General features: G+C 68.0%; 50 protein-coding genes (1 of these 50 running past the window's edge). 14 read left to right on the top strand and 36 right to left on the bottom strand.

What is annotated here, in order from left to right:
* Both ACFQDH_RS06080 and ACFQDH_RS06075 read right to left on the bottom strand, forming a co-directional pair.
* Positions 1–897 carry the 5' portion of an amidohydrolase family protein gene (locus ACFQDH_RS06080; RefSeq protein ID WP_382399445.1) on the bottom strand. Its footprint begins 228 nt before the window's first position, so the window shows 897 of its 1,125 coding nt (coding positions 1–897); its start codon is at positions 895–897; its stop codon lies off the left edge, out of view.
* A gap of 35 nt (positions 898–932) precedes the next feature.
* Positions 933–2,444: an APC family permease gene (locus tag ACFQDH_RS06075; RefSeq protein ID WP_382399443.1), complete on the bottom strand. Its 1,512-nt coding sequence runs from the start codon at positions 2,442–2,444 to the stop codon at positions 933–935.
* A 143-nt stretch (positions 2,445–2,587) separates the two neighbouring features.
* On the opposite strand from ACFQDH_RS06075, the gene ACFQDH_RS06070 reads away from it, so the two are divergent.
* On the top strand, positions 2,588–3,970 hold the full coding sequence (locus ACFQDH_RS06070) for a type I glutamate--ammonia ligase (RefSeq protein ID WP_382399441.1): 1,383 nt from the start codon (positions 2,588–2,590) through the stop codon (positions 3,968–3,970).
* A gap of 8 nt (positions 3,971–3,978) precedes the next feature.
* A complete protein-coding gene (locus tag ACFQDH_RS06065) occupies positions 3,979–4,827 on the top strand; it encodes a MurR/RpiR family transcriptional regulator (RefSeq protein ID WP_382399439.1) in 849 nt (282 codons plus the stop codon).
* Positions 4,828–4,843: 16 nt separating this feature from the next.
* Here the strand turns inward: ACFQDH_RS06065 and ACFQDH_RS06060 are convergent, their stop codons facing one another.
* From ACFQDH_RS06060 to ACFQDH_RS06050, 3 genes are read right to left on the bottom strand one after another with little or no spacing between them, the layout of a single operon-like run.
* Positions 4,844–5,428 (bottom strand): TIGR03086 family metal-binding protein, encoded by a 585-nt coding sequence (locus ACFQDH_RS06060; protein WP_382399437.1) that lies wholly within the window; start codon positions 5,426–5,428, stop codon positions 4,844–4,846.
* A gap of 2 nt (positions 5,429–5,430) precedes the next feature.
* Entirely contained in the window at positions 5,431–6,435 is a 1,005-nt protein-coding gene (locus ACFQDH_RS06055; protein ID WP_382399435.1) for a sigma-70 family RNA polymerase sigma factor, read from the bottom strand.
* A 26-nt stretch (positions 6,436–6,461) separates the two neighbouring features.
* The gene (locus tag ACFQDH_RS06050; RefSeq protein ID WP_382399433.1) at positions 6,462–7,055 is read right to left on the bottom strand and encodes a VOC family protein; all 594 of its coding nucleotides are present in this window, start codon (positions 7,053–7,055) and stop codon (positions 6,462–6,464) included.
* On the opposite strand from ACFQDH_RS06050, the gene ACFQDH_RS06045 reads away from it, so the two are divergent.
* Entirely contained in the window at positions 7,054–8,538 is a 1,485-nt protein-coding gene (locus ACFQDH_RS06045) for an MFS transporter (protein WP_382399431.1), read from the top strand. The genes ACFQDH_RS06050 and ACFQDH_RS06045 overlap by 2 nt on opposite strands.
* A gap of 9 nt (positions 8,539–8,547) precedes the next feature.
* Here ACFQDH_RS06045 and ACFQDH_RS06040 read toward each other — a convergent pair whose 3' ends face one another.
* The 3 genes from ACFQDH_RS06040 to ACFQDH_RS06030 form a co-directional block, all read right to left on the bottom strand.
* Positions 8,548–8,961 (bottom strand): type II toxin-antitoxin system VapC family toxin, encoded by a 414-nt coding sequence (locus ACFQDH_RS06040; RefSeq protein ID WP_382399429.1) that lies wholly within the window; start codon positions 8,959–8,961, stop codon positions 8,548–8,550.
* Positions 8,958–9,188: a CopG family transcriptional regulator gene (locus ACFQDH_RS06035; protein ID WP_382399427.1), complete on the bottom strand. Its 231-nt coding sequence runs from the start codon at positions 9,186–9,188 to the stop codon at positions 8,958–8,960. The genes ACFQDH_RS06040 and ACFQDH_RS06035 overlap by 4 nt, the downstream gene beginning before the upstream one ends.
* 183 nt (positions 9,189–9,371) lie before the next feature.
* Positions 9,372–9,899, bottom strand: coding sequence for a type IV toxin-antitoxin system AbiEi family antitoxin domain-containing protein (locus ACFQDH_RS06030; protein ID WP_382399425.1), 528 nt, complete (start codon positions 9,897–9,899; stop codon positions 9,372–9,374).
* Positions 9,900–10,283: 384 nt separating this feature from the next.
* On the opposite strand from ACFQDH_RS06030, the gene ACFQDH_RS06025 reads away from it, so the two are divergent.
* Positions 10,284–11,501, top strand: a complete 1,218-nt coding sequence (locus ACFQDH_RS06025) for an ATP-binding protein (RefSeq protein WP_382399423.1) — start codon at positions 10,284–10,286, stop codon at positions 11,499–11,501.
* On the opposite strand, the gene ACFQDH_RS06020 is transcribed toward ACFQDH_RS06025, so the two are convergent.
* The 8 genes from ACFQDH_RS06020 to ACFQDH_RS05985 form a co-directional block, all read right to left on the bottom strand.
* On the bottom strand, positions 11,498–12,703 hold the full coding sequence (locus tag ACFQDH_RS06020; protein WP_382399421.1) for an AAA family ATPase: 1,206 nt from the start codon (positions 12,701–12,703) through the stop codon (positions 11,498–11,500). The genes ACFQDH_RS06025 and ACFQDH_RS06020 overlap by 4 nt on opposite strands.
* Positions 12,704–12,783: 80 nt before the next feature.
* Positions 12,784–13,392 carry a dihydrofolate reductase family protein gene (locus tag ACFQDH_RS06015; protein ID WP_382399419.1) on the bottom strand — a complete coding sequence of 203 codons (609 nt, stop codon included), beginning with the start codon at positions 13,390–13,392 and terminating at the stop codon, positions 12,784–12,786.
* On the bottom strand, positions 13,389–14,066 hold the full coding sequence (locus tag ACFQDH_RS06010; protein WP_382399417.1) for a VC0807 family protein: 678 nt from the start codon (positions 14,064–14,066) through the stop codon (positions 13,389–13,391). The genes ACFQDH_RS06015 and ACFQDH_RS06010 overlap by 4 nt, the downstream gene beginning before the upstream one ends.
* 58 nt (positions 14,067–14,124) lie before the next feature.
* Positions 14,125–14,679 (bottom strand): HutD/Ves family protein, encoded by a 555-nt coding sequence (locus ACFQDH_RS06005; protein WP_382399415.1) that lies wholly within the window; start codon positions 14,677–14,679, stop codon positions 14,125–14,127.
* Between the two features lie 52 nt (positions 14,680–14,731).
* Positions 14,732–15,493 carry a type 1 glutamine amidotransferase gene (locus tag ACFQDH_RS06000; RefSeq protein ID WP_382399413.1) on the bottom strand — a complete coding sequence of 254 codons (762 nt, stop codon included), beginning with the start codon at positions 15,491–15,493 and terminating at the stop codon, positions 14,732–14,734.
* A complete protein-coding gene (locus ACFQDH_RS05995; RefSeq protein ID WP_382399411.1) occupies positions 15,493–16,236 on the bottom strand; it encodes an amino acid ABC transporter ATP-binding protein in 744 nt (247 codons plus the stop codon). The genes ACFQDH_RS06000 and ACFQDH_RS05995 overlap by 1 nt, the downstream gene beginning before the upstream one ends.
* Positions 16,237–16,239: 3 nt before the next feature.
* On the bottom strand, positions 16,240–17,340 hold the full coding sequence (locus tag ACFQDH_RS05990) for an amino acid ABC transporter permease (RefSeq protein WP_382399409.1): 1,101 nt from the start codon (positions 17,338–17,340) through the stop codon (positions 16,240–16,242).
* Complete coding sequence (locus tag ACFQDH_RS05985) at positions 17,337–18,215, bottom strand: ABC transporter substrate-binding protein (RefSeq protein ID WP_382399407.1); 879 nt, start codon at positions 18,213–18,215, stop codon at positions 17,337–17,339. The genes ACFQDH_RS05990 and ACFQDH_RS05985 overlap by 4 nt, the downstream gene beginning before the upstream one ends.
* A 111-nt stretch (positions 18,216–18,326) precedes the next feature.
* Between ACFQDH_RS05985 and ACFQDH_RS05980 the strand changes: the two genes are divergently transcribed.
* The 3 genes from ACFQDH_RS05980 to ACFQDH_RS05970 all read left to right on the top strand — a co-directional run bounded on the left by ACFQDH_RS05980 (position 18,327) and on the right by ACFQDH_RS05970 (position 21,302).
* Positions 18,327–19,325: a LacI family DNA-binding transcriptional regulator gene (locus ACFQDH_RS05980; protein ID WP_382399405.1), complete on the top strand. Its 999-nt coding sequence runs from the start codon at positions 18,327–18,329 to the stop codon at positions 19,323–19,325.
* Between the two features lie 113 nt (positions 19,326–19,438).
* Positions 19,439–20,677: an MFS transporter gene (locus tag ACFQDH_RS05975; RefSeq protein WP_382399403.1), complete on the top strand. Its 1,239-nt coding sequence runs from the start codon at positions 19,439–19,441 to the stop codon at positions 20,675–20,677.
* A 16-nt stretch (positions 20,678–20,693) separates the two neighbouring features.
* Positions 20,694–21,302 carry a GrpB family protein gene (locus ACFQDH_RS05970; RefSeq protein WP_382399401.1) on the top strand — a complete coding sequence of 203 codons (609 nt, stop codon included), beginning with the start codon at positions 20,694–20,696 and terminating at the stop codon, positions 21,300–21,302.
* A 94-nt stretch (positions 21,303–21,396) separates the two neighbouring features.
* On the opposite strand, the gene pdxY is transcribed toward ACFQDH_RS05970, so the two are convergent.
* The 8 genes from pdxY to ACFQDH_RS05930 all read right to left on the bottom strand — a co-directional run bounded on the left by pdxY (position 21,397) and on the right by ACFQDH_RS05930 (position 28,489).
* Positions 21,397–22,245 carry a pyridoxal kinase PdxY gene (gene pdxY, locus ACFQDH_RS05965; RefSeq protein ID WP_382399399.1) on the bottom strand — a complete coding sequence of 283 codons (849 nt, stop codon included), beginning with the start codon at positions 22,243–22,245 and terminating at the stop codon, positions 21,397–21,399.
* A 25-nt stretch (positions 22,246–22,270) separates the two neighbouring features.
* Entirely contained in the window at positions 22,271–22,600 is a 330-nt protein-coding gene (locus ACFQDH_RS05960; protein WP_382399397.1) for a rhodanese-like domain-containing protein, read from the bottom strand.
* A gap of 115 nt (positions 22,601–22,715) precedes the next feature.
* Positions 22,716–23,570 carry an Fpg/Nei family DNA glycosylase gene (locus ACFQDH_RS05955; protein WP_382399395.1) on the bottom strand — a complete coding sequence of 285 codons (855 nt, stop codon included), beginning with the start codon at positions 23,568–23,570 and terminating at the stop codon, positions 22,716–22,718.
* Positions 23,563–24,636 carry an App1 family protein gene (locus tag ACFQDH_RS05950; RefSeq protein WP_382399393.1) on the bottom strand — a complete coding sequence of 358 codons (1,074 nt, stop codon included), beginning with the start codon at positions 24,634–24,636 and terminating at the stop codon, positions 23,563–23,565. Before ACFQDH_RS05950 ends, ACFQDH_RS05955 begins: the two co-directional genes overlap by 8 nt.
* Positions 24,637–24,663: 27 nt before the next feature.
* Entirely contained in the window at positions 24,664–25,104 is a 441-nt protein-coding gene (locus ACFQDH_RS05945) for a MarR family winged helix-turn-helix transcriptional regulator (RefSeq protein WP_382399391.1), read from the bottom strand.
* A gap of 32 nt (positions 25,105–25,136) precedes the next feature.
* Complete coding sequence (locus ACFQDH_RS05940) at positions 25,137–26,621, bottom strand: long-chain-fatty-acid--CoA ligase (RefSeq protein WP_382399389.1); 1,485 nt, start codon at positions 26,619–26,621, stop codon at positions 25,137–25,139.
* 33 nt (positions 26,622–26,654) lie between these two features.
* The gene (murQ, locus tag ACFQDH_RS05935) at positions 26,655–27,551 is read right to left on the bottom strand and encodes an N-acetylmuramic acid 6-phosphate etherase (RefSeq protein ID WP_382399387.1); all 897 of its coding nucleotides are present in this window, start codon (positions 27,549–27,551) and stop codon (positions 26,655–26,657) included.
* Positions 27,548–28,489 carry a MurR/RpiR family transcriptional regulator gene (locus tag ACFQDH_RS05930; protein WP_382399385.1) on the bottom strand — a complete coding sequence of 314 codons (942 nt, stop codon included), beginning with the start codon at positions 28,487–28,489 and terminating at the stop codon, positions 27,548–27,550. Before ACFQDH_RS05930 ends, murQ begins: the two co-directional genes overlap by 4 nt.
* 279 nt (positions 28,490–28,768) lie before the next feature.
* On the opposite strand from ACFQDH_RS05930, the gene ACFQDH_RS05925 reads away from it, so the two are divergent.
* Together ACFQDH_RS05925 and ACFQDH_RS05920 are read left to right on the top strand one after the other, a co-directional pair.
* Positions 28,769–29,977 (top strand): anhydro-N-acetylmuramic acid kinase, encoded by a 1,209-nt coding sequence (locus tag ACFQDH_RS05925; protein ID WP_382399383.1) that lies wholly within the window; start codon positions 28,769–28,771, stop codon positions 29,975–29,977.
* Between the two features lie 4 nt (positions 29,978–29,981).
* On the top strand, positions 29,982–30,332 hold the full coding sequence (locus tag ACFQDH_RS05920; protein WP_382399381.1) for a nitroreductase family protein: 351 nt from the start codon (positions 29,982–29,984) through the stop codon (positions 30,330–30,332).
* 165 nt (positions 30,333–30,497) lie between these two features.
* On the opposite strand, the gene ACFQDH_RS05915 is transcribed toward ACFQDH_RS05920, so the two are convergent.
* Positions 30,498–33,176, bottom strand: coding sequence for an ATP-binding protein (locus ACFQDH_RS05915; RefSeq protein WP_465253891.1), 2,679 nt, complete (start codon positions 33,174–33,176; stop codon positions 30,498–30,500).
* 237 nt (positions 33,177–33,413) lie between these two features.
* Between ACFQDH_RS05915 and ACFQDH_RS05910 the strand changes: the two genes are divergently transcribed.
* The gene (locus tag ACFQDH_RS05910; protein ID WP_382399378.1) at positions 33,414–37,223 is read left to right on the top strand and encodes an adenylate/guanylate cyclase domain-containing protein; all 3,810 of its coding nucleotides are present in this window, start codon (positions 33,414–33,416) and stop codon (positions 37,221–37,223) included.
* Here ACFQDH_RS05910 and ACFQDH_RS05905 read toward each other — a convergent pair whose 3' ends face one another.
* Positions 37,224–38,171, bottom strand: a complete 948-nt coding sequence (locus ACFQDH_RS05905) for a hypothetical protein (RefSeq protein ID WP_382399376.1) — start codon at positions 38,169–38,171, stop codon at positions 37,224–37,226. It lies immediately after the preceding gene.
* A gap of 111 nt (positions 38,172–38,282) precedes the next feature.
* On the opposite strand from ACFQDH_RS05905, the gene ACFQDH_RS05900 reads away from it, so the two are divergent.
* Positions 38,283–41,456 carry an MFS transporter gene (locus ACFQDH_RS05900; RefSeq protein ID WP_382399374.1) on the top strand — a complete coding sequence of 1,058 codons (3,174 nt, stop codon included), beginning with the start codon at positions 38,283–38,285 and terminating at the stop codon, positions 41,454–41,456.
* On the opposite strand, the gene ACFQDH_RS05895 is transcribed toward ACFQDH_RS05900, so the two are convergent.
* The 4 genes from ACFQDH_RS05895 to ACFQDH_RS05880 all read right to left on the bottom strand — a co-directional run bounded on the left by ACFQDH_RS05895 (position 41,449) and on the right by ACFQDH_RS05880 (position 46,493).
* Positions 41,449–42,780, bottom strand: coding sequence for a hypothetical protein (locus tag ACFQDH_RS05895; RefSeq protein WP_382399372.1), 1,332 nt, complete (start codon positions 42,778–42,780; stop codon positions 41,449–41,451). The genes ACFQDH_RS05900 and ACFQDH_RS05895 overlap by 8 nt on opposite strands.
* A complete protein-coding gene (locus ACFQDH_RS05890) occupies positions 42,780–43,445 on the bottom strand; it encodes an ABC transporter ATP-binding protein (RefSeq protein ID WP_382399370.1) in 666 nt (221 codons plus the stop codon). Before ACFQDH_RS05890 ends, ACFQDH_RS05895 begins: the two co-directional genes overlap by 1 nt.
* Positions 43,442–44,254: a CPBP family intramembrane glutamic endopeptidase gene (locus ACFQDH_RS05885; RefSeq protein ID WP_382399368.1), complete on the bottom strand. Its 813-nt coding sequence runs from the start codon at positions 44,252–44,254 to the stop codon at positions 43,442–43,444. Before ACFQDH_RS05885 ends, ACFQDH_RS05890 begins: the two co-directional genes overlap by 4 nt.
* Before the next feature lie 76 nt (positions 44,255–44,330).
* On the bottom strand, positions 44,331–46,493 hold the full coding sequence (locus tag ACFQDH_RS05880) for a sunset domain-containing protein (protein ID WP_382399366.1): 2,163 nt from the start codon (positions 46,491–46,493) through the stop codon (positions 44,331–44,333).
* A 99-nt stretch (positions 46,494–46,592) separates the two neighbouring features.
* Here ACFQDH_RS05880 and ACFQDH_RS05875 point away from each other — a divergent pair, with 99 nt between their 5' ends.
* The gene (locus ACFQDH_RS05875) at positions 46,593–48,185 is read left to right on the top strand and encodes an amidohydrolase (RefSeq protein WP_382399364.1); all 1,593 of its coding nucleotides are present in this window, start codon (positions 46,593–46,595) and stop codon (positions 48,183–48,185) included.
* 1 nt (position 48,186) lies between these two features.
* Here the strand turns inward: ACFQDH_RS05875 and ACFQDH_RS05870 are convergent, their stop codons facing one another.
* From ACFQDH_RS05870 to ACFQDH_RS05860, 3 genes are all read right to left on the bottom strand, one after another.
* Complete coding sequence (locus tag ACFQDH_RS05870) at positions 48,187–49,518, bottom strand: HNH endonuclease (protein WP_382399362.1); 1,332 nt, start codon at positions 49,516–49,518, stop codon at positions 48,187–48,189.
* A 324-nt stretch (positions 49,519–49,842) separates the two neighbouring features.
* Positions 49,843–50,523: a response regulator gene (locus ACFQDH_RS05865; RefSeq protein ID WP_382399360.1), complete on the bottom strand. Its 681-nt coding sequence runs from the start codon at positions 50,521–50,523 to the stop codon at positions 49,843–49,845.
* Positions 50,520–51,533: a sensor histidine kinase gene (locus ACFQDH_RS05860; protein ID WP_382399358.1), complete on the bottom strand. Its 1,014-nt coding sequence runs from the start codon at positions 51,531–51,533 to the stop codon at positions 50,520–50,522. The genes ACFQDH_RS05865 and ACFQDH_RS05860 overlap by 4 nt, the downstream gene beginning before the upstream one ends.
* 365 nt (positions 51,534–51,898) lie before the next feature.
* On the opposite strand from ACFQDH_RS05860, the gene ACFQDH_RS05855 reads away from it, so the two are divergent.
* Positions 51,899–52,414, top strand: a complete 516-nt coding sequence (locus tag ACFQDH_RS05855) for a hypothetical protein (RefSeq protein WP_382399356.1) — start codon at positions 51,899–51,901, stop codon at positions 52,412–52,414.
* A gap of 61 nt (positions 52,415–52,475) precedes the next feature.
* Here the strand turns inward: ACFQDH_RS05855 and ACFQDH_RS05850 are convergent, their stop codons facing one another.
* Together ACFQDH_RS05850 and ACFQDH_RS05845 are read right to left on the bottom strand one after the other, a co-directional pair.
* Positions 52,476–52,706 (bottom strand): hypothetical protein, encoded by a 231-nt coding sequence (locus ACFQDH_RS05850; protein WP_382399355.1) that lies wholly within the window; start codon positions 52,704–52,706, stop codon positions 52,476–52,478.
* Positions 52,703–53,617: a vWA domain-containing protein gene (locus ACFQDH_RS05845; protein ID WP_382399353.1), complete on the bottom strand. Its 915-nt coding sequence runs from the start codon at positions 53,615–53,617 to the stop codon at positions 52,703–52,705. The genes ACFQDH_RS05850 and ACFQDH_RS05845 overlap by 4 nt, the downstream gene beginning before the upstream one ends.
* A 669-nt stretch (positions 53,618–54,286) precedes the next feature.
* Here ACFQDH_RS05845 and ACFQDH_RS05840 point away from each other — a divergent pair.
* On the top strand, positions 54,287–55,570 hold the full coding sequence (locus ACFQDH_RS05840; RefSeq protein WP_382399183.1) for an IS110 family RNA-guided transposase: 1,284 nt from the start codon (positions 54,287–54,289) through the stop codon (positions 55,568–55,570).
* Positions 55,571–55,665: 95 nt separating this feature from the next.
* Here the strand turns inward: ACFQDH_RS05840 and ACFQDH_RS05835 are convergent, their stop codons facing one another.
* Positions 55,666–57,087, bottom strand: a complete 1,422-nt coding sequence (locus tag ACFQDH_RS05835) for an amidase (RefSeq protein WP_382399351.1) — start codon at positions 57,085–57,087, stop codon at positions 55,666–55,668.
* Positions 57,088–57,104: the final 17 nt, after the last annotated feature.

Raw genomic sequence — 57,104 nt, 5'->3', positions numbered from 1 at the left:
CAGCACCCCCGGCGCGCCCGGACCGACGTTGTGCAACGCCAGCCCGACGTCGACGAAGACGTGGTCGAAGACCTGCGCCAGATAACCCGCGTGCCGATGGAACGGGTAGTTGTGCAGCAGCATCACCGGCACGTCGAGTTCACCGAGCGCCCGGATCATCGGGGTGAGCAGCAGCGGATCACAATCGGCGAGATCGACATCGGCGTCGCCATACCCGACGTGGAACTGGACCGGCATACCCAGATCCGCGCCCGACCAGATGAGGAACCGCGTCAGCACCGGATCCGCCACCCGCGCCGCAGCCCCGGACTCGACGGCCCGCAGCAGCCGGCCGGCGGCGTCGGTCACCTCCCCATCCGTCGGTCGTGCCGGGTCCAGTCGGAGCCCAACCCGGTATGCCGCAACGGATTTCACACCGACGGCGTTGGCGCAACGGCGGCTGAGCTCGGCACGGAAGTCGTCGGCGAAACGCGCCGCGCTGGTTGAGGTCGCCACGTGCTCGGCGACCTGCTCGAGCCGGACGATCTCCTCGCCGACGCCGCCGGCGAGCGCCGCCAGCTCACTCGGAGAGGTCAGCGACTCGGGCTGAAAGCCGGTGTCTATCAAGAACTTTCGCGTCGGCAGGGACGAGATGAGGCGCCGGTTCACCTCATCGACACCCAGCTGGTGCCGCGCCGCGAGGTAGTCGTCTGCGGGCGCCAACGAGGGCAGCCCCAAGAGCGGGGCGCACCAACGCCGGATCCCCAGCCCCACGTGGGTGTCGAAGAGCGACCCGTGCCACCGTCCCGGCCCGTCCGCCTCGCAGAGCATCGACTCGAAGCCAGCCCGGTCGAGGTCCATGCGGACGATCCCGTGGCAGTGGTGGTCGATCAGCTCGACGTCGTCCAGCAGGCTCATTCCTTCTGTCGCGCCTCTGCCCTCGCCTGCGGGCCTCACTTCGTTCGTGTCCTCGCCTCGGTCGGCGCTCGTTCAGCGGCCGCTTCGTCGAGTTCGCCGGCCAGCCCGTCCTCCGCGGCGAGCCGTTCGCCGAGTCGGGCGGCCGTCGACGGCGCGGCAAGCACGGCGATCGCGCACAGCACCAGCCAGGCACCGGCGACGATCGGGAACCAGAAGGCCGGCGTGTTCGACGCCGGGTAGGGCAGCACGTTGCGCCAGAGGGTGTAGCCGAGCACGACCAGCGCGAGGATCGGGATGACGATCTCCCACATCGGCACCGGCATCTTGCGTTGGATGAAGAGCAGTCGGATCGCGCCGATCGTGGTCAGCACGTAGACGACCAAGATGATCAGCGTGCCGATCGTGCCGGACCAGGCGAAGGCGTCCTCGATCTTGGCGTTGAAGGCGATGCCGTCGATCACAATGATCAGACCCATCAGGCAGGCGACCGTCGTGGCGGCCACGCCAGGCGTGCCTTCCCGCGTAACGCTGGCCAAGCCGCGCTCGCCGCCCGCGTCGCGCGCGATCGCATACATCAGTCGCGACGCGCCGACCATGCACGCCAGACAGCATCCGAACGCGCTGATCGCAGCACCGAGCGTGACCACGTCGCCGACCCAGCCGGCGACGAAGGATCGGCCGAGATCGCCCACCAGAGAGGACGATCCGGCATACGCCTTGACGCCTGCAGACCCAGCGCCGAAGCCCATCACTTCGATGGCGGTGACCACGGTGAAGAAGACGGTGCCGAAGATCGCCGTGCCGAGGATCGCGCGCGGGATGTTCTTGCGCGGCTCGGCGGTCTCTTCGCCCAGCGTCGACGACGCCTCGAATCCGGCGAACGACAAGAAGGCGAAGACGATCCCGAGGAAGAGGGTGGACCCGTCGGTCCCCGGCTCGATCGCGAAGACCTTCATCGTGAAGCTCTGGCCGCCGCCGGAGGGTGCGTTCCCGGCGATCAGCCGGACCAGGACGATGGCGCACACGATCAGGATCAGCACGATCGTGGCGCCCTCGATGGAGAGCAGTGTCGTGGTGCCGCGCTTGGCCGGGATGATGGTGAGCACCAGGCAGCCCGCGAGAGCGATCGCGGCCAGCAGGAAGGCCGCCCAGCTCGGCGGATTTGACCAGATGCCAACGGTGTTCAGGAAGTCTGAGCCCAGGATGCCGAACGCGCAGGACGTCACAACGCCGAAGAAGGTGTATGTCGCGAACAGCGCCGCACCGGACACCGCGCCGGCCCGCGGTCCCAGCGTCGAGCCGACGAAGGCATACACCGATCCGGCGTGCTGGTAGTACTGACACATCCGCACGAAGCCATAGCCGACGAGCAACACGCCGATGCCGGCGAGCAGGAAGGTGAGCGGCACCGCTCGCCCCACGGTGCTGGCGGTGACCTGGGGGTTGATGTTGGCCGCCATGCTCGGCGCCATCAGGGCGACCGACAGGCCGATCGCCTGCCAGATGGACAGGTTTCGGCGCAGCCGTGGCGGCTTTGAGTCAGCCATCGCACGCTCCTTCTGGAGTCGGTCTCGCCCCCGAAATAGACAGTACAACTGTTTTGTGCTGTGTAACAGATCATTCAGACGTGGTTATGATGAAGCGGTTCGGCATAGCCGCACAGTGCGGTGCGTGCGAAGGAGGTCGTCAGGTGGACACGGAAGAACGCGCTCGACGACAGGCGGAGGCGCATCGCGCTGCCACGGTGCTGACCGGCCGCGAGGTGGCCGCAGTCGCCTTGACGTTCGTGGACATATCCGGCATCACCAGGGTGAAGGCGGTGCCGATCGCCCGGTTGGTTCACGCCGCCACGTGGGGCGTGGGCATGTCGCCGGTCTTCGACGCCTTCCTGTCCGACGACTCGATCGTCGCCGGCCGTTTCGCCGGTGGCCCGGTCGGCGACCTGCGCCTGTTTCCCGACCTGACTCGGCTGACTGTCCTTGCGGCACAACCGGGTTGGGCGTGGGCACCGGTGGATCGGCTGGCGCAGGACGGGTCGGCGCATCCACTCGACCAGCGAAGCCTGGCGCGGCGCCAGGTGGCCCGGTTGGCCGATGCCGGCTACACGGCGCGTATGGCGTTCGAGATCGAGTGGGCAGCGGGTGTCGATCGTCCGGACAATGACGACTTCGTGCCTGCGGTACGCGGCCCGGCATACGGCTTCACGCGCGTCGTGGAGGCCTCGGACTATTTGCGCGATCTGGCCAATGCCCTTGCGGCACAAGGGATCGAGGCCGAGCAGATCCACCCTGAGTATGCCGAGGGCCAGTTCGAGGTGTCGGTCGTCGCCGAAGATCCGGTGGCAGCCGCGGACACCTTCGTGCTGACCCGGGAGACGATCCGCGCGGTCAGCCAGCGGCACGGACTGCGAGCGTCCTTCTCCCCCAAGACGGTTGCCGGCGGCGTCGGCAACGGCGGTCACGTGCACCTGTCGCTGTGGGCGGACGGCCGAAATGCGTTCGCGGACGGGGAAGCCCGCTACGGGATGACCGAGGTCGCCTCGCAGTTCAGTGCCGGGATCCTGCAGCACCTACCGGCGCTGCTGGCCGTCGGCACCGCATCGGCCGCCAGCTACTTGCGATTGATTCCGCAGCATTGGGCAGGCGCCTTCCAGGCCTGGGGTCTCGAAAACCGTGAAACCGCAGTACGTTTCGTCACCGGGTCGGTCGGTGACCAATATCGCGCCGCCAATCTCGAGGTGAAGTCGTTCGACGAGTCTGCCAATCCCTACCTCGTCGTCGCGGGCCTGATCGCCGCTGGACTGGACGGCATCGGGGTCGGTCGCGACCTGCCCGAGCCGATCGAGGTCGACCCGGCCGGGCTGAGCGACGAGGAGCGGAGTGCTCGCGGCATACAGTCCCTGCCCACGTCGCTGACCGACGTCGCGAGCGCCTTCGAGGCCGACGACGCGCTGACCGAGGCGTTCGGGGAGCAGCTGGCAACCACCATTGTGGAGGTTCGGCGCGCCGAAAACGCCCGGTTCGCAAACGCTTCCGACGAGGACATCGCGGCAGCAGTCCGCTGGAAGTACTGACGGCCCGTATGTCGACGAAGACCGTCGCGGAGCGGATGCGCGCCCATCGCCGCGAGCTCACCGCGGCCGAGTTGCAGATCATGCAGGCGCTCCTGGCGGACTACCCGGCTGCCGGGCTGCAATCGGTGGCTGGGCTCGCCGGTCTCGCTGGAGTGAGCGCGCCAACCGTTGTGCGATTCACTGCGAAGCTCGGCTTCAGCGGCCATGCCGACCTCCAGGCGCGACTTCGCGCCGAGCTCTCTGCACGGGCTGCAGCACCCGCAGATCTCTATCCACCTGGTGACCCCGGGACCCCGTCGGCGGTGCTGCAACGCTGTGAACAGCACATCGGGCGTGCGGTGATCGACGCGCTACACGGAGCGGATGACGGCGATTCCGACCGCGTGGTCACCATGCTGGCCGACTCCCCTGGCCCGATCCTGGTGACCGGCGGCAGCATCTCGGCCGGCCTCGCCATGTACCTGTCCACCTGTCTGCAGCTGCTGCGGCCCGGCGTTCGGTATGTCGAGCCGCAACACGGTGCACGCGCGACAGCGCTGCTGGACGTCACCGATGGACACACGATCGTCGCGTTCGACTACCGCCGCTACGAACGCGACACGATCCGCTTCGGCAGCGACGCCACTGCGCGTGGTGCCGAGCTGGTCCTTTTCACCGATACCTATCTGAGCCCGCTGGCCCGTGAAGCAACCGCGTTGGTTACTACCTCGATCGACGGGCCGGGACCACTCGCTTGCCTCACCCCAGCCTTCGCGATGATCGACGCGCTGCTCGTCGCCGTCGCCGAACGCGACCCCGACGCAAGACGTCGCCGACTGACGCAGCTGGATCAGCTCGGCCGGGACACCGCCGGGTGACGAACGGGAGCCGGACTCACATACACGCACGCCCGGTGTAGGCGAGCAGCCGGTGCGCCGGGCTGACGTCATACGACACGGAAACAGCGGGGGCGAAACGTATGCCGCGGTCGGCGTCGGTCACGATCAGCGGCGCCACCGCCAGCAGCTCATCCGCCAGGTCGTCGGGCAACGCGACACCCAGGTGCGCGGCACGAGCGAGGTCGGTGCCGTGAACGGCGACCTCCAGCGCGCCGACGGCGACCAGGGTCGCCGAGCCCAGGGACACGTCCGCGATGGTGACCCGCTCGCTGGTGTCGGTGACCCAGGCGCCCAGCGCGGTGCTCGTGCGGTGTCGCACCCGGTCGACGAGACCGAGGCCAACCGTGCCGGAAGCCTCCTGCGCGACGACGTCGACGTGCCCGTATGTCGCGGCGGCTTCGAGCGCGCCGAGCGAGTCGTCGAGGTGCTCCAACAGGTCACCGATCGTCCACCGGTGACAGGGGGTCGGCGCGAACAGATCGAAGTCCGCGTCGAACGACAGACCGCCCAGCACGCCTCGCATGTACGCGACGGCACGGTCGAACAACTCCACCCCGGCGCTCAGCGTTGGCGCCGCCATACTCATGACAACCCCGCACCGGTGCCCGCGGGCAGGTGATCCGGCAGGCCGAATACGCGAAACAGGCTGGTGTCGAAGAAAACCGCTGTATGCCGCACGGCAGCACCTTCCAGTTGCAACACCTGCAGCTGGAACGGCTCGAAGGAACCGTCCTCGGTCTTGAGGTAGAGCCCGAACGCCGGCTGCCCGTTGGCCCAGGTCGGGATCATCGGCATCTCGTTGCGTCGTCCCGGGCAGGCGGTGCCGATCAGCTCGGCGATGACGGCCGGCGTCTGATACCAGCCTGCGAACGGCGGCATCTCCCAGACGGCGTCGGCGGTGAACAGAGCGGTCAGCGCCTCAATGTCCTTCTCCCAGAACGCATTCGTCCATCTTTCGAGCAGCTCCCGCTGCTCGGCCGACAGGTCGACCACCACGGAGTTCTCCGAGACGCGGGCCGACGCCATCTGTGCCCTCGCGCGCTGAAGGGCGCTGTTGACGCTGGCGACCGACGTTTCGAGCGCGGTGGCCACCTCGCTCGCCTGCCAGGCGAGCACGTCACGCAGCACGAGCACCGCTCGTTGCAGCGGCGGCAGATTCTGCAGCGCCGCCACGAAGGCGAGCCGCACACTTTCCCGCGCGCTGATGATGGCGGCCGGGTCGCGTGTGTCGGTGTCGATGAGTGCGTCCGGCACCGGCTCGAGCCAGGGCACTTCGAGCCGCTCCTCGAGTGGTTCTGCCGCCGAAGTGCTGGGTGCGCCCAGTCCGGTCGGCAACGGTCGACGCGCTCGCCCGTCGAGAGCGGTGAGGCAGGCGTTGGTCGCGATGCGATAGAGCCAGGTCCGCACGGAAGCGCGGTGCTCGAATGCGCCATACGCCCGCCACGCCCGGAGGTAGGTCTCCTGCACCAGGTCCTCGGCGTCGTGGGTCGAGCCCATCATCCGATAGCAGTGCGCGAACAGCTCGCGACGATATGCCTCGGTCTGCGTCGGGAAATCATCGATCGCCGACGCGTCGGTCCCACTCACGCCCTTGAGTCTGGCAGTCCGGATCATCAGTCGGCCATCTCTTTCTTGGCCGCATCGCTCAGCTGAATGATCTGTATGGCGTTGCCATCCGGATCCTGCATCGTCCCGAACAGGCTGCCGTCGCGGTCCTCCAGCGGCGAAACCCACGTCGTACCAAGGCTATCCGCGCGTCGCGCCACCGCCGTGGCGTCGTCGACCTCGATGTTGAGCAGGAAACGGTGCGGGTCGGCGGCGGCAGGCGGCACGTCGTCCCGAGGGTCGAGGAACAACCAGAACCCGTGGTAGTCGAGAACGCGGTACTGCTGCATCCGCTCCTCCCGCTGGGGCGGGAGCACTTCGGCATACCAAGTGCGCAGCCGGTCGACGTCGTGCGTGCCGATCAGCACACTCGTCACCTGCCCGACCGACGTTGCGGTGTCGGTGTGCTCGGTGCTGGTCTGAGTGCTCATGTCTGTCCCTTCGTATGACGCCACGCTGCGGGCGCGTCTCACGAGGTACTGACCGGCGGGAGCGACGAAACTCATCGATCCGCCGCGGATGAGTTTTGCTGAGGCGGCCGGTCTGTCTTTGGTGAACGGCGACCACCAGCGGTTGCCGGCCCACGAGAGGACCGAAGTCATGTCTGCAGTCGTCGAAGTTGTCGAACCGGCCACACCGTCCGCGCGAGCGGTGGATCCACCTGCGACCGAATCGGCTCGCGCACGGTGGATCTCGCTGACCGTGCTGTGCACCGGGATGCTGATGATCGTGCTCGACGGAACGGTCGTCAACGTCGCGCTGCCGGCGATCCAACGCGACCTCGGCTTCGCGCAAGGGGACCTGGCCTGGGTCGTGAACGCCTACCTGATCAGCTTCGCCGGCCTGCTACTGCTCGCCGGACGCCTCGGCGACCTGGTGTCGCGACGCACCGTCTTCCTGACCGGCATCTCGGTCTTCACCGTCGCTTCACTGCTGTGCGGGCTGTCCTGGTCGAGCACCATGCTCGTGGCAGCGCGGTTCCTGCAGGGTGTCGGAGGAGCGATGACGTCGGCGGTCATCCTCGGGATGATCTTCACGATGTTCCCCGAGCCGCGCGAACAGGCCCGCGCCATAGGGGTTTTCGCATTCGTCGCGTCGGCCGGCAGTGCGATCGGACTGCTCGCGGGCGGCGCCCTCACCCAGCTGACCAGCTGGCATTTGATCTTCCTGGTGAACCTGCCCATCGGCATCGCGACGCTGGTGGCCGCAGTCCGATTCGTCCCCCGCGACCAGGGAACCGGGTTCGGCACAGGGCTGGACACGCTGGGGGCTGCCCTGGTGACCGGTTCGCTGATGACCGGTGTCTACACGATCGTGAAGCCGGCCGCGGAACACGGCTGGACCGACAGCGCCACCCTCATCGGCATCGCGGCGACCGTCATTCTGCTGGCAGCGTTCGTATGGCGCCAGGCGGCGGCAACGACACCGCTGCTGCCGCTGCGAATCTTCCGCTCCCGTAACGTTGTTGGCGCGAACCTCATCCAATGCCTCATTGTTGCAGGGATGTTCGGTCTGTTCTTTCTCGGCGTCCTTTATCTGCAACAAGTTCAGGGGTATGACGCGCTGCACACCGGCATTGCGTTCCTCCCGCTCACCGCGCTGATGGCGGTGGTCTCCGTCCGGTATGCCGAGCCGCTCACCACCCGCTTCGGGCCACGCCCCATGCTCTTGGCCAGCATGACGGCCATCACGATCGGCCTTGCGTTGTGGACCCGGGTGCCGGTCGAGGCGTCATACCTGACGGACATCCTGCCCGCAGCACTGGTGCTCGGCCTGGGCGCCGCAGCCGGAGCACCGGCGGTGATGATGTACGCGATGTCCGGCTCGTCCGCCCAGGATGCCGGCGTCGCGTCGGGCCTGATCAACACCTCGATGCAGGTCGGCGGAGCTGTCGGTCTGGCCGTGCTCTCCTCCGCGGCGACTGCCCGCACCCGCGCCCTGAGCCACGGCGGCGTGCCGGACGCGAGCGCACTCACCGCCGGCTACCACCTCGGCTTCACCATCGCGGCCGGTCTGGTGGTCGCCGGCATCGTGATCGCGCTGGTGCTGCTTCGCGACCCGTCCAAGTCCGCGCCGGCCGAGTAGCACCGCTGATCAGACCGCGATCACCTGCACGTCGGCGTCGATCAGCAGCAACTCAAGATCGGCCGCGTCGGACGTGAGCACGACAGTTGGCGCCGCGAGGCTTGACGCAGTGGCGGTGACGATCGCGTCAACCGTGAGGTCGCGTGGCTTCTTGCGACGGCCTACGGCGCCGGCACGCAACGCTCCGGCTCGATAGCCGATGGCATCGTCGACCTCGACCAAGCGGACCAGCTTGGCCACCCGCCGTATCCGCGCATCCCGAGATGTCCCGTCGGCGACCTCCGCGAGGGTGGCCGTGGAGGCGTAGAAGATCGAGTCGGTACGACGCGCAACCTCCGCCCAGGCCCGCCTCCGTCGCTCACCCAACGCCAACGCTGACAGAGCCTCCGCATCGAGCAGGATCGACTGCGGGCGGACGATCACGTAGCCAGCCGGTCCATGATCGCGGCGACCTCGGCCTCGTCAACCGGACCGTGCTCAGCCTCCATCTCGGAGAGGAGGTCGCCGAGCGCGTCCCGCTCCAACTGGCGTGCAACGGCGCCAGCGATGTATGCCGAGAAGCCGCGCGCACCCACCCGTGAACGCACGCCTTCGGAGGTCTCCGCGGGCATGGTCACCGAGTGTTTCTCAGCACCGTGGTGGGCGGTCATGGGAGAATCCTACTGGAAGTAGGAGTCGTCGGTCGTCGGGAGTCTTCGGCGTGAGCGGTCTGTGTGAGTCGGTCAAGGAACGACTCCAGCCCATGCCTGCTCAAGTACTCCGCTGTCGGCGCCGGCCTGTCAGTCTTGTCGGCGAATGAGCGCGCTGCCCGCTGGAGTTGGTTGAAGACCTCGTCACCAGTTGTCATGCGATTGCTTCCAGCATCTGCAGGGTCGGGCCCTTCGCTCGGGGAAGCTTGGTCGCGATGTCCATGAGGTCAGCGGGTTTCCTCCGCGGCGCAGCCACTCACGCAGCGCGTTGCGACCGAGTTCGTATCCGTTGGTACCGCGTAGCCGGAACGCATCGGCGATGCATCGTTCTGGACTGTAGATGCCGATGGTGATGCTCGCGCCTGGGATGCGGATCTTGGTGCGCCCGAGTTCGAAGGTGTCCTCCGCGAAGTGGTGCCACTCGATGGCTCCGGTGGTCGCGGGCGTCCGGGTGCCGCGTGGGATGGCGATGTCGAGCGCCGCGGGGATGTCGTCAATGAGGTCGTAGTGCGCCAGGGCTGAGGTCAAGCAGATGGTTGCCAGGCGCTGGCGCGAGGCGGCTTCTAGCCAGTCCCAGTCGGCGGCGTTTGCGTCTGAAGGGAGGTAGAGGCCGCGCGCAATCTTCTCGTACTCGCCGGCGTGAGCGTGGCGGTAGAACGAGCTTCGGGACATGCCGTGCTCGGGTGCGCGTCGCGGTGACCCATGGGAGAGTCAGTCCCGGGATACTCCCAGGAACCGCAGCACGGCAAGGACGCGGCGATGGTCCGCGTCGACAACGGGCAGGTCGAGCTGCAGACGCAGCGTGCGACGAGGACGGCGTGCCTCATCCCGGCGGTGGGGGCCGAACAACCTCGCAGACGCGCTCATGCTCCGCATCGCTGAGTAGGCCGCTCAAGTTGGCGACGGCGACCTGCGTCCACGTGCCCGGCTCTGCCGCCGGCCGCCGCGGCGAAACCAGCGTCGGGTGTGCCGAGTCTCGACCACAACTCGCCTTAGTAACCTTAGAGCTCTTTATTAGATCTGGATAATCTCTTCTAAAGTACGTAAGGTGGACGCGTGGATCCGCTGCGCAACCCCTACACCCCAAACGCCGGCGCCGAGCCCGAAGCCGTGGTGGGCCGCGACGATCAGCTGGCGTCGTTCGACTTACTGTTGGCCCGTTTGGAACGCGGTCGGACCGAGCAGTCGATGATCATCACAGGACTTCGCGGCGTCGGTAAGACAGTGCTTCTCGGCCAGTTCAGGACCAAGGCACTCGCCGCTCAATGGACGGTCGTCGAGCTCGAAGTCAGTAAGCACGATGAAACCGAGTTCCGCCTGGACCTGGCGACCCGCCTGCGCTCTGCGCTTCTCGATCTGTCGCCGAAAGTTCGGTGGACGGAGCGGTTCCACCACGCCGCAGCAGTGCTCAAGTCGTTCACTCTCAGCGCGTCTGCTGACGGTAACTGGGCGCTCGGTCTCGATGTCGATGCGGCCGAAGGATTCGCAGACCACCAGAACCTTGCCGCCGACCTCACTGACGTGTTCATCGCCCTCGGCGAGGCGGCCAAGGAGCACGGCCATGGGGTGGTCCTGCTCTTCGATGAAGTGCAGTTCCTCAGCCGCGCCCAGCTCGAGGCGCTCATCGAAGCCCTGCACAAGATGGTGCAGCGCAAACTTCCGGTGACGTTGGTAGGCGCAGGCCTCCCCCAGATCGCCGAGCTCGCCGGCGACGCGAAGTCCTACGCCGAACGTCTCTTCAAATTCCCGGCCATCAGCAACCTGAGTCCTGACGATGCTCGCCGAGCGCTGACAATGCCGGCGGACGACGAGGGCGTCACCTGGTCTGTCGAAGCACTCACCGAGGCGGTCAAGACCACGGGCGGCTACCCGTATTTCCTGCAAGAACTGGGCTACGTCACCTGGGCGATCGCGGAAGGCAACAGGGTCGAACTCAGCAATGTACGCGACGCTGCCGACGCATACGAAGCCAAACTGGACGGCTCGTTCTTTCGAGTCCGCCTGGACAGAGCCACTGCCCTGCAACGCGCCTACCTGCGGGCGATGGCCGAGCTCGGGCCTGATGCGCAGAAAGCAGCAGACGTTGCCGAACGAATGGGCAGGACGTCGGAGAATCTCGCACCTACACGAGCTGAGCTCATCAACATGGGCTTGCTCTATACACCGGAATTCGGATACGCGGCCTTCACTGTGCCCCACTTCGACAAGTTCATGATGCGCGCGGTCCCGGTTCTAGAGGTACCCGAGCTGAAGCGCCGTCGGCGAACACGCTAGCTGACGCTACGGAGGTACCTGCCGAAATGCGGGACGGTGAACGCGATGCGGCCGCGTTCCCCGGAGTAGATGAGGCCCTTCTTCAGCAGCGCGTCACGCGCGGGCGAGAGCGACTGAGGCTTGCGGCCGAGCACCCTGGCGACGGCAGAGGTCGGCACCGACTCGACGTCGTCCCGCTCGTCATCGGGTATGTCGCTCGCGGCGTCTGCCATGGCGCGCAGGTATTCGCGTTCACCGGGAGTGGCTCTCTCGTAACGGGATCCGAAGAATCCGACCGCGAGCTCGGTCTCGGCTGCGGGTGCCGCGACGGCGATGTCGGCCGCGCTGACCGGCGAGCCGGGTGCCACGTCCCACGCCACCTTGCCGTAGGCCTGGATGAAGTAGGGGTAGCCACCGGTGGCGGCATACATCGCTTCGAGCGCGGGTTCGTCGAACTCCGCGTCCTCTTCCTGCGCAGGGGACTGCAGCGCCTTGTCCGCGGCCTCGCGCGGGAGCCGGTCGATGCGGGCGTAGCGAAACAGCCTCTCGCTGTACGACTTTGACGCCGACAGCACGGCCGGCAGGTGCGGCAGACCCGCGCCCACGACGATGATCGGCAGCGACGCCTGGCTGATCTCGTGGCACGCGGCGCACAGCGCCGACACGTCCTCGGGGTCGAGGTCCTGCATCTCGTCGATGAAGATCGCGATGCCGCGGCCCATGTCGGCAGCCAATCCGCCTGCGTCGGAAAGCAATTCGACCAAGTCGATCTCGATGTCGCCGGAGTCGGCGCGGCCGGACACTGCCGGTGCGTCGATGCCCGGGTTCCACCGGTCGCGCAGCTTGGCGTTGGCGCCGGCGTCGCGCTGAGCGAAGGACTTGATGACACCGAGCACCTGGTCGACGTCCTCCTGCTGGGAGTGGCCGAGCTCGCGGACCGCCTGGTGCAGCGCCGACGAGAGTGGGCGGCGGAGGCGCTGCTCGGGGCGTGCCTCCAGCTTGCCGGTGCCCCACTTCGCGCGAACAGCGGCTGATCGCAACGCATTCAGCAGGACGGTCTTGCCGACACCGCGCAGGCCGGTGAGCACGACCGAGCGCTCCGGACGTCCGCGGGAGATGCGCTCCAGCACCACGTCGAAGGTGCGCAGCTCGTCGTCACGGCCGGCCAGCTCTGGCGGGCGTTGCCCGGCGCCGGGCGCGTAGGGGTTGCGTATCGGGTCCACTCGAGGACTTTATGGGGTTGTCTAGGTTTTGGGTGATACATCGTTAGCGTGTCGCATCGAGCAAGATCGAACGCTGCCGATCATCGCAACACCCGGTAGGTCACGTGGATGACCGTGCTTGCCGTGCGCGCGTAGACCTGCTCGAGCTTCAGCGGCGGGACGCCGTCGAAGAGGCGGGCGCCGCGACCGAGGGTGAAGGGGACGATGTGCAGTCGCAACTCATCGACCAGTCCCGCCGCCAGGTACTGGTTGATGGTGTCCGCACCGCCCTGGATCGAGATGTCGCCGTCCCCGGCTGCCTCGCGCGCCCGGGCGAGCGCCGCTTCAATTCCGTCGGTCACGAAGTGGTAGGTAGTGCCGCCTTCCATCGGCTGTGGGTCGCGCGGGTGGTGGGTGAGGACGAACACCGGGCCGTGGAACGGCGGGTCATCACCCCACCAACCCTTCCAATCCCGGTCCCAATCGCCGCGCACTGGACCAAGCATGTTCCTGCCCATGATGTGCACGCGTGCACCGGCCATCTGCTCGACCTCAGCCTGGTTCTCCGCCGCTTCGCCGAACATCCAGGCGTGCAGCTTGTCACCCCATCCGTCGCCGCCGTCCTCGCCGAACGGACGCTCCTCAGATTGGTCGATCCCGGCGGCATAGCCGTCGACGGTGATGGTGTGATTGACGATGACTTTGCTCATGATTCACCTCGCATCTCTAGGGGAGCGGGTCGATCGGCGAGGGCTCGCATCGCTTTCACGTTGCGGATGGTGATGGCGATCATCACGGCATACGCAAGGATCTGTATGACGGCCGAGGCTGCGACCGAGAAGTCCAGCGACGTCGTGTAGATGATGCCCAGCCGCAGCACCGACTCCAGCACCAGGCCGAAACCCCACAGCAGCGCCAGCCGGATGAATCCTGCTCGGAAATCGGCAGATTCGCGCCAGCCCTGGTCCAACTCGGCACGCGACCCCGGGTCCTTCGCGGCCAGCCGCTTGCCCACCGTCAGCGTCAATGGTCGCTTCAGCGCGGCACTGCCCAGGAAGATCAGGCCGGCGATCGCAGTGACGACGCAACCCTTCACCAGCAGCCACCGAGGGTCACCGGTGATCGCGGACAGCACCATCCCGAGCGCGAACAGCGTCATCATGAACGCCGAGAACGCGTCCACGTGCTTGTGGCGCCACGCTCCCCAGACCACCCGCAGTCCGGCGATGATCGTCGCGGCCATCAGCGACCAGAACGCGCTCTGACCAGCCGCGCGTGCGACGTAGTAGGCCACCAGTGGCAGCCCCACGTCCCACGCCAGCATCGCCACCAAGCCGCTGAGCTTGATGCGTTGCCCATACGCGCCGGCCGGGGTTTCCGTCATCGGGCCCACCCTACGAGCGACTGTTTCGATACGGCCCCCGCTTCGCTCCTCCGCCTACTCAACCCACTTGTGAGGGCAGAGCAGTCAGAGTGACGAGGGCTGCTGCGCCGTTGGTGGCGTCGACCGTTGTCGGCTCGGTGAGTGGCAGCAGGTCGAAGGTGCCGAGCTCGGCGCCACCGGTCACCGCGCCGTCCATGCAGAACACAAAGACCTGCGCACCGGTCGGCACGTCGACCGCCCGACTGTCGCCCACGATGGTCGCGACGTCCGCGGCATACACACCACGCTGGGTCATCACGTTGAAGTCGCGCGTCGGTCCGTCCGGCACGGTGCAGCTGACATCGATCCCGCCATCGAAGCTGTATGGCGAAAAGCGTTGCAACGGCTGCGCATCCGGGGCGTGCAGCACCATGCGACCGGAGGAACACAGCACGATGACCCGGTCCACACCGTCGAGCCGGGAGAACGGCCCGTCCTGCTGCACCTCGGCGACGCTCAGCCGCCATACGAAGTCGCCTGCCGCCGGGTGCCGAGCCAGTTCGTGCGTGACACCGCCACCGCCCAGCCACGGCATCGTCGTCGCGCCCGCGAAGCGGATCACCTGCCCGACCATCGCTGCTTCCTTCCCACGCACCTCTGCCCGAGTATGACGGCCACCGCGCCGGTCAGCAGCGCGCGGCCCGTAATCCGTCCGAGCGCCCGTCACGGCCGTCCGCAACCGGGCCGATGACTCCTGCCCAGCGCCGAGCCACGCCACGCCATACCTCTCGCAGCTCGGGCTCCGCGACGCGCACTTCGTCGGCGACGTCAGCGGGGGTGCGCCCCTCGGTCGCCAGGTGGTCGCGGGCATGATCGGCCCACGCGTTGACCGCTTCGGTGAGCACCTCCGGGTGGAACTGCAGCCCCCACGCGGTGTCTCCGATCCGGAACGCCTGATGCGGATAGGGCTCGGTGCCGACCAGCGGCACGGCGCCCGGCGGTAGCGCCAAGATCTCCTCCCAGTGCCATTCGACCGCCGGCGCGGCGTCGGGCAGGTCCCCGAAGAGCGGGTCGTCCGCCGCGCCCGGATGCTTCGTCAACCGGCGCAGCCCAACCTCGGGGCCGCGGGTCGCGTGTGTGACCTGACCGCCGGCGACGTCAGCGAGCATCTCGCCGCCGAGACACACCCCGAGTAGCGGTAGCCGCTCGCCGAGGGCCAGCCGAATGAGGTCACGGACTGCTGACAGCCACGGCGCCGCCTCGTCGTCGAAGGGGCTCTGGGTCCCGCCGAGCACAATGAAACCGTCGTAACCACTGAGCGATTCGGGCAGCCGGTCGTCGAGGTAGGGCCGAACGACGTGCAGCTCGAGCCCGGCCTCCACGAGACACTCACCGAGGTAGCCGGGGCCGGTGCCATCCTCGTGCTCGACCACCAGGATCCGCGCCATCAAAGCCTCCCCGCCTCTGTCACGCGATGCAGGAAGGCCTTGGTGCGCTCCTTCTGCGGGTCGCCGAATAGCTGCCCGGGCGCGCCCTGTTCGAGGATCGTTCCAGCGTCCAGGAAACACACGGTGCTCGCCACCTCACGAGCGAAGGACATCTCGTGGGTCGCCAACAGCATGGTCAGGCCGTCGTGGGCGAGGCCGCGCACGATGTCGAGCACTTCGGCGACCAGCTCCGGGTCGAGGGCTGAGGTGATCTCATCAAGCAGCAGCACGCGCGGATCCATCGCGAGCGCACGCACGATCGCCACCCGCTGCTGCTGGCCGCCGGACAGCTGGTCCGGATAGCTGGATGCCTTGTCGGCCAACCCGACTCGCTCGAGCAGTTGTGCGGCCCGGTCCTTCGCGTCACTGCTGGCGATCCCTCGGACCTTGCGCGGCGCGAGCGTGATGTTCTCCTGCACCGTCATGTGGGGGAAGAGGTTGAAGCTCTGGAAGACGATGCCCACGTCGCGGCGCAACTGGTCGACGTCGGTGCCCTCACCGGACACGAGATTGTCGCCCAACCAAATCTCACCGTCATCGATCTCTTCGAGGGAGTTGATGCATCGCAGCAGGGTGGACTTGCCGCTGCCGGAAGCGCCAATGAGACAGACGACTTCGTGCTGGTCGACGTCGAGACTGACGTTGCGCAACACCGGGGTCTCGCCATACGACTTGACCAGGTTCTTGATCTCAAGGAATGCCATGCGTTATCTGCTCCTTCTGCGTTGGTCGCGGGCGAGCAGCCGGTCGACGAACCGGGTCTGCGGGATCGTGACGAGAATGAACAGCCCCGCGACCACGGTCACCGATGACAGGTTGAAGTAATTGCTGGAGTAGATCTTCGCCTGGGTGAACGCGTCCACCGTGCCAATAACGGTGACCAGTGCGGTGTCCTTCTGCAGGCCGATGAAGTCGTTGAGCAAGGGAGGGATGACCCGCCGAACCGCCTGTGGGACAACGACATACCGCATGCTCCGCCCATGAGACAGGCCGAGGGACCGGGCGGCAGCGGGCTGGCTCCAGTGCACGCTCTCGATGCCGGCGCGATAGACCTCGGCGACATATGCGCCGTAGGTCAGGGCGAGCGCGAGGATCGCCGCACCCGTGGGGCTGAGCGACGACAGCACCGGGAAGTGCGCCAGTGGCAGGCCGAAGCCGACCAGGTAGATCACGATGATCGCCGGCACCGCCCGGAAGGCGTCGATGTATGCCGTAGCGAGTGCTGCGACGGACCGGCCCGCCTTGCCAGGAGCGAGTCGCGCGAGCGCGAGGACCAGACCCCACACGAGGACGATCAGCTCAGCAACGACGGCGATAAAGATGTTGCGGCCGAACGCTTTGGTGACCTCCAGCCAGCTGCGGGAAATCATCTTGGGCTGGAAGAACGTCTGCTGGACGGCATGGTCGTTCGCGAGCAGGAAGAGCACGAAGACGCACAGAATGGCTACGGTCAGGCACCGGCCAAGGCACACCCATGCCGAGCTGCGCATCCGAGCGCGATATTTGCGCAGCGTGGGGGCATCACCGTCGGTAGCAGCCTGGGTGGCCGAGGATCGGGACCGGAAAGCACTGCGGGCCGGCGAGAAGGGCAATAGGGCCCCGATCACACCGACGACGGCGACGGCGATCAGCACCCATCGCCACACGCCCGAGCGGGGAGCGGCGAGACACAGCTGAAAAGCCGTCCAGACGACCAGGCCAAGGACCAGCGCCGAACCCAGAGTTGCGATGCCGGTCAGCCGGTTCGCCGCTGCGAGAGGGTGACTCGGCGGTCGCTTGCGGTCGAGCGGCTGCTCGACGGCCGTCATGATGCCGGCCAGGCCGGCACGTTTGCGGGGTCTCCGCCGAATGCCGGGCCGAGGTAGGTCTTCGAGAGCTGGTTGAGGTAGCCATTCTTTTTACACCAGGCGATGATCTTGTTGACGGTGTCGACGTTCTTCGAGCCTTTGGGAAACATGATTCCGTAGGACTGGCCGGAGTTGTACTTGCCGATCACGGAGACCGCGCCGCCGGACTTCTTGGCCTGGCCGAGTTCGATTGCGACGTCCTGGATGTAGGCGTCCACCTGCCCGGCCGCGACCGCGGCAAGCGCCTCGGTGTCGCCGGGGAAGACCTTGACGGAGCCGGATGGTTTGAGGCTGCCGGCGACCCACTGCTGCGCGGCGGTGCCCTCCTTGACACCGATGGTCATCTTGGAGAGGTTGCCCGCGGCAACCTTGGAGCCCTTCTTGGTGAGAACACCGAGGTAGGAGTCGTAATAGGGGTCGGAAAAGGTGACGACCCTGGCGCGCTGCGGCGTGATGGAGATCTCGTCGAGCGAAAGGTCGTAGCCGGTCAACGTGCCCGAGACGAGCTTGTCGAATGAGACGTTGTTCAGGCTGAGCTGCTTGAGACCGCCGAGATAGGCAATCTCGGAGGCTAGACAGTATTCGTAGCCGCTCTTGATGGAGCCGATGGTGTCGCCGTTCCACCAGCCGGCAGAGGGCAGGTCGGCCTTGATCGTGAGGGTGCCGTCCTTTATCGGTTTGAGGGGGAAGCTGCCGGCCTTGCCTGTGACCTTGCACGACCCCCACGAGTCGCCGCCACCGGCGGACTTCGACCCTCCGGAGGCGCTGCAGCCGGCCGTCGCAACCAGGATCGCGCTGACGGCGAGTGCGCCGGCGATGCGTGTGTGTCTCATCATGACCTCCATGTCCTTCGACAACCTAAAACGGTTTAGGTCGATGACGATAGGGTGACAGTGCGGCCGGGCGCCGTCAACCATTTCTCAGGAATCGCTCTCACGGAGGACTCAGTGGCCGCATCGCACAGACGAGTGGGGATCCGCGACGTAGCCAAGGCCGCGGGCGTCAGCATCACTGCGGTCTCATGGACTCTGAACGGCAAGGGCGAGGTCGCGGAGAGTACTCGTCAGCACATCCGCGAGGTGGCCGAATCCCTTGGTTACCAACCGAATGAGGCGGCTCGCTCGCTGCAGTCCGGGCGTAGTCGGATCCTCGGTGTCGCCATTGCGCACCGCGACTCGCGATCGTGGGAGCAGACCTACCTGCCCTATTACCGATCGGTCGTCGCGGGCGCGGCGCTTGAGGCCATCGGGTTCGGACACGCCGTCGCGGCCATCCCGTTCGAGGCCGACGGTCGGATGCGGTTCACCGTCCCGATCGACGGGATGGTGGTCGTCGACCCGGTGCGCGACGACCCGATCCTGGCCGAGTGCCGCCGCCAGGGCATCACCGTGGTGACCGACGGCCGCCCGATCGACGACGTGCATGACGATGAACCTGTCGTGCAGAGCGACACCGAGCGGGGTCTCGCGGAGCTCTTCGCAAGGGTGGACGAGCACGGGGTGCAGCGACCCACGCTGCTGATCGGGCCGGAGCCCGACTCCTACACGCTCGACAGCACGCGCTACTACCGCAACTGGTGTCGCAGGGCGGGGCATCCCACACGTGTCGTTCGGCTGAGGCCAGGGCAGGATCCGGTCGAGGCAGCGGGGAGCCTCCTGGACGAGAAGGGTCCACCGGACGCCATACACGGTCTGAACGAGACCTACGGCAACGCGGTGCTCGAGGCAGCTGGGCGGCGCGGGCTATCGGTGCCGGAGGACCTGACGGTGACGATGATGGGTGACGCCACCTCCGTCGCGCCAGGCAATGGGGCGATCTACCTGGTGCTGGACCCCGTGGCCGTGGGCGCGGCGGCCACCCGGTTGCTCGTGAGTGTGTTGGATGATCAGGCAGTCGACGATGTGCAGTTGCCGTGCCGCATCGTGGAGTCGCCGCGGTGGGCGTAGCTCATCACGATCGGGGTTTATCAGCACGTCTTGACCATGCACTAGACAGCGGAATACGCCCGTATGGCGACACTGCCTGCGCTATTCCGCGATGCCAGACGACGATAGATGGCATGACAATGGGCAACGGGTCGGCTGCCACCCCGAACGCTGCGCACAGCAGGCCCGGCTCGGCGACCCATCGGCACGCATTCTGGCTGGTAGCAACGGCATTCGCCGCAACGATGGCGTTCACCACGGTCCCGACGCCGCTCTATTCGCTCTACCAGGCCCGGGACGGCTTCCCGACGCTGATGATCACGGTAATCTTCGCTGCATACGGCTTCGGCGTCATGGGTGGGCTCTACTTCGGCGGGCACGTGTCGGACTATCTGGGCCGGCGTCGAATCTTCCTGGCGGCCGTCGCCACCGAGTTGGTGTCGTGTCTGATGTTCGTCTTCCTCAAGGACGTCACCAGCTTGCTCATCGCGCGCTTCATCTGCGGCGCGGGCATCGGCGCGCTGACCTCGACCGCCACCGCACACCTCGCCGAGCTGCGGGGGATCGGATCGCCTGAGGAGGACAGCCGACGCGCCAGCCTCGTCGCCAGCGCGGTCAACCCCGGCGGCCTCGCCCTCGGCCCGCTCATCGGCGGCATCCTCAGCCAGTGGTTGCCGAACCCGCTGACGCTGCCGTTCCTGGCGTTCTTCGTCACGCTCGTCCTGGTGGGTGCCATCGCGTTCGTCGTCCCGGAGACGGTCGACGTGCCCGCCCAGCGGCCGTCATACCAACCACAGCGCGTGAGCGTATCGCCAGAGGTACGAAGCGAATTCATCGCTTCCGGGCTCGCCGCTGCCGGGTCGTTCGCGGTGCTCGGCTTCTTCACCTCGCTGACCGGCAGCGTGCTGGGCGAGGTGATGCACCAGCACTCACGACTGCTGACCGGCTCGGTCGTCTTCGGTGCCATGGGCGCCTCGTCGGTCTCCCAAGTGGCGTTCCACGCGCTGCGACCCCGACTCAAGCTGCAGGCCGGCATCGGGCTCATCGTGGTCGGGCTGGTCATCGTCTCCATCGGCACGCTGATCGGTTCGCTGGCGCTCTTTTCGATCGGCGGTGTCGTCGCCGGCGCCGGCATCGGGTTGATCTTCGCGTCCTCGATCGCTGCAGCCAACCGGATGGCGGATCCGGCTCGTCGCGGCGAGACGGTCGCGGGGATGTTCCTTGCGGCATACACCGGGATCACCGTGCCCGTCATCGCCTGTGGGGTGCTCCTGACCTGGGTGCCCACCGCCACGCTGGTCGTCAGCTTCGCGGCACTGATCATCGTGGTTTCCACCGCATCGACGTGGCAGATGCTCAAATACACTCGCTGACACGCCGGTTCACCCGTTGTGGCGTCCGTTCAACCCGGGCGCCAACGCGCAGCGCCAGGGCGAGCGAGTTGCCTTTCGCCAGAGCGAAATCGGCCCGTTGACCGCCACCGACCACGAGAAGTTCGTCCCGCAGTATGACGCGCTGCGCGAAGATCTCCATTCGGCGCTCGGCGTCATCGCGCTCACCATCGCGCACGTCGGATCCACCGCTGTCCCAGGACTGCTCGCCAAACCAGTCATCGACATCGACCTGACAGTCCCGGACGTCGATGCCGAGCGGACCTACCTGCCAGCGCTGGAATCGATCGGCTGGCGACTGATCTTCCGGGACGATTTCGGCGGTGACGCCCACCGGCAACTCACGTATGCCGACCCCAATGCAAACCTGCACGTTTGGTCACCCGGTGCGATCGAACCGCAGCGGCATCTGCTTTTCAAACGGTGGCTGATCGGCCATCCTGCGGCACGAGAGCGCTACGCCGCCGCGAAGCGGTCCGCTCTGTCGGGTGTGACGACATACAACGATGCCAAGGCCGGTGTCGTCTACGACCTCTACGAAGAGGCCTTCGCTGCGGACCTTGACCACCCGCACGATCCACGGCCTCGGCCTTCTTCTCCCGAGTGACGGCTCTCTCAGCGAGTGACGGTGAGATCCCGGATCGGACCGCCACTCGGCGAAGAAGCCGTCATTCGGCTGGGGTGGATCGTCGGTCAGTCAGTCAGCGCAGGCGCACAACTTCGAAGCGGCCTTGCGGGTGGGCGATCGCGTCCTGCGACTGCACCAGCTGGATCTCGCGGGTGCCTGCCTGGTGAGTGCGTTCCATGATCGAGAAGACCGAATCCGCAGTGTCGGCAAGCGCTTTCGCGGGGTCTTCGGTCAGCCAACGCGCCAGGAAGATCGCGGCGGTGGCGTCGCCGGCACCGGAGACATACATCGGTAGCAGCGGCGTCGTCACCAGCCACGCGCCGTCGTCGGTGGCGACCGCGAGTTGCACTGAGTCTGCTGGGGTTTCGTCGGTTTGCACGGACGTGACCAGCACCGTGCGCGGGCCGCGGTCGCGGAGCGCGTCCACAGCCGACAGCAGGCCGTCGACCGTGTGCACCTCGGAGCCGGTCAGATAATCCAGCTCGAACTGGTTGGGCGTGACGATGTCCGCTGCGGGAATCACCTTGTCCCGCATGAACTCCGGTATGCCGGGCCGCACGAAGAACCCGCGCTCCACGTCCCCCATCACCGGGTCGGCGCAGTAGATCGCCTTCGGGTTCGCCGCCTTGACCCGCGCAACCGCGTCGAGGATCACCGCCCCGACCTGTTCGCCGCCCTGATACCCCGACAGCACGGCGTCACACTCGCCGAGCACACCGCGCTCCTCGATGCCGGTGATCACGTCGGCAACCGTCTCCGGCTCGAAGACCGGCCCGCGCCACTCGCCATACCCGGTGTGGTTGGAGAAGTGCACCGTGTAGACCGGCCACACCTCAAAACCGAGGCGCTGCAACGGAAAGACCGCAGAGCTGTTGCCCGCGTGACCGTAGGCCACCGAGGACTGGATCGACAGGATGTTCACCGCGGCAGTGTAAAGGCGGCCGGACCTACATCACCTGGCCGTCGGCCCCCGAGTCGGCGACAACCGGCTTGCCGGCGAACGCCCACTGCTTCATGCCGCCCTCGACGTTGGCCACATCGAAACCCTGCTGGTTGAGCCAGGCGACCGCGCGCCCCGACCGGTTGCCGGAACGGCAGATGATCGGCAGCGGGTCACGCTCGTCGGCCTCGGGCAACTCACCGAGGCGCTCCGGCAGCTCACCCAGCGGAATGTGTATGGCGCCCGGCGCGTGACCGGCGTCCCATTCGTTCTGTTCGCGCACGTCGATCACGACGGCGTCGTCCGCCAATTGCTCGGGCGTCGTGGAATCAGTCATGTCTCCATCCTGTCAGGCCGCCCTATCCATGACCGAGAGGAGTAGCACCTGACCGAGGGGAGTACGAAAACACTGCAAATCCATACTCCTGTCGATCGTTCGGTACTCCTCTCGGTCATTTGAGCAGGCGCGACATCCGGCGGTCGGCCAGCGGCTTCCCGCCGGTCTGGCAGGTCGCGCAATATTGCATCGACCGATCCGCGAACGACACCTCACGGACCACGTCACCGCACACCGGACACTTCTCGCCGGCGCGCCCGTGCACCCGCATGCCGGCGCGCTTGGCGTCCTTGAGGTCCTTGGCCGGCTTGCCCGACGCCGCCGCGATCGCCTCGGCGAGTATGTCGCGCAGCGCGTCATACAGCCGATCGACCGCCTGGCCGTCCAGCTTCCCGGCCGTCGCGTATGGCGAGAGCTTCGCGGCATGCAGCACCTCGTCGGAGTAGGCGTTGCCCACACCCGCCAGCACCGACTGGTCACGCAGTAGCCCTTTGATCTGACTGCGCGATCCGGCGAGCAACCCCGCGAAGTCGGCCCGCGACAAAGACAGCGGATCCGGTCCCAGCGACGCGATGCCCGGCACCTCCGAAGGATCCCGCACGACATACGCAGCCAGCCGCTTCTGGGTGCCGGCCTCGGTGAGGTCGAAGCCGGAGTCATCGGCGAACCGCATCCGCAGTGCGATCGGCGACTTGCCCGGGCGCACGACCGTCTGCGGCAGCGCGTCGGACCAGCGCAGCCAGCCGGCACGGGACAGATGGAAGACCAGATGGATGCCGTCGACGTCGATGTCGACCCACTTGCCGTGCCGAGCGACACCGGTGACCGTGAGCCCGCCGAGCGAATCCACCGGCGGGTCATAGGTTTTCAGCGCCGAGAAGGACCCGAGGTCGACTCGCGCGACCGGCAGGCCAACGACTCGGGACGCCAGGAAATCGACCAGGCCCTGCACTTCGGGTAGCTCAGGCATCAGCATCACTCCGCTTGTCCGAGACGGCCTTGTCAGAGACGGCACTGTCGGCGAGCGCCTTGCGCACCAGCCGGTGCAGCGTGAAGCCGTCCGGTCCCTCACAGACCAACATTCGCGCCAGGCGGCCGCGCAGCTCGTCGCGCACCAGCGGGTGGCCGTGCGACAGCAGCTGCTGGGTCGCGGTGAGCTGTCGGATCGCGATGGCCGCCACGTTGTCGGGGTGCTCGACGGCGAAGTCTTCGTAGATCACCGGGTCGTGCTGGCCGTCGTCGCCGACGAGCAGCCACTCGATGTGCGGGAATTCGGCGGCCAGCCGCCGCAACGACGCCCGCTTGTGCGCTTGCCCGCTGCGGAAGATGCTGTCGTTGGTCGGGCCCCAGTCGGTGAGCAGGGCCGGGCCGGACGGAAACCCGTGCCGGCGCAGGAAGCGCGTCAGGATCGGCTGGGTGTTCCAGGCGCCGGTCGACAGATAGAAGATCGGCGCTCCGGGCTGGTCCGCCAACAGCGAGCGGTACATGGCCGGCATCCCCGGCACGACTTTGCGGGCGGTCTCCTCGAGGACGAAGCTGTTCCAGGCGGCGATCATCGGCCGCGGCAGCGTTGTCACCAGGCAGGTGTCGTCGACGTCGCTGATGATGCCGAACCGGGTGTCCGGGGAGATGACCTGGATCGGCACTTCGACGTCCAGGTCGTCGACGGTGATGGTCGCGGTGCGCCAGCCGGGCTCCAGCCCGTGGTCGCGCAGCTCTACGTCGAGGTAGCCGCCACGGTCGGTGGTGGCGACGGCCGTCGCATCGCCGCAGCGCAGTCGCACGTCGACCTCGGCGAGCGGCGCGGTGAAGAAGACCTTGAAACCGCGGCGGGTGGGCGCGTCCTCGGCGGTCGGCGCGGTCGTGGGCTGGCCGTCGCGGGCCAGCACGACGCGGGCCAGCAACCGGGCGAAACCGGTGCCGGCATACCCGGTGTAGGGCAGGACCTGCAGCTTCCAGCCACGTTTGCGCAGCCGCCTGGCCACGACGGCGTTGACGGCGTCCTCGGCACGCGCTGCGGGGTGGACCCTAGACATACGGCTCAGATTACGGCCCGCGGGTGACTACTGGTCATCGTCCCTGGGGTGAACCACGCGCAGGATGATCTCCGTCGCGCTGCGCAGCGCGTCCCGCTCCTGGTCGCTCAGTCTGGCCAGCTCCGGCGCGAGTGCATGGGCGCGGGCGGCCCGCAGCAGTTGCAGCTGGTTGCGACCTTCCTCGGTGAGAGATATGAGCGCGACCCGCGCGTCGTGCGCGTCGGTCGAACGCGTCGCCCAGCCGGCCGCTTCGAGGCGCTGGACCTGTGTGGTCATCGTCGGCTGGCTGCAATGGTCGGCGTGCGCGAGTTCACCGATGCGGGTGGCCCCCAACTCGTCGATCAGCGACAGCAGCCGGCCCTGCGCCGGCGGGATCCGCAACTCGGCGTGCCGGGTCGCCCACCTGTTGAGTCGAGCGACGGCACTCAGCAGTCTGGCGCCTTCGAGATCGACAGTTCCGGGTTTCATGGCCGAATGTTACATAGTAATACTATGCGTTGTCAACTCGTCGGCTCACGCAGTTCGCGCTTGAGGATCTTGCCGGTCGCACCCTTGGGCAACGCGTCGATGAACGTGATCGTCCGCGGATATTTGTATGCCGCCACCCGCTCCTTCACGTAACCGGTCAACGTCTCGGCATCCAGATTCGATCCCGGCGAGCGCACGACGTATGCCGCGACGTCCTCGCCGTAGTGCGGGTGCGGCACGCCGATGACCGCGGCCTCCACGACGTCCGGGTGCTCGTAGAGGACTTCCTCCACCTCGCGCGGATAGACGTTGTAGCCACCGCGGATGATCATGTCCTTGGATCGATCGACGATGAAGAAGTAGCCGTCCTCGTCCATCTTGGCCAGGTCGCCGGAGTAGAACCAGCCGTCACGCACCGCCTCGGCCGTGGCGTCCGGCCGGCCCCAGTAGCCCTTCATGATCAGGTCGCCCTTGATGGCGATCTCACCGATCTCACCCGCGGGGGTGTCGCTGCCGTCGGACTGAGCCAGGCGCATCTCGACGCCCGCCAACGGCACCCCGATCGAACCGACCTTGCGCGGCTTGTCCGGCAGGTTGAACGACGCGACCGGGGAGGTCTCGGACAGGCCGTAGCCCTCCAGGATCTTGGCGCCGAAACGCTCCTCGAACTTGCGCATGACCTCTCCCGGCAGCGCCGCCCCACCCGAGCAGCAGGTCCGCAACGAGGAAACGTCGACGTCCTGGTCCCCGACTGCGGTCAGCATTGCGTTGTACATCGTCGGCACACCCTGGAAGACCGTCGCCCGGTCGCGCTGCATGATCTCCAGCACCTTGCCCGGCTCGAAGCGCGGGATCAGGGTCATCGTGGCGCCGCTGCGGACTGCTGCATTGAGACCGCAAGTCAGCCCGAAGACGTGGAAGAGCGGCAGGCAGCCCATGATCACGTCGCCCGGGCCGACGTGCACCAACTGGTCGACCACCATCTCGCAGTTGTCGTCCAGGTTGTGGTGGGTCAGCTCAGCGCCCTTCGGCCGGCCGGTGGTGCCGGAGGTGTAGAGGATGACGGCGGTGTCGTCGTCGGCGCGCTCCACCGGCGTCGGCAGCGGGTCCGCGTCCCCGAGCAGACCTGCTTGGTCTGCAGGGTCGACCAGCTCGAAATCGGTGCCAGCGTCCTGGGCGCCCTGCGGTCCGTCTCCCGGCATACCGAACATCACCGAAGCGCCGGAATCGCTGAGGTAGTAAGAGATTTCGCGCGGTTTGAAGAGCGGGTTCATCGGCACGACCGTCGCGCCGGCCCACAGCGCGCCGTAGAAGATCACCGGGAAGGTCGGCAGGTTGGGCTGCGACAACGCGACCCGATCCCCAGGCTGTATGCCGCGCGCCACCAACTTGCCGGCGAACTTCGCTGCGGCATCACGCAGTTGGGCGTAGGACAGCGTGAAGTCGTCGAGCTTGATCGCCACCACGTCCGGGTGTTGCTCCGCTGTACGGGCGAGGTTCGCGGCGAGGTTCGTCATGCCGACAACTGTAGAACGCCGACGTGGCGTGTTTCACAAATTGTGCAGACTGGCGGACACGCTGCCGCTGCCCTTCTCGAGCAGTTGCTCGGCCGCAGCTGCGTCGACACCGGCAAGCAGCATCACGACCGCGACCTTGGTCCGCCCACCGGCCGCAGTGAGAGCGTCGGCAGCGGTCTGCTCGTCCGACTCCGTTGCGGCTGCGACGATCCGGCGAGCGCGGTCGACCAGCTTGTCGTTGGTCGGGCGCATGTCGACCATGAAGTTGCCGTAGGTCTTGCCGATCCGCACCATCGCCCCGGTCGACAGCATGTTGCAGACCATCTTCTGCGCGGTGCCGGCCTTCAGCCGGGTGGACCCGGTCAGCACCTCGGGGCCGGTCGCGACCTCGATTGCCACCCGCGCCTCGGCGCCGATCAGCGAATTCTTGTTGCAGGCGAGCGCGACAGTCTGTGCGCCCCGCTCCCGTGCCCGGCGCAGGCCGGCGATGACGTATGGCGTACGCCCGCTCGCGGCGATGCCGACCACCGTGTCGTCGGGTCCGACGGCCAGTCCGTCGACGTCGGCAGCTGCGGTGGCCAGGTCGTCCTCCGCGCCCTCCACTGCTTCGACGAACGCACCTTGGCCGCCGGCCAGCAGCGCGGTCACCTGGTCCGGGTCGGTGTCGAAGGTCGGTGGGCACTCGACCGCATCGAGCAGGCCGAGCCGTCCGCTCGTGCCGGCGCCGACGTAGATCAGCCGGCCACCGGAACGCAGTGACCCGGCGATCAGATCCACCGCCTCGGTGATCTCCGGCAGCGCAGCGCGCACCGCGACGGCCACGGTCTGGTCCTCGTCGTTCATCAGCTCCAGCAGTTGCCGGGTGTCCATCGCATCGAGGTCGGCACTGCGGGGATTGCGCGCTTCGGTGGTCAACTCACCGAGATTCATTTACTTGTCTTTCCGCCGGCCGCCGCCTTGCGCCGCCGTTTCATCGGCTTCGGATCGCGGACTGCTTCGTGCGTGCGCCGGAGCGCCTCGGTGGTGGCTTCCAAGGAGGTCCGTGCGACTCCGACGAAGAGGAAGTCGACCACCGCCAGCTGGGCGGTCCGGCTGGCCAGCGCACCAGAGCGGAAGGCGGTCTCGCGAGCCGCCGTGGTCAGCACGATGTCGGCATACTCGACGATCGGGGCACCGGAGAAGTTGGTGATGGCGATCGTGGTCGCGCCGGCCTTCTTGGCCGCGGCGAGCGCCTCGACGACATCCTGGGTGCTGCCGGAGTGCGAGACGCCGATGGCAACGTCGGAGGAGCCGAGCAACACGGCCGAGGTCATCGCGGCGTGAAACTCGGTCCAGGCAAAGGCGATTCGGCCGGCTCGGATCAGTTTGTACTGCAGGTCGGTGGCGACCAGGCCGCTCGCGCCGACGCCGAAGATCTCCACCCGGGGCGCCGCGGCAACAGCCGCGACGGCCGCATCGAGCGCCGCCAGGTCGAGGTGCTCGGCAGTCTCCTGCAACGCCCGCACCTCGTGGTGCACGATCGCTGCGACGATGTCCTCGGTGGTCTGTGCTTCGTTCAGGTCTGCCGGCGGCTGGCGCGTCGGGCCGCCAAGTGCCGACTCACGGGCGGCAGCTCCGGCCAACGCGAGTCGCAGCTGGGGATAGCCGCCGAAACCGACGCTGTGGCTGAAGCGCGCCACGGTCGCGACAGAGGTCTCCGCACGCTCGGCCAGCTCGGTGATCGACAGGTGCGCGGCGCCCGCTGGATCGCGCAACACGACCTCGGCGACGCGGTGTTCGGCCGGCTGCAGTTGCGGCAGCGAGGATCGCATGCGGACAAGCACGTCGCGCGTGGGATCGCCCGTTGAGTCACCTGGTTCCTTCGTCATGACGTCCCTTTCCGACCTTCGGCGCGGGGCGTCGCAAGGTGTTCGTTCAGCGGTCGGTCGTTCCCCCGAACCACCTGATCTTGTGCCCGGTCACTGTAACCATCGTATGAAAATAAGGTGCCAGGAGTGTCTCTCCACCTGGAAAAGATTGACATATCCTGACCAGGGCCATGCCGTGACTCATAGTGCACGTTTGCGCACGATTCCGGCGCACAACGCCAGAACTTGCAGAGTGTCTGCCCGTTAGCTGGGAACAACCTGAGGAAACCCGGAGGCCCCGTGATCGTCGTCGGCTGCATCTCGGGCACCTCGGTCGACGGCATCGATGTCGCCGTGGCCGACCTCGGCGGCGCCGACAGCGGGCAGCTGACGCTGCGGCCGCTCGGTGCCCGCACGTACCCCTGGTCGCCCTCGACCCGGGCCGGTCTACTCGCGCTGCTGCCGCCCGCGCCGACGACCGCCGAAGCCGTATGCCGACTCGACATACTCGCCGGCGAAGAGATCGCCGCCGCGCTGCAGTCGGCGATCGATGAATTCGCAAGCGGGTCCGCCGATCTCGTGGTCAGCCACGGCCAGACCATCTTTCACTGGGTCGAGGGCGGGGTTGCGTATGGCGGGCTGCAGCTTGGCCAGCCCGCGGCGATCGTCGAGCGGACGGGGCTGCCGGTGGTCAGCGATGTTCGTAGCCGTGACATCGCCGCCGGTGGCCAGGGCGCACCACTCGCCGGGACCATGGATCTGCTGCTGTTGCGCGCTGCGGGTCGAGTGGGGCGAGGGACGAGCCCGTATCGAGACCAGGCCCCGCGCGCCCTGCTCAACCTGGGCGGCATCGCCAACGTCACCGTCACATCGCCGCACGGAACCGCCGCGTTCGACACCGGCCCGGCCAACTGCCTCATCGACGCAGCCGTCTCGAGCGCCACCTCCGGCGTCCAGGCGTATGACGCAGACGGTCGTCTCGCTGCTGCCGGCCGGGTCGATCAGGCCCTGCTGGAGCGCTTGCTGGCCGAGCCATATTTCGCGCTGCCAGCGCCGAAATCGACTGGGCGAGAGCTCTTTCGGGCGGACTACCTTGCGTCATACGAGCACGGGCTGGGGATCGCCGACCTCGTCGCGACGCTGACCGAGCTGACGGCGGTGACGGTCGCGGACGCGCTGGCGCCATACAACGTGGTGGAGATCTACGCCTCCGGTGGCGGCGTGCGGAATCCAGTGCTGATGGACCGGCTGGCCGCGCACCTGACTCCCGCGCGGCTCACGACCAGTGACGAGCTCGGGCTGCCGGTCGACGACAAGGAGGGCTACCTGATGGCGCTGATCGGCTACCTGACCTGGCACGGCATACCCGGGGTGTTGCCGGATGGCGGCGGGCGGTCCCTGACCGGGGCGCGGACGCCGAGGGTGCTCGGCCGAATCAGCCCGGGCGACAGGCCGTTACGGCTCCCGGAGCCTGGAGTGACACCGCGCAGCCTGCGCGTAGTGGACTGATCGAGTGACACCACAGCTGCTCGGCGGCGCACGACGGTGGGGTGTGCGCGCCAGCCTGCTGCTGGTCAACCTCTGCCATCGCTATGTCGACGAAACCGACTACGAATACTCCGAGTTCGCGATTTACGACCTCGGGCAGGCCGTCGCCCACCTCACCATCCACGCCGAATCGATGGGCCTGTCGGTGCGGCAGTTCCGCAGCTCCGACCGGGACGCCGTCACGAGCGAGTTGACCGTCGCTCCGGGGTGGGAGGTCGCGACCATGGCCGCGATCGGTGTGCCGCCGGAGGCCCTGCGCCATACGCCGCTCAACTTCCGAACGGCCGTACCCTGCCGCGGGAACGACGGTCGCTGACGGAGATTCGCGCCGAAGATCCGTGAACTCACGGATCCGCCACAGCCCCAGCCATATGACGCTTGGGTGGTGCGCATCGAGATCTGGGTCGACGGCACCGACCCGCCGACCGGGCGCGTCGGGGACCACGGCGAGCCCGTGCCGTTCTGCGGCTGGATCGACCTGCTAGCCGTCCTGTCGGACATCCTCGACACGGCGCGCGACGAAGACGGCGACCTCGGTGCGAGAGCGCAGTCCGAGCTTGGCGAGGACGTTTGAAACATGACTCTCCACCGTCCGGCGCGACACGAACAGGCTCTCGGCGATCTCCGGGTTGGTCTCACCGATGGCCAGGTGCCGCGCAATGCGCTCTTCGGTCCGGGTCAGCGACTCCCAACCGATCCGTGGCCGGTCCCTCGGTGGGCTCGCCACACGCACACCGGCTTGCCGAAATGCCGAGCGTGCGCGGGTCACGTCATGGTCAGCACCGACCTCGGCATAGACACGCAGCGCGGTTTCTGCCAGTCGCCGCGCCTGCTGGCCGTGCGTCTGCCGCGCGATGGCGGCGAGTTCGGCGATCCGGGCGTGATCGAGGTGCCGCACGGTCGTCCCCATCAGGGTTGCGGCGTCCGCGAGCGACTCCGGGTCATCCATTGCCACACCCCGGACCGCGAGCGCCGTCGCTCGCAGATGCGTCACCGGGGCGTTGTGGTCGGCGAGAGCGGTGAGCACGTCGACGACCTCGTGTGCGCGATCCCGCGCGGTCGCGGGGTCGCCGATGCTCGAGACCACGACGGCTCGCGCCAGGTCGACGAGGTCGAGTCCGAGCTCCGCGCTGTCCATCAGCATCTCGGTGGCGCGGAACTCCTCCCAGCCCGCCCACAACACCTCGAACGTCCCGACGAGATCACCGCGCGCCCGCTCCAACTGGCTGCGCCCGCGCCAGCTCCACGCGCGGCCGCGCCCGGCCCACGAGGCGCGGTCGGGGACCGGGTCCAGCCCCGCAGCCCACTCATGCGCGGCCTCCGGCCCGCGCTGGTGATCCAGCACATGCGCCCACAGCCCACGGACGGGCAGGTCGAGCCGCACGTCCATCGACCCCACGAGCGAGCGGTGCGCGTCGAGTTCGGCGGCGATGTCAGCAAGGTTTCCGCTGTGGCTGAGCGCATGGGCGCCGAGCGCGTGCGCCGCGAGGACGCCGGTGCGGTAGTCGAAAGCGGCAGAGATCTGCAGCCCTCGGTGCAGCTGCGTGATGACGTCATCGGTGCGATCGACGTCGGCGAGCGCCACCGCGAGCTGGGCGTGTGGGAAGGGCTCGATGCCGGTCATCGACGGGTGATGGTCGACCTTCGCGACCGCTTCGGACAGCAGCCGGACCGCTTCCTCCAGGTCACCTCGGCAGTTGGCCATCAGCCCCTGGAGGGTGAGCGCATAGATCTCTGCGCCGCGACTACCCACCTCCGCTCCGAACGCAGCCGCTTCCGCGGCCACCCGCCGCGCACCGGCGAGGTCACCGAGCAAAAGGCGCGGCCAGCAGGCGAAAGAGAGCTGCTCGGCACGAGCGGCCGGCTCGAGCACCTGCGACACGGCGTATCCGTCGGCGGCGTCACGGGCCTCGACATGCCGGTGCCGGAGCATCAGCGTGTGCGTCCGGATCGTCGCGAGCTTCGTGAGGGTCGCCGGCGGCACGTCACGTTCCAAGGTGCGCTCAGCGATCTCCCCCGCCTCGACGATCCGTCCGTCGCGCAGCGCCGCGAAAGCCAACCCGGCGCTGGCTGCGGCGTGCTGCGGATCCTCTTCTGCCGTAACGGATTCGACGAGGCGCCACAGCTGGGTAGCGGTGTCCGGGGCGGCCTGCGCGGTCCGCTCGGCGAGCCGCAGCAACCACGGCGCGTCGTGTGCGGCGGCTGGCGCGCGCAGCAGGTGTTCGGCCACCGTCGCCGGCGCCACCTGCTGCGCATCCAGGCGGATGGCGATCTCCCGGTGCAACTCGGCGCGCACGACGCCCGGCAGGTCGTTCAGCAGCACCTCCTGGATCAGCGCGTGCCGGAAGCGGAGCAGCTCGTGCGTGGTCTCCTCGAGGATCCCGGCGGCGAGGGCTTCGCGCAGCATCGGGAGGAGCGAACTCATCGGCTGGTCCGCGACGATCCGCAACTGCGCCATCGGAAAACTGGTGCCGAGCAGCGCTGCGGAGGCGAGCAGCTCCCGGGTCGGCGCACCGAGGTGGCTCAGGTAGCGCATGATCACCATCGAGAGGGACGGCGACGGCCCCGCGGGTGCGTCCAGCAGTGCGTCGCCGTGCGGTCCGATGGTGACCGCGCCGTCTCGCAGCAGTGCACGGACCATCTCGGTGAGGAAGAGCGGGTTGCCACCCGCCGCCGCCAACCGCTGCGCCAAGACGCCCTCGACGCGGCCGCCGGTCAATTGCTCGGTGATCGCCAGGCAGGTGACGTCGGGCAGCGGCCTGAGCGTCATCGTCTCCAGGAGCCCGCGCTCACTGAGCACGCTCAGCAGGTGGTCGAGTGCCGGCGGGGTCTCGTGCTGCGCCTGCGTCCGCAGGGACACGATGATCAGCAGCGGGATCTGCTCGAGAGTCCGGCTCAACCTGGCCAGCAGGCCGAGCGAGGCCAGGTCCGCCCATTGCAGGTCCTCCAGCACGAGCACCGTGGGCGCCGCGGCCAAACGGTCGATCACCGAATGCAGGCGCTCGCCGACGGCGTACTCCGCCGGGCCGGCCAACGCCCGCCGGTCCTCGTCCGTGAGCACCGGCGCCAGGGCGTCGAGCAACAACTGGTGGGTATGACGCCTGGCCATGGCGTCGGCCGATGCCCGCAGCACGGAAGTCGACCGGGGCACCCGGTCCAGAGCGGCGTTGATGAGGAGGTCTTCCCGATGCCGGCCTCGCCGAGCACCGCGATGAATCGGCCGGTCGACGACGTGCCACCGAGCGCGGAGAGCAACGACGCGAGTTCCTGCTCGCGACCCAGGAAGAGATGTCGTGGCGGATCAGGCGGGGCCGTCTGGCGGGTCGCTCCCAGCATGCTGACGACACCACCTCTCAGCTCGCTGCAATCTACGAAGTTTAGTGAGGGGTGACTACCCGTGTCCCACGAATCCGACCGGTACGCAACGGCGCTGCGGCCGTTCGTGCCCCGGCTGGCGTCCGAATGGCTCACCGATCGCCCTGACCTGCGGCATCGCCTGCTGGACGGCACGATGGTCTTCGCCGACATCTCCGGCTTCACGTCGCTGACCGAGCGGCTCGCTCGCCGGGGCAAGGTCGGCGCCGAGTTGATGAGCGACACACTGGATCTCACCTTCGGGACGTTGCTCGCTCCGGCCTTCGAGGACGGCGCAGATCTGCTCAAGTGGGGCGGCGATGCAGTGCTGCTCCTGTTCCGGGGGCAGTCCCACGCCTGCTGGGCCGCTCACGCGGCGTACCGGATGCGGGCCGAGCTGCGAGCACTCGTTTCCAGTGGAGCACTGCCCGTGCCGGCTCCGTTGCGTATGTCGATCGGGCTGCACAGCGGCGAGTTCGACATTTTCTTCGTCGGCGACCCGGCAAGTCACCGCGAGATCCTTGTCGCCGGAACGGAATCCAGTCACCTGGCGGCGGTGGAGCAGGCCTGCGGCGCCGGCCAGATCCTGCTGAGCACCGCAGCGGCCGCCCTGTTGCCGGCGAGCGCGCTGGGTGGTGCCGTGCGAGTCGAGGACTCCGCTGCCTGGTTGCTGCGGTCCTGCCCCGCGGTGTCCGGCACGAGTCCCGAGATGCGGTCAGTCCCGAGCGCGCCGATCGCGGACACGCTGCCACCTGCCATTCGTGCGCACGTGCAGGAGATGGCGATGGAGCCCGAACATCGTTCGATAGCAGTCGGTTTCGTGCAGTTCCTCGGAACCGACCGCTTGTTGCGCGAGGGTGGTCCGGACGCTGCCGCGGATGCGGTCGATCAGGTCGTCTCGACGGTGCAACGAGCCTGCCTCGAGCACGGCGTGACCTTCTTCGAGTCGGACATCGCTGCGGATGGCGGCAAGATCATGCTGACTTCTGGAGCACCACACAGCACCGGTCACCACCTCGAGCGAATGCTGCGCACGGCCACTGAGATCACCGCTCATCGCGGCGAGATCGGGGTGCGGGTCGGGGTCAACACCGGGCATGTCTTCGCGGGAGATTTCGGTCCCGCCACACGCCGGACGTATTCGATCAAGGGCGATGCGGTGAACCTCGCCGCACGGTTGCTCGGCCATGCGGCGGCGGGCCAGGTCGTGGCCACCGAGGCGGCGGTCGCCGCCTGTGACGCCGAGCTCGTCTCGGACGCTCTGGCGCCGTTCACCGTCAAGGGCAAACGCGACCCCGTCCACGCCGTCGTCGTCCACAGCGTGTTGGACCGGCACGTGGCTCAGGTCGAGGCGCCGTTCGTCGGTCGTGCGGACGAATTGGCAACGCTGAGTGGGGCACTCGCCGCTGCGATGGGACGACGGGGGTCGGTCGTCGACGTGGTCGGTGAGCCGGGCATCGGCAAGTCCCGGCTGGTCGCCGAGCTGGCGGTGCCGGACGGTATGACGAACCACGTCACGACGGTCAGCAGCTACGACACGGGCATGCCCTACATCGCAGTGCGCACGCTGCTTCGGTCCGTACTCAGGGTCCATGCACATGACACCCCGGAGGCGATCGCCCTGCGCCTCGCGAGCCGCGTCCAGAGCAAGGCGCCCGAGCTGCTGCCATGGTTGCCGCTGCTCGGCATACCCCTGGACCTGGACCTGACCCCGACCCGTGAGGTCCGGGAGCTGGATCCCAAGTTCCGGCGAGGCCGCATCGAGGAGGTAACGGTCGCCCTGCTCACCGCCCTGCTGCCCGGCCCGACGCTGCTGGTCTTCGAGGACACCCACCTGATGGACGAAGCATCCAGTGCGCTGCTGCACCGGCTCGCCGACGAAAGCCACCGGCAGCCGTGGTGTTTCATGGTGACCCGTCGGTACGTCCCGATCGGCTACGAGCCGGTCCTGGAGGCTCCTTCCGACCTGCGCGTTGCGCTCGCCGCGGTGTCGCCGGAGGCGGCCCTGGAGCTGCTGGAGTCGGTGTCCGGCACGAGGCGTCCGAGCCGGCGCCTGCTGGAAGCGATGGCCGAGCGCGCCGATGGCAACCCGCTCTTCCTGACCTCGCTGGGTTCGATGGCCAGCTCTCCCGCGGCGACCGAGGAGGAACTGCCGGACTCGGTCGAGGCGGTCCTGATCGCCGACATCGACCGGCTCACCCCAGCGGACCGAACCCTGCTCCGGGTGGCCGCGGTCCTTGGCACCCGTTTCGATCCTGCCCTTCTCTCGAAACTGCACCCCGAGCTGGCGCGGGCAGACGAATTGCCGCACCGGCTGGCCGAATTCGTCCGCCCGGTCGAGGCCGGACTCGTGGAGTTCCGGCACGCGATGGTGCGGGACGTCGCGTATGCCGGGCTGCCGTTCCGGCTGCGTCGCGAGGCGCACGAGCAGGTGGCTGTCGCGCTCGAGCAGTCACCAGATCGCGCCGTCGCCACGCCGGCGCTGTTGAGCCTGCACTTCCACGCCGCCGGTATGGCGGACAAGGCCTGGACCTACTCACTGCGGGCCGGCGACGAAGCGCGGGCGAAGTACGCCTACGGACAGGCAGCGGCCTTCTATGCCCGTGCGTTGGATGCCGGCGCGAACCGCTCGGGAACGTCGCCCGCGGAACGCTCCGCGGTATACGTCTCACTCGGCGAATGCCTCGACATGGTCGGGGACTCCGCCGGTGCACACACCGCGCTGCGCCGGGCGCGCCGGGACCTGCGCACGGACGTGGTCGCGACCGCCGAGGTTCTCTACAAGGAAGCGCGAATCACGTTGCGGCTGGGTCGTTATCGTCCGGCGCTCGCACAGCTGACCCGTGCCATGAAGCTGCTCGAAGGAGTGGGCGGGCCGGCTGCCGCTGGAGTTCGCGCGACGCTCGCCATCCGTTACGGGTTCTGCCGCCACTTGCAGCACCGGACGACCGAAGCGCTGCGGTGGGGGCGCCTCGGCGTCCAGTGGGCGGAGGAGTCCGGCGACCGGACGGTGCTCGCGCACGCCTACAACGCCCTGCACCTGGCGTATGGCGCCTCGACCGTCTCCGAGGACCGGCCCTACGGTCAGCTCGCACTCTCGCTCTACGAGCAGCTGGACGACCTGAGCGGGCAGGCTCTGACGGTGAACAACCTCGCGATCGACGCCTACAACACCGGTCGGTGGGACGAGGCCGTCGACGGATTCGCCCGGGTGGCAGGCAGTTTCAGGCGACTCGGTGACGACGCCAACGAGGCGACCGCGCTCTACAACCGTGCCGACGTGCTCGTCACGCAACGCCGCCATACGGACGCACTACCCGTCCTGGACGCGGCACTGCGACTGGCGCTCGGGGTCGACGACGAGGAGCTGATCGGACTGACCTATCGCGAGCAAGCCCGGGCCCGTGCGGGTGTCGGCGACCACGCGGAGGCCTGGAGCCTCTTCGACCAGGCCCGCGCGGTGCTCGACGGTTTGCACCTGACGACCGAGGTCATCCTGCTCGACGCGGCCCGGGCCGAAGCGCTGTTGGACGCGGGACGGCCGGCCGACGCTCACGCGCTGCTGGACGATGCGTTCAAAGCGGCAGAGGCCAGAGCCGCCGATACCCTGGCCAGACTCCACCGGATTCGCGCGCATGCCCTGGTGACACAGGGGCTCCGGGAGGAGGCCGCGGCGGCTGCCCTGGCCGGACTGGACCAGGACACAGGCGATTTCGGTGGTTTCGAGCCCGCGTTGCTTCGACTCGCCCTGGCCGACGCGACCCGCGACACTGATCTGCGCAACGAGTCGCACCGGGTCCTGTCGACCCTGGGTGTTTCACCGACAGGACCCGGCGAGTCAGCGTCCGGCTGATCAGATCGTGCCGCGCACGTCCTTGGCGAAGAGCACGACCAGCAGCAGGTCGCCGGCGTTGTCGCGGGTGCTCGAGACGTAGTCGGTGCAGAAGTCCTGATCGGCACCGATGACGCCCTTGCTCGGGCAGGCAGGTGCGGCCGTCAGCGCGTCCGTCGCCGACTGGGCCCACTGCGCGGTGTAGTGCGGAACGCCGCCCTTGCCGCACAGCGACTTGTCGCAGACGAGCGTCATGCGCGCCGGGTTGTCACGGGTGTAGAGGCCGGTCATGCCGGCGATGAACTGGGTCACCATGTTGCCGCTTTGGCAGTGCGGGGTCCCCGCGATGCACGGCCCGATGGTCATCACAGCGCTCGTGGTGGTGCCGTTCGGCAGGTCGACGATGCCGCAGATCGGGTTGGCCGGGCCGACCGTGGTGCAGCCGGCACCGTCCGCCCCTGCCGTGAGGGCGGAGCTTCCACCCGCGACGACACTGAGCGAGGACTCGACCCGGAAGGCGGCCGAGTTGCCACTCGCGATCTTGTTGCTGTTGGTGGCCACGGCGTGGATCTGCAACGCCGACGTCGCAGTGTCGTACCTCTCGTCCACTGACACGCTGGTGGTGTTGGCAGGGATGACGACCTGGGTGGTGCTCAGCCGGCCGACACTGCTCTTCGGCGAGAGCGCGACAATCGTGTCCTTGTTCTGCGCGGCCGAGAGCGACACCGTGGCCTCGAACTGCACATTCACCGCCGTGAGCACGGTGGGGATGGACGCGCCCGGTGCGCCGTTCAACGCGCTCAGGAGCACCGGGTCGGTCGATGCGCTCACGCTGAGCGTGGCGGTCGGGGGCGGTGCCGCGGAGGCGGGGACGGGCGCCACGAAAACGCCGACCATGGCGAGCGCCGAGAGTATGGCGAGGACGACGCGCGCCCGCAGGGCGCGACTCGGGAAGTACTGAAACATCATGCGGCTCCTAGGGATCGGACAAGCATGCCTCCCAGCGTCGCCGTCTCGCGACGAAAAAAGATCCGTGAACTCACTGAGGTTTCGCACCCGCGGCTCCTACATGCTGCGGTGATGGCCCTGCGGTATGACGTTGAGACACAGGACGACTCGTCCGGCGAGCTCCCACGACTGACGCCGCCACGCCGGGCGCGCATCCCACAGCGAACTGTCCTGCTGGTGGCTTCCGGCGGCGCACTGCTGGCGTTCCTCGACGTCACGATCGTCAATGTCGCGTTTCCCAGCATCCGTGATTCGTTCGGGTCCGCGTCCATCGGCACCATCTCGTGGGTACTCAACGCCTACAACATCATCTTCGCGGCGTTTCTGATCATCTTCGGCCGGCTGGGCGACCTGATCGGACGCCGCCGCCTCTACCTGCTGGGCGTCCTCCTCTTCACGCTGTGCTCGGCGATCTGTGCGCTCGCCCCGTCCGTGGAGGTCCTGGTCGCGGCCCGTGTGGTCCAGGCGCTCGGCGCGGCCATGCTCGTGCCCGCGTCCCTCGCCGTCGTCATTGACGGCTTCCCGGTCGCGAAGCGAGCTCGGGCGGTCGGGTTGTGGTCGGCTGCCGCTGCGGTGGCAGCAGGGCTCGGCCCGCCTATCGGCGGCGCCCTGGTCGAGGCAGGCGGGTGGCGCTGGGCCTTCTGGGTGAACGTTCCGCTCGGTGTCGTCGCCTGGTTACTGGGCCGTCGGCACTTGGTTGACAGCCGGGCACCGGGGCGGCGCCGGCTACCCGACATACGAGGTGCGCTGCTCCTGACGGGTGCGCTCGCACTGGCCAACACGCTGATCATCAAAGGCTCCGAATGGGGCGGCTCCAGCATCAAGGTGTGGGCCGTCGCGGTTGGTGCGGTGCTCCTCTTCGTCGGCTTCGTGCTCAGCTCCGCGCGGCACCCTGTGCCGGTGCTGGACCTGGCGATGATGCGCGACCGCCCATTCCTGGTCGCCAACGTCGCCACTCTCATCGCCGGTGTCGGGTTCTTCGCCTACATGCTGACGAATGTCCTGTGGTTGCAATATGTTTGGCACTACACCGTGCTCGAGTCCGGGTTGGCGCTGGTGCCCGGCGCGGTCGTCGCGGCGGCGACTGCAGGACTGCTCGAACCTGTCGCGGAACGTCTCGGTTATCGGTGGGTGATCGCGGCCGGCTTCGTCGTCTGGGTGCTGGCTTACGTCTGGTATGTCGAAGCGGTCGGCACATCACCGGCCTTCCTGGCCGAGTGGCTTCCCGGCCAGCTCATCAGCGGTGTCGGCGTCGGCGCCACCCTGCCGCTGCTTGCCTCCGCCACCCTGGTCACCCAGCCCGGCGACAAGTTCGGCACCGCGTCGGCGGTCATCTCCAGCACCCGGCAGGTCGGCGGCACCATCGGGGTCGCGCTGCTCGTGGCGATCCTGGGTACGCCGACGGCGCTGACCGTGGTGCAGGACCTACGGGACGGCTGGACGATCAGCATCCTCTGCTTCGCTGCCGGAGCGGTGATCACCCTGTGCCTCGGACCGATTCGGCATCACGCAGGTGATGTAACGGCGACCGCGGCGGGGCCTTCTCGGGTGCGGGAGCCGGACACGTCCTCGGTCGTGCTGAGCCGGGACCTCCCACCGGAGGAGCACTCGCTCTTCCGCCGACTGCCCGAGGCCACCCGGGCGCAGCTAAATGCGGCCGCCCCGCGGCGGACGGTGTCCGCCGGAGACTGGCTACTGAGTCACGGGGACGCTGCAGACCGGATGTACGTCCTGCTCACCGGACGTGCGGAAGTGATCGTCGGGGACCAAGTGGTGCGCGAGCTGGGGCCTGGAGCAGTCATCGGGGAGCTGGCGCTGCTCACCGGCGGCCGGCGCTCCGCGTCCATTCGCGCTCGGCGCGATTGTGAAGTCCTCGAGATCTCGAAAGCGTTGATGGACAACACGATTGCGCATGATCCGACCGCTCTGTCGGCGCTGGTGACGGTGCTGGCGACCCAGCTCGCGGACGCCCGCCCTCCAGTCACGCGCACCGCATCCCGACCCGGTCTTGTCGCGGTCATCGGTGCCGGGCCCGGCGCTCCCGCCGATGCGGTTGCCACCGTGCTGCACGCAGCCGTCGGCCGGCGCCTTCGGGTCGCGTTGCTTCCGGGTCGAAGCGGTCGTGCGGAGATCGATCGCGCCGAGTCGGACAACCAGTTGGTCATCGTCGTCAGCTCCACCCAGGACGCGGAATGCGCTGCGCAATGCTCCCGCGAGGCCGACGTGGTGGTGCTGGTCGGGCGCACGGCCGACTCACCGCCGGCCGCTGCACTGCCGATGCACGCCCGGCCCGAACTCGTCCTCGTCGGGAGGGCGACGGCGCGGCGCGACGCCTGGTTGCAGGCTGTCGACCCGTGGCGTGTCAGCGACCTCACCGACCAAGAGATCGCGGGATGGGTCGTGCCGGCCGGCATACAGGGCCTGGCCGACCGACTGTCCGGCGAAGCAGTTGGGCTCGCCTTCGGCGGCGGCGGTGCGCGTGCGCTGTCCCAGATCGGCGTGCTGCTCGAACTGGAGGCCGCGGGAGTCCGGGTCGATCGGCTGGCCGGCACCAGCATGGGTGCGGTCCTCGCTGGCATGTACGCCACGGGTGCGACTGCGGACGAGGTGAGCGACACGGCATACCGGGGGTTCGTCCGGGAGAGCATGCTGAGCGACTACCACTTGCCACGCACGTCGCTCGCGCGTGGGGCACGCGTGCACCGGGCGCTGCAGCGGACCTATCGCGACCTACGGATCGAGCAACTCCCGCGCGGGTTCCGCTGCGTGAGCACAGATCTGCTCACGCGCACCTCGGTGGTGCACCGCAGTGGGTCGATGGCCGACGCGATCGGCGCGTCCTCGCAATTGCCCGTTCTGTTGCCGCCGATCGCCCGGGACGGCCGGCTGCTGGTGGACGGCGGAGTGCTGAACAACCTCCCGGTTGACACCCTGACCGAACGCAACGAAGGCCCGATCATCGCGGTCGGCGTCTCGATGGGCGGCGAGCGGCGCACGCCGGTGGCGGGACAGCCCGCTCGACTGGTCCGCGTCCCGCCGCTGGGCGAGACATTGCTGCGGACGCTGATGATCGGCGGCGGCACACCCGCCGACGCGGCGCGGCTCGGTGCGTGGGTCCTCACCCCGCACTCCATGGGCGTCGGGCTCCTGGAGTTCCACCAGTTCGACCGGATGGTCGAGTCCGGCCGCGCCGCCGCTCGAGACCTGCTCGAGCAGACCGGTGGCGACCTCTCCTCGGTCAGCTGACCCGGGCGGGCGCGAAAGCCGCTGAGCTGCGGGCATATCCGATCGCGAGCACGGCCGCTCCGGCGATCAGCGCGAAGTTCGTGCTGAGCGTGGCCGCGAAACCGCCGGCCAGCACCACGATGCCAGGGTGCATCGACCACAGCAGGCCCGCGCCGCGGCCGGGGCCGGACATCAGCGCGCCCGGCGCCGGCCCCTTGTGCGCGTAGAGCAGTTGCCCGCCGGCGACCAGAGCCACGATCGCGACGGCGTATGCCGCAGCCGAGCCACCCGAACCCGTGACCAGGCCGACGACGGTCGCGATGACGAATTGCGCCACGACGAGCGGCGCCAGGTGCAGCACCGACTCGTGGATCCAGGTCAGGCCGAGCAGCGACTGGTCGCCGGCAGCAGCGGCCTGCCCCTGCAGCCCACGGGTCAGTCCGGTCGCGCCGATGTGCGTGACGACCACCAGGATCGGCAGCAGCAGTGGGGAATTCGCGTGCTGGACCGCGTTGAGCCCGGCCAGCGCCACGGCCACCATTTCGAGGACCACCCAGCCGAGGGACGACCAACCGGTCCGCAGCAGGCCGGTGACGTCGGCGAGGATGACCGTCAGGTGCGGACCGGCGATCCGGATCCGCTCCGGCTTGTGCCGCAGCTTCAGCGAGAACGCCTGAGCGCGAGCGCGCCGCGTGTCAGACACGATCAGCGAAGAGGTCACCGCTTCGGACAGCAGCGACTGGGTCAGCAGCTTGTGTCCCGGCAGTGCCTCGACCAGCGGCCAGCTCGCCATACCGGTGAGCGGTGCATGACCACGCACCTGACCGCGCAGCCACGCCTGCACGATGACGATGCCGCCGAGCAGACCGAGCACCACACCGACCGCGAGCGCCACGGCCGAACCGCCGGCCATCGTGTAACCGATCGGGATCGCGGCGCCCAGGCACAGGCAGGATGTGATGACCATCAGCTGGCTGCCCCACCAGGCGTCGCGCAGCGTTACGCGCCGCGGCAGGTCGGTGGCGACCACGAACTCGATGTGACCCGGCTCCGGCAGCACCGGCCCGCGTGCACCGCCGACCTTGAACGCCACCGCGGCGACGAGCAGCACGGCCAGGACTGCGATGCCGGTGGCCGCAACCGGTTGCCTCTCGACCCAGTGCAGGATCTGCGGCCATTCCTGGAAGACGTAGTGCGCAAGGACCGACCCGTAGACGGTGCCGACCAGAGCGGCCAGGTAGGCGCCGAAGAGCGCCGAACCCATCGGTCCGCCCTCACCGCGGTAGCGCAATTCGTAAGCGTCCGAGAGGCGTTCGCGTTCCTCTGGGGTGCCGCCGCGCGCCATCAGGCGCCCTTCGGAAAGCTGACGGTCCTGGTCGCGGTCGACTTGGCCAGCTCCCTGTCGTGGCAGACCCACACGACCGACCCGCCGCTGGCGACCCGCTCGCGCAACACCTCACCGAGCAGTGCCCGGCGGTCCTCGTCGAGTCGCTGCTCGGGCTCGTCCAGCACCAGCAGGGCGGAGGGGCGCAGCAACACCATCGCGAGTTCGACGAGTTGCCTTTGACCCGAGGACAGTTCGGACAGGAAGCGGTTGCCGAAGCGGAGTATGTCGAGCCGGTTCAGGATCGCCGCGATGCGCTCGCCGGCGCCGTCGCGATCACCACCCCAGGTCTGGTCGATCAGGATCAGGTGGTCGGCCACCGTCAGGTCGCGATAGCCCGCGACCGGGCCGATCAGCGGCGCGATGACCCGACGGGTCGCCTGGTCGCGCTCGTCGATCGGCTGGCCGTCCATCATCACGCTGCCGCTGGTCGGCGCCAGGTTCCCGGTGAGTACCCGCAGGAAGGTGGTCTTGCCGGCGCCGTTCGGGCCGAGGATGGCGATGTTCTCCCCGGCCTTCACGGTCATGGACGTCGGCGGCAGCATGGTGACCTCACCCTGCACACAGGTGACCTTGTCGATCTTGATCCGCTCGAATTTCGGTGCGGTAGCTATCTTTCCGCTCATGACAGCCACCCCACGTGGTTGTGCAGGAGCGCGTAACCGACGAAGGCGACCGAGTCCAGGATCGCGTGGGTGATGATCAACGGAAGAATTCTCCTGGTGCGTAGATAGACGGTGCCGAGGATCAGCCCCATCACGATGTTGCCGGCGAAGCCGCCGAAACCTTGGTAGAGGTGGTAGCTGCCGCGGATGACCGCCGAGCAGACGATCACGACCGGCAACGGCCAGCCTGCCTGACTCCAGCGGGTGAAGAGGTAGCCGACCATCACCACTTCTTCGACGATCGCGTTCTGCAACGCCGAAAGCAACAGCACGGGGGTCGCCCACCAGTTGCTGCCGAGATCGGCGGCGACCACGGTCGTGTTGAAGCCGAGGTCGCGCGCCACGACATACAGCACGAGGCCGGGTATGCCGATCAGCGCCGCCAGTCCGAGGCCCCACGCGAAGTCGCGGGCGGGGCGCGCCTTGTCGATGCCGAGATAGGTCGTCGACCGCCGTATCTCGCGCCCGAGCAGGTGTATGGCGAGCAGCGCCGGCACGACGCCGAGCGCGACCCCGACCAGCTGGTAGGTCAGGTCCAGCCACGACTGGGTGGCCTGCGAGTTGTTCAGCGACGAGGTCTGCTGATTGAGCGCGACGTGCGACTGCAGATCACGGATGATCGACAGGATCGAGTAGATCGCCGACGCGCCCAGGCTGAGCAGCAGGACCAGGACGGTCTCGGTGACGAGGGTGCGCGGCGGGAGCTTCGACTCCGGCACCGTGAGCGGTCCGCGCCACAGCGTGCGGAGTTCACGCGTCAGGGCCGTCACCCGGCCATATAACCACCCGAGCCTGGGTCGACGCAGGTGCGTCGCCCAGGCTCGGGTGGTGTCGATCAGGTTAGGACTACCGCTGGCGGTGGTCCCAGTGCTTGAATCCGGCTGCCTTCGCTGCCTCCTCGTCGGTGAACCACACCTCCGCGACCGTCCGCGAGTAATGCGGACTGTCCTCGGTGTGGAAGAGCATCGAGTCGGCGTTGCCTTTGATCTTGTGGTGGTCCGACGGTGCACTCCCGTCCTCGCGAGGCGACGCAGCGCCCGGACCGAACTGGTCCTGCATCGGGTCGTGCCCGGCGGCCTGCGCCGGTGCCGCAGTGGCGCCCGACAAACCAGCGGCACCGGTTGCAGCGGTGCTGTCCGACGGTGCGGTGTCCGACGGTGTGCTGGCCGAGGCGGCACTGCCCGACGACGCGGCGTCGGCCGTGTGACCCGTGGCTGCGGTTCCGGTCAGGCCCGTGACTGCCGGCCCGGTGTGGCTGGTACCGACGGTGTATGACGTGCCACCGGATGCAGACGATGCGCCCGATGTGGAGTCAGGTCCGGAGCCGGACTGTGCCGAGTCGGACGGCGCCGAGTCGGACGCCGTGCCCGAGCCGGAGTCTGCTGCGGAGGGAGTACCCGCCGCGGACGTCGAGGCCGGCGCGGACGCAGTGCCTGCCGCGGACGCGGAGCCCGAGCCTGCCGGTGCCTTGCCGCGCTTGTCACGGTCCCAGTGGGCGAACCCGGCGGACGTCGCCGCTGCCTCGTCGCGGAACCAGACCTCGGGCTTCGTCGCGGCATACCGCGGGCTGTCCTCGGTGTGGAAGAGCATCGAGTCGGCGTTGCCCTTGATCGGGTAACCGGCCGGTGCGGAACCGTCCGGCTTCGCCGAAGCGGCACCGTCACCGAAGCGTTCGGTCATCGGGTCCTTGCCCGAGGCCGAGGCGTCGGCGGACGTTCCGCGGGAAGCCGAGTCGACGGAGTAGCCGGCGCTCTGTCCCGGACTCGCCGCCGTGGGCGTCCCGCTGTCCGCGGGTGCTGTGCTCGCGGCCGAACCGGCCACCGGTGCTGCGTGCGAGGGAGCTGCGTCCGCTGGTGCAGCAGCCGCAGCGGCACCGTCAGCGGGCGTGGAGCCCGCCCCAGTGGCGCCGCCCACTGTCTGCGCGTCGCCGACCGTTTGCGCGTCACCCGCGCCCACCGTCTCCGAGGTCGACCCGGACAGCGAACTCGGCTGGCTCGCAGCCGAATCCGTGGATCCAGCCGTACTGTCGCCGAACGGCAGCTTGTCGTCGTCCGCAGCGGATGTCGCGTCGCTCCCGGTGCCGGATGTGTTGTCACCTACGGAGTCGGTCGCTGACGAGTCGGTCACTGAGGACTCAGTTGCCGATGACGTGCCTGTCGCGCCCTCAGCACCTTCCGGGCTGATGGTGCCGGACGCCGGGTGCTGGACCTGGGTGCCCTGGATCTCGTTGTCACTGTGCCGAGTTGCGGCGGCCGGGCTCTGTGACGGAGCGTCGGCGCTGCGCGGTGCCGGGTCGTCGTTCTCGCGGGCGATCTGCTCGTCGGTGCCTGGTCCGCGATCAGTCGACGCGTCGCCCGGGCCGGCCGTCGACGCATCACTGCCTGAGGCGGTTTCGCCGGTGGGCGAGTGTGCAGTGTCCACGGCGTCGTGCACGTCGTCGAACTCGTCAGAGCCGTCGGCCGGCAGGGCCGAGTCGCTGCTCGTGCCGTGCTTCGGCTCGCCCGCAAGTGGCATGGCTGAGGTGGGCGCATCGTGGGCATCGCCAGAGCCGACCGGCTGGTCACTATCTGTCACCGGCAGAGCACTCGTCGGTGCGTCAGCACCGGACGTGTCAGCCGTTCCGGTCGCACCGGCACTGTCGCCGGAGTTGGCGGAGGTGTCGGTGTTGCTGAGATCCGAAGCGCCACCGGTCGTCGCCGCCGAGTCTGTCGACGCATCGGCACGATCACTCGAGCTCCCGGCGGCAGCACCCGCTGCGCCGACATCCGCTGCGCCGGCGCCGGCCGCAGCCGCGGTCCCCGCGGCGGCAGTTGAGCCGGCACCGGAGGATCCCGTACCGCTGGCTCCGGACCCGGTGCTTCCGGTGTTCGTTCGGCCCTCAGCGGACGCGTGTCGCCCGCCCTGCCCCTGCCGCTCAGCGGAAGCGCTCTTCGAGCTCCTCCCACGCATCAAGAACCAGATGATCAGCGCGATGATGATGATCGCAATAATGATCCAAACCCACACCATTTTGACCGACTCCCTTCATGGAGAACGTCGACAGATGTCGGCGTCCGGACACGGACACCGATCACCATTCCTCTCCTATCCCTCCCTAAGCTGGCCGTCGTGTCAATACTCTTCCGTCACTCGCGCATCTTCACTGGGTATGCCGGCCGGCCATTCGTGACCGCGATCCTGGTCGAAAACGGCCGAATCGCCGCGATTGGCGAGTCCGACGAGCTCGCCACCGCTCACGCACCCTCGGAGGTAATCGATTTGCCGGGCGTGCTCGTGCTTCCGGGCATGCACGATGCGCACATCCACACCGCAGGCATTGCCCGGTCCCTCGCCGCGGTCGATCTGCGCGAGGCTCGCTCGCTGCAGGAGGCCCTCGATCGAGTGCGCGAGCACGCCGAGCTGTTGCCCTCGGGGAGCTGGATCTTCGGCGGCCGGTGGGACCACAACAAGTGGGAAACGCGGGTACAGCCGACCGCCGCGGACCTCGACTCCGTCAGCGGTGATCATCCGATTGCGCTGTCCAGCATCGACGGCCACACGATGTGGGCCAACTCTGAGGCGATGCGCCAGGCCGGCATCGACGCGCAATGGCCGGACCCGGCCGGCGGTATGGCGGTGCGCGACCAGCACGGCAACCCCACCGGCATCCTGCGCGAGACGGCACAAGACCCGATCGGAGAGGTCGCGGCCGGACCTGCCGCCGGCGACCTGGGCGAGATGCTGCTGGCTGCGCAGACCCTGCTGCTGTCGGTCGGGCTGACCACCGTGACCGACCTGAATGGCGAAGAGGCCCGGGCGGCATACCTCGCCCTCCACCGGATGGGCCAGCTCGCGATCCGCGTCGTGAAGGGCATCCCGATCGAAGCGCTGCAGACCGCGATCGCCGAGGGGCGTCATACGGGCGACGGCGACGACTGGCTGCGGACCGGCCCGGTCAAGCTCTTCAGCGACGGCGCTCTGGGCTCGCGCACCTGTCACATGAGCCGCGGCTTCGCCGACGACACCAGCAACCTCGGTATGGCGGTCATGACCCCACAGCACCTGTATGACGCCGCGCACGCCGCCGTCACGGCCGGCATCGCCGTGGCGACCCACGCCATCGGCGACCAGGCCAACCACGTCGTGCTGGACGTCTACGAGCAGATCCGCCGCGACACCGGCACCAGCCTCCCGCTGAGCATCGAGCACGCGCAGTTCCTTCAGCCCGGCGACGTGGCGCGCCTGCGGCGGTGGGACGTCACCGCCTCCATGCAGCCCACCCACTGCACCAGCGACATCGATCTGGTTCGGACCCTGTTGCCGGACCACGACCTGGTCGCTTACGGATGGCGCAGCGTGCTCGACTCCGGTGCGGACCTGGCTTTCGGGTCCGACGCGCCCGTGGAGGAGGCGAATCCGTTCCACGGCATACACGCCGCAGTGACCCGGCAGCGCGCCGACAACACTCCCGCGGGTGGCTTCCAGCCCGGCGAGCGCGTCACGGTGGCCGAGGCGATCGCCGGTTACACGACGGGTCCGGCGAAGCTCACCGGCTCCGCCGATCACAAGGGCACCCTCACGCCCGGCATGCTCGCCGACTTCATCGCCGTCGACACCGACATCACCGACCCGGCGATCCTGGCCGACGAGCCGGTGCGCATCCGCGACACCCAGGTGCTGCAGACTGTCGTGGGCGGCGAAACCCGTTGGCAGCGCGACTGATTCAGTCCGGCTGATCGTCGTCGGGCGGAACGGTGTAATAGGTCCAGGTGACGTCGATCAGGGTGCGCTCGACGTGCGACCTGGTCGGCGGCGGCATACCTGGTTGACTCGGTGGGTGACTCGTGGCGACGAGTCCGCCGATGACAGTGGTGGTTTCGGTCGCATCGCCGGTCACCTCGTGGTCAGGGTGCTCCCTGCCGTAGTTGCATCGCTCGCAGAGACCTTGGCCGTTGCGCTCGGTCGTCGGGCCGCCTTCGGCATACGGGGTGATGTGGTCGATATGCCGAATCGGGGCTGAACAGAACGGGGTTCGGCAGGTCTGATCGCGCAGCTTGATGAATTTGGCGAGCAGGCCGGTGTAGCAGCGCGCCCGCGACTCCATGCCGACCAGGTCGCCGGAGCCCGGGAAGGTGAACAGCCGCCGCACCTTGATCTTCTGCTCGGGGTCGCCCACCCATTCGCGGGCCAGGTCGGCGGGGATCGGACCGTAGTCGGGGACGTATGCCGGCGCATCGCCAGTAAGGCTGTCCAGCGACATCATGAGGTTGACTTCGACGTCCGGGTCGTCCGCGGCTGCGCGACCGGTGACGCGTTCGACGAGTGCGTCGGCCATGACCTGACCACGCGGATGTTCAGGTGTCGCATGGGCATTCGCGTATGCCGATAGTGCGGCGAAGCAGGCCACGCCGTCCTTGACAGGAAGGAATGCGGTCAGCCGCGTCATGCAGTCCGGCGCCGGGCGCAGCGTCACCCGACGCTCGGACTCGGCACGCGCTCGGCGCGCGGCGACAGCCTCCGGATCGAGCCGGTAAGCGTGTCCGCGGGCCGAGCTCTCCAGCTGTCGATGGCTCACCGTGCCGAGCTGGTCGGCCACAGCGGCATCGACCGCCGCCCGATCTTCCCGGGACAGGCACGCGGTCTCGCGGCACAACGCGGTGGCATCCCACTCGGAGATGACTCCGGCAGCCAGCGCGTCGCGGGTGTGTGGCATCTCCTCAGTCACTGCGTGCGCGAGACCGAGCAGTCGCGACCCCAGGTGCGGTGCGCATCGGCGCGCCACAGCCACTTTGGCGCCGACCTCGCGGGCGGTGTCCGCCTTCGAGATGCCGCGGGGGACATCACGCGCCAGCTGGTCCTCGTGCACGGCCACCGCCACCCGCGCCTGTCGCGCGGTGAGTGCGTTCTTCAACTCCTCGCACGCTCGGATCTCGGCGAGCAGGTCATCGGTGTCGACTGCTACGTCACCGTCAAGACGGTCATGGAACGCGCGCACCGCGGATGCGTCGAGAGCACCCGAAGGGGTCTCGGTCACATCCTGCAGTGTGTCGTTCATGTGTTCGAGTATTTCACGAATTTTGTTGCAGCACAACTGCTTTCGAATTCGAATGTTATCCACATCCCCTTCGAAACCATGTCCTTGTGCACAGAGCAGACGTGATCGGTTGACAGAGTGTCGATCGATCCGATTTCGCCGGACTATCTCGGCCCGAGCATCCGGGCAGCGTTCGTTCAGGTCGATGACGAGGCCAGCGATTTCTCGAGCAACGTCACGCTGAACCATGGCCCATTGAAGTCACGACGGCCGACCTCGAGGTATCCGCGCGAGCGCAGTATAAGCCTCGCAGTCGCTGGTTGGACTCGACGCAGTCCAGACGTTTCACTCCGGCGCGCGCTCACCCGGACGCACAAGACCAGCCTCGTATGCCGCGATCACGGCCTGCGCACGATCCCGCGCGCCGAGCTTGGCGAGGATCCGATTGAGGTGGGTCTTCACTGTGCCCTCGGAGACGAAAAGCCGTTGCGCGATCTGCGCATTCGATCGGCCGTGCGCGACTTCGCGCAGCACCTCGACCTCGCGTGCGGTGAGTGCCGCGAGCGCGCCGGTCGTGTGGTCCGAGCCCGGCGGGGGACGGCGGGTGAACTCCTCGATCAGTCGCCGCGTGATGCTCGGCGCGAGCAACGTGTCACCCGCCGCTACCTGCCGCACGGCGTCGACCAGGCGATCCGGCGGCGCGGTCTTCAGCAGGAACCCGGCGGCGCCGGCGCGCAGCGCGGCATACACGTAGCGATCCGTGTCGAACGTCGTCAGTGCCAGCACCTTCACCGACGACCCGGCGGCATGCAACGCCCGGGTCGCTTCCAGCCCGTCCATCCCAGGCATTCGCAGATCCATCAGCACCACGTCCGGCGCGTGCTGCGCACACGCCGCCACCGCCTCGCCGCCGTCCTCTGCCTCCGCGACGACCTCGATGCCCGGCTCGCTCTGCAGGATCATCCGGAAACCCGCCCGCACCAACGCGTGATCGTCCGCGATGACGACGCGCAGCACCTCGTTCATTCCAGCTCCTGCACCGGTATGGCGGCCCGCACGCGGAACCCGCCGCTGGCGGTGCGGCCGGCGTCGACGGTGCCGCCATACACCTTGGCGCGCTCGCGCGCTCCCTGCAGGCCGAGCCCGCCGCCAGGAGCTGCAGGTCCTTCTTCGCGCGCGGGTCCCTCGTCGTCGACGCTGAGTCGCAACGCGCCACTGTCCAGCTGCAACTGGACCCGGGCCGACGTCGCGGCCGAGTGCTTCCGCACGTTCGTGAGCGCCTCCTGCAGGATCCTGAAGGTCGCCAGCTGCGGGCCGGCCGGTAGCTGCCGGCCGAGCTCCGGGGCGACCACCGCATCGACGGTGACGCCCGCGGCGGCCGACCGGTCGAAGAGTTCCGGCAACGCGTCCAGGCCCGGTTGCGGCCCGAGGCCGATGGATTCATCGCCGTCCCGCAGCACTCCGAGCAGACCCGACAGCTCGCCGAGCGCCTGTCGGCCCACTTGCTGGACGGTGCGCATCGCATCCTGTGCGGGCGGATTCGCCATACTCACGCGTTCGGCGGCGCCCGCCTGCACGACCATGACCGTCACCGAGTGTGAGATGACGTCGTGCAGCTCGCGTGCGATGCGCGTGCGCTCCCGGTCCGCGGCGTCTCGTGCACTTAGCTCCAGTTGCGTCTCGTGCCGCACCGCAGCCTCACGCAGCCGCTCGGCCTCACGGGTCCGAGCCTGGATCGTGAAACCGGCGATGAGGGTCGCGATGACGAATACCGCTCCGAACAACCAGTTTCCGATGCCATCGCCGAACGACCAGGTCTGGATGGCGAAGGCCGCCAGAAAGACCGCCGCGGCCACCAGCGCCGTCCGGATCGACGCCCAAGTGCACACCGTGAACATGGCGATGACCGGCGCGATCAGCACTATCGTCCCCTGGTCCAGCGGGACGCCGGAGAGAGTCTCGACCGTCCCCGCGACAGCGACCACCGCGACCACCGGCAGCGGACGAACCCGGCGAAAGGCCAGCGCCACGGTCATGACCACTTCGGCCGTCAGGGCGGCTGCCTTCGGCGCGAGAGCGGGGTGGAAAGCACCTCGACGATCGCGCCGACCGTGAGCAGGCCACTGAGCGCCAAGTCGAAGCGCGAAGGGCGGACGGGTCGGTCCATTCCGCCATGGTGACCCCGTTGCGAGCGCTGCGCGTCCACTTCCGGGTGAATGCGCCTCCACCCACGGTTGGAGCTCGCTGTCGTATGACGTCATACCGCTGTGACCAGTGGTTCCCACCACGGGCAGACGCGCCCATCGGGTATGCCGCGGCAGCGTGGGAACCGCCGGCGAACCGCCCGGCACCGAGCCTCCGAGAACGGGTCGGCTCACCCTTCAGGGAAGAGGACAACATCATGCGCACATTGGCCCGCAACGCTGTGACCGCGACCGCACTCGCCGGACTCCTGGCGACACTCGGCTCGGTAGGAGTCGCCCACGCGGCCCCGGCCGGCGGAGCCCAGACCTTCCAATTGCATTACAACTCAAGCGTTTCCGACCAGGTGAGCCAGGTCATCGGGCACGGCTCGATTTCCGGCGTGGGCACGGATGTCGAGAACCTCGGCGACACCGGTGGCCAGGCCGTCTTCACCTTCAAGAACGGCTCCGTGGTCGTCGATGTCACCTCAGACAACGAGACCATGGACCTGAATCTCAAGGCCTGCCACGCCGTCGTCTCCCTGAGCGGCGACTGGCACATCGACCACGGCACTGGCGCGTATGCCGGCGCGTCCGGCGTCGGCACCTTCAGCGGAACCCGCACGATCTTCGGCGCCCGCATCAAGGGCGTCTGTCAGGGCCCCGACTCGGGCGTCGAGCCGCGGATGGAGACCAGCGCTGTCATGCTCACCGGCACAAGGACGCTCGGCTGAGGGTGGGCAGCGCCCAGCGGCATACGACCGAACAGGCCGTATGCCGCCGGAACACCTTGGACTACTTCTTATTCGGCGGCACAGCGCAACTGGCTGTGGCCGTGTTGCCTGCTGCGTCGGTGGCGGTCAGCGTCGCGTCACCCTTGAAGGTGAAGTGCCATGCCACGTCACCCTGGAACGGAACAACCGTCGAGCCGGCTACTCCGGGGGCCTGTGTCAGCTTGAAGTACGTCCCCGCGTCGTACGGCCCGAAGGTCGTCCCGGTGGCGTCATCCGTGATGCTGACCGTCACGCCCGGCAGGTTGTCAGCCGCGACCATCTGGAAGAACCCGGCGTTCTGCCAACCGCCGGGGTTTTCCCGGCCGGATTGACACCCGGGCCGCAACTGACGGTCGGTGGCGTCACGTCGTTGACGTAGATGTTCACCGTCTGGATGAAGTCAGGTCCGGCGTCAGCGCCATTGATGAGGAAATTCGTCTTGCAGGTCAGCGTTGAACCCTGTGGTGCGTCCGCGGCGACCGTAATGGCCTCGTCAAGGACGAGACTGTCACCGCTCTGCACGGTTTGCGGCAGGCTCGGTGTGAACCCGACCGAAAGGCCCGTGTCGCAGGTCGACGAACTCGTCACCTCGGCCGGCAGGTTGTGCAGGCCACTGAGGATCGCTGTCGCGACGTCGCTGGGGTTGACGCTGGGCAGGTACGACCCGCCCGTGGCGCTCGCGATCGCGGTGGCCTGACCGGTGGCATCCAGGCCGTCACCCTCGCCGCTCGCGACGTTGATCCCGATGACCCGAGCTGACACACCCTCCAGGGATGCCTCGGCGTCGGCCAGCGTGTGACCGTTGCTGGGGTCGTGCCCGCTCGCGTCTCCGAACCACACGACGATCCGGGAGGACCCGGGGCGGTAGGAGATCGCGTTGCCTCCGCTGCCGATCTGCCAGAGGGCGTTCAGCTGTGCCTCCTGCAGGTCACCACCGCCTCCGGCGGACAGCGAGTTGACCGCGTTCTGAACGGTGCTCGCCGATGCGGTGAGGTCGGTGTCGCGGGTGAAGATCCCCGAGCCGTCGACGACGTCCTTGTAGTCGACGACGGCGAACTCCGCAGCGGGCTGCGAGGTCTGGACGTCACCGACGATGGAGGTCATCGCCGCCTGGACGCTTGCCAGGGCTGGACCCATGCTGCCGGTTGAGTCGGCGACGAGCACAATGTCAGGTTTCGGTGGAATCGCTGGAGTAGCAACGGTTTTCGTGACGTGGATGGTATCGCCTGGATTGACCGACTGGTCCACGGTTGACGGGCTCACCCCAGTGGCGAAGGCAGTCAACGGCATGGCCACGAGTGCGCCAGTGGCGACGAGCGAGACACCTAATTTTCGCGCGCGTACAAACATGATTCGTCCTCAGAATGCGAGAGTTACGCAGAATCGGAACGAGCGGCTTGTTCAACCGCCCGGATGGCGGACCCGGTCGATCATGTGACGGCGTCGCCCCGGGCTGCAGACCGGCCGATTTCGGCCGGGGAACGCGAGGAGGTAGCGGACTCGCGCGTCGATGGCTCCCCCGGTCATCCCCAGAGACCAGAATAGAACCGCGGGCCCTCCGTGTCTCTGTCTAGCCAAAGTGCCCCTGTCGGGGCGCCCGTTCCGGGCTGAGAATGGTGTGGTGGCCGCCCGGTCGACGCCGTTTTCCCTATGGTCCTGTGAGGCCGTCGTCTAGCCGGGTGGGGAACCGTGTTGTGGGCCCTTCAATGCTGCCGATCCAGGACTCCACCGGAGTCGTGGTGTGAGCGCGAGGACTAGATTCGCTTGATGCCCTGGCAGTTCCCCCGGGCGGTCACACGTGCCAGTGACCGAACCGACAGAAGGGAGCAGGTGATGGTCTTCGCAGAATCAGAGGACGACGAACAAATCATCGAACGGGTCGCCGCGTTAGACATCGGCAAGGCAGAGGTCGTGTGCTGTGTCCGGTTGCCCGCACCGACGGGCAAGAAACGTCGGATCCAGGAAGTCACCACGCATTCGACGATGGTCGGTGCGTTGAGCGATCTGGCGCAGCGGCTGGTCGACCTGAGGATCCAGCGGGTGGTGATGGAGGCCACCAGCGATTACTGGCGGCCACCGTTCTACCTGTTCGAGGCCCACGGACTGGATCCGTGGCTGGTCAACGCCAAGGACGTCAAGCATCTGCCCGGGCGCCCGAAGACCGACGTGTTGGACTCGGTGTGGTTGTGCAAGGTCGCCGAGCGTCAGATGCTGCGCCCCAGTTTCGTGCCGCCGCCACCGATCCGCCGGTTGCGGGACCTGACCCGCTACCGGGTCGATCTGGTCGGGGTGCGCGGCGCGGAGAAGAACCGGGTGGAGAAACTGCTGGAAGACGCCTGCATCAAGCTGTCCGTGGTCGCCTCGGACATCTTCGGGGTCTCCGGGCGGGCGATGATGGCCGCGATGATCGCCGGGGAACGCGACCCCAGGAAGCTGGCTGACATGGCACGCTCCCGGATGCGACCCAAAATCGGCTTGCTCGAGGAAGCCTTTGCCGGCCTGCGAGTGGGCACCTTCGATGCGCACCACCGGTTCTTGCTGACTCGGATGCTGGCTCGGATCGATGCCGTTGATGCCGACATCGCGGCAGTGGAGGCCCAGATCGAGCAGCACTTGGCCCCTTTCGGTGATGCGGTGGCACGACTGGCTGAAATCCCCGGGATCAAAGCCACCGCAGCCGCGATTATCCTCGCCGAGATCGGGACCGACATGACCCGGTTCCCCACCGCCGGGCATCTTGCGTCGTGGGCCAAGTTCGCCCCAGGAATCAAGTCCAGCGCGGGCAAGAACAAGGGCAACGGTTCCACCGGTCACGGCAACCGTTACCTCGCCCGGGTCCTGGGCGAGGCCGCTGTCGGCGTCGGCCGGACCGACACCTTCCTCGGTGCCCGCTACCGCCGCATCGCCCGCCGTCGAGGCAAGAAGAAAGCCATCGTCGCCGTCGGCAGATCGCTCCTGGTGATCATCTGGCATCTGCTCGCTGACCCCGACAGCCACTTCAAAGACCTCGGCGCCGACCACTACGACAGCCACGTCTCGACCGCAGCCAAACGCCGAAACCACGTTCGCGGCCTGGAAGCCCTCGGCTACCACGTCACCATCGAACCAGCAGCCTGACAGTCCAACTTGGCAAACCCCGGACTCTCTGCCGAGTAACTGCCGCCTGCCTGGTCACCTTCATTCTCGGACTAGTGAGAAATTCGCGCTCGCGCTCAGTCCTGGATCCTCCGCCACGGCTGCGCCTGCTCGATCTGCAGGGCGAGCCGGAGCAACAGGGACTCGGTGCCGTGGTTTGAGGAGAGCATCGCGCCGATCGGCAGCCCTTTGTCGGTCTGCCCGCAGGGCACGGACAGCGCCGGGGCGCCGGTCGCGTTGTGCAGCGGCGTGAACCCGGTGTAGTCGACCAGCCGGCGGAAGTGTTCGTCGGCGGACAGGTCGGCGGCCAGATAGCCGAGCTTCGGGGTGGTGTGCGACAGCACAGGGGTGAGCACGACGTCCGGACCCTTGGCGAAAGCGACCCGCGAGGCCGCCGACGACGCCAGCAACCGGCTGATGAAGATCGGCGCCTTCCAGACCCGCTTCTTGCCCTGCTCGGCGAGCCCCAGGGTCAGCGGCTCGAGCTTCGCCGGATCGAAGCCGGACCCGAACATCCGCTCCCCGCCGCCCTTCGCCGCCATCGCCAGGAAGCGCCAGTAGTCGATGAAATCGGTCTTGAAGAACTCGGGCACCGGCAGCGAGTAAGGCTCGACGTGATGGCCGAGGCCTTCCAGCAACCGGCCGAGCGCCTCGACCGACGAGCGGGTGGCCGCGTCGGTCGGCGGCGCCACTGGGGAGTCGATCAGCAGCCCGATCCGCAGCGGACGGTCGATCGGCCGGTCGACATCCTCGATCGGTGCCAGCAACCGGTTGCGGTGCACCCGCTGCGCCGCGAGATAGAAGCCCGCGACGTCGCGCACCGAGCGGGCGAGCACTGAGTCGGTCACGACTCGCACCGGCATCGCCTCGCCGCCGTCGGTCAGCCGCAACCGGCCACGGGTCGGCTTCAGCCCGACCAGACCACAGACCGCGGCCGGGATGCGGATCGAGCCGCCTCCGTCGTTGCCGTGCGCGATCGGTACGACGCCGGAAGCGACCCAGGCGGCGGATCCGCCGGAGCTGCCGCCGCTGGAGTAGTCGAGGTGCCACGGGTTGTGGGTCTGCCGGGTCAGCGTCTCCGTGGTCGCCGTCCAGCCGAACTCCGGCATGGTCGTGGTGCCGATCGGGATGATGCCCGTCTGCCGGAACTGCGCGGCGATCCGCCCGTCCTTCGGCTGCGGGGTGGCCGGCAGCGCTTGCGAGCCCTCCGTCATCGGCATACCGCCGACCTTGATGTTGTCCTTGAAAGCCGCTGGTACGCCTGCGAATTCGGCGCTACCCGGGTTCTGCGCACGCTCGCGAGCGCGGTCGAAGTCGGAGTGCTGGAGCGCTTGGAGCGACTCCTCAACCTGCTGGCTGCGTTGTATGGCGGCATCCACCGCTTCGAGGGCGCTGATCTCGCGATTGCGGATGCGCTCGGCCACGCCGGTGGCGTCAAGGTCGCCCAGCGCGTCATCGGTGAATGCGTGGACTCTGGTCGCCTGGTGCTGATCGGTCACGGCCCCAAGTTACTCCC

This window comes from Flexivirga alba, from assembly GCF_042661025.1.
Lineage (GTDB): Bacteria > Actinomycetota > Actinomycetes > Actinomycetales > Dermatophilaceae > Flexivirga > Flexivirga alba.
Note: the sequence above shows the minus strand (reverse complement) of the source record. Positions and strands in the feature narration are given on the sequence as shown.

What these genes read in the sequence shown, in the direction of transcription:
- ACFQDH_RS06075 (WP_382399443.1), bottom strand. Translation starts at nt 2,444, where the DNA reads ATGGCTGACTCAAAGCCGCCACGGCTGCGCCGAAACCTGTCCATCTGG.
- ACFQDH_RS06065 (WP_382399439.1), top strand. Translation starts at nt 3,979, where the DNA reads ATGTCGACGAAGACCGTCGCGGAGCGGATGCGCGCCCATCGCCGCGAG.
- ACFQDH_RS06060 (WP_382399437.1), bottom strand. Translation starts at nt 5,428, where the DNA reads ATGGCGGCGCCAACGCTGAGCGCCGGGGTGGAGTTGTTCGACCGTGCC.
- ACFQDH_RS06045 (WP_382399431.1), top strand. Translation starts at nt 7,054, where the DNA reads ATGTCTGCAGTCGTCGAAGTTGTCGAACCGGCCACACCGTCCGCGCGA.
- ACFQDH_RS06050 (WP_382399433.1), bottom strand. Translation starts at nt 7,055, where the DNA reads ATGACTTCGGTCCTCTCGTGGGCCGGCAACCGCTGGTGGTCGCCGTTC.
- ACFQDH_RS06035 (WP_382399427.1), bottom strand. Translation starts at nt 9,188, where the DNA reads ATGACCGCCCACCACGGTGCTGAGAAACACTCGGTGACCATGCCCGCG.
- ACFQDH_RS06030 (WP_382399425.1), bottom strand. Translation starts at nt 9,899, where the DNA reads ATGTCCCGAAGCTCGTTCTACCGCCACGCTCACGCCGGCGAGTACGAG.
- ACFQDH_RS06015 (WP_382399419.1), bottom strand. Translation starts at nt 13,392, where the DNA reads ATGAGCAAAGTCATCGTCAATCACACCATCACCGTCGACGGCTATGCC.
- ACFQDH_RS06010 (WP_382399417.1), bottom strand. Translation starts at nt 14,066, where the DNA reads ATGACGGAAACCCCGGCCGGCGCGTATGGGCAACGCATCAAGCTCAGC.
- ACFQDH_RS06005 (WP_382399415.1), bottom strand. Translation starts at nt 14,679, where the DNA reads ATGGTCGGGCAGGTGATCCGCTTCGCGGGCGCGACGACGATGCCGTGG.
- ACFQDH_RS06000 (WP_382399413.1), bottom strand. Translation starts at nt 15,493, where the DNA reads ATGGCGCGGATCCTGGTGGTCGAGCACGAGGATGGCACCGGCCCCGGC.
- ACFQDH_RS05995 (WP_382399411.1), bottom strand. Translation starts at nt 16,236, where the DNA reads ATGGCATTCCTTGAGATCAAGAACCTGGTCAAGTCGTATGGCGAGACC.
- ACFQDH_RS05990 (WP_382399409.1), bottom strand. Translation starts at nt 17,340, where the DNA reads ATGACGGCCGTCGAGCAGCCGCTCGACCGCAAGCGACCGCCGAGTCAC.
- ACFQDH_RS05985 (WP_382399407.1), bottom strand. Translation starts at nt 18,215, where the DNA reads ATGATGAGACACACACGCATCGCCGGCGCACTCGCCGTCAGCGCGATC.
- ACFQDH_RS05975 (WP_382399403.1), top strand. Translation starts at nt 19,439, where the DNA reads ATGACAATGGGCAACGGGTCGGCTGCCACCCCGAACGCTGCGCACAGC.
- ACFQDH_RS05960 (WP_382399397.1), bottom strand. Translation starts at nt 22,600, where the DNA reads ATGACTGATTCCACGACGCCCGAGCAATTGGCGGACGACGCCGTCGTG.
- ACFQDH_RS05955 (WP_382399395.1), bottom strand. Translation starts at nt 23,570, where the DNA reads ATGCCTGAGCTACCCGAAGTGCAGGGCCTGGTCGATTTCCTGGCGTCC.
- ACFQDH_RS05950 (WP_382399393.1), bottom strand. Translation starts at nt 24,636, where the DNA reads ATGTCTAGGGTCCACCCCGCAGCGCGTGCCGAGGACGCCGTCAACGCC.
- ACFQDH_RS05945 (WP_382399391.1), bottom strand. Translation starts at nt 25,104, where the DNA reads ATGAAACCCGGAACTGTCGATCTCGAAGGCGCCAGACTGCTGAGTGCC.
- ACFQDH_RS05940 (WP_382399389.1), bottom strand. Translation starts at nt 26,621, where the DNA reads ATGACGAACCTCGCCGCGAACCTCGCCCGTACAGCGGAGCAACACCCG.
- murQ (WP_382399387.1), bottom strand. Translation starts at nt 27,551, where the DNA reads ATGAATCTCGGTGAGTTGACCACCGAAGCGCGCAATCCCCGCAGTGCC.
- ACFQDH_RS05930 (WP_382399385.1), bottom strand. Translation starts at nt 28,489, where the DNA reads ATGACGAAGGAACCAGGTGACTCAACGGGCGATCCCACGCGCGACGTG.
- ACFQDH_RS05905 (WP_382399376.1), bottom strand. Translation starts at nt 38,171, where the DNA reads ATGATGTTTCAGTACTTCCCGAGTCGCGCCCTGCGGGCGCGCGTCGTC.
- ACFQDH_RS05900 (WP_382399374.1), top strand. Translation starts at nt 38,283, where the DNA reads ATGGCCCTGCGGTATGACGTTGAGACACAGGACGACTCGTCCGGCGAG.
- ACFQDH_RS05895 (WP_382399372.1), bottom strand. Translation starts at nt 42,780, where the DNA reads ATGGCGCGCGGCGGCACCCCAGAGGAACGCGAACGCCTCTCGGACGCT.
- ACFQDH_RS05890 (WP_382399370.1), bottom strand. Translation starts at nt 43,445, where the DNA reads ATGAGCGGAAAGATAGCTACCGCACCGAAATTCGAGCGGATCAAGATC.
- ACFQDH_RS05880 (WP_382399366.1), bottom strand. Translation starts at nt 46,493, where the DNA reads ATGGTGTGGGTTTGGATCATTATTGCGATCATCATCATCGCGCTGATC.
- ACFQDH_RS05870 (WP_382399362.1), bottom strand. Translation starts at nt 49,518, where the DNA reads ATGAACGACACACTGCAGGATGTGACCGAGACCCCTTCGGGTGCTCTC.
- ACFQDH_RS05865 (WP_382399360.1), bottom strand. Translation starts at nt 50,523, where the DNA reads ATGAACGAGGTGCTGCGCGTCGTCATCGCGGACGATCACGCGTTGGTG.
- ACFQDH_RS05860 (WP_382399358.1), bottom strand. Translation starts at nt 51,533, where the DNA reads ATGACCGTGGCGCTGGCCTTTCGCCGGGTTCGTCCGCTGCCGGTGGTC.
- ACFQDH_RS05855 (WP_382399356.1), top strand. Translation starts at nt 51,899, where the DNA reads ATGCGCACATTGGCCCGCAACGCTGTGACCGCGACCGCACTCGCCGGA.
- ACFQDH_RS05840 (WP_382399183.1), top strand. Translation starts at nt 54,287, where the DNA reads ATGGTCTTCGCAGAATCAGAGGACGACGAACAAATCATCGAACGGGTC.